Annotated in this window: 55 protein-coding genes (2 of these 55 cut by a window edge); 36 read left to right on the forward strand and 19 right to left on the reverse strand. The window is 73.2% G+C overall.

Annotation, left to right across the window (positions count from 1 at the left end):
- Together IEZ00_RS26375 and IEZ00_RS26380 are read right to left on the reverse strand one after the other, a co-directional pair.
- Window positions 1-85, reverse strand: the start of a protein-coding gene (locus tag IEZ00_RS26375; RefSeq protein WP_189226025.1) for a lactonase family protein. The gene continues 968 nt to the left of window position 1, outside the view; only the first 85 of its 1053 coding nucleotides appear in the window; its start codon is at window positions 83-85; its stop codon lies off the left edge, out of view.
- Between the two features lie 139 nt (window positions 86-224).
- On the reverse strand, window positions 225-1055 hold the full coding sequence (locus IEZ00_RS26380) for a PPK2 family polyphosphate kinase (protein WP_189226103.1): 831 nt from the start codon (window positions 1053-1055) through the stop codon (window positions 225-227).
- A gap of 180 nt (window positions 1056-1235) precedes the next feature.
- On the opposite strand from IEZ00_RS26380, the gene rocD reads away from it, so the two are divergent.
- The 4 genes from rocD (at window position 1236) to IEZ00_RS26400 (ending at window position 5568) form a co-directional block, all read left to right on the forward strand.
- Window positions 1236-2456, forward strand: a complete 1221-nt coding sequence (gene rocD, locus IEZ00_RS26385) for an ornithine--oxo-acid transaminase (RefSeq protein ID WP_189226026.1) — start codon at window positions 1236-1238, stop codon at window positions 2454-2456.
- A 144-nt stretch (window positions 2457-2600) separates the two neighbouring features.
- Window positions 2601-3974: a DUF2252 domain-containing protein gene (locus IEZ00_RS26390; protein ID WP_189226027.1), complete on the forward strand. Its 1374-nt coding sequence runs from the start codon at window positions 2601-2603 to the stop codon at window positions 3972-3974.
- Window positions 3975-4004: 30 nt separating this feature from the next.
- On the forward strand, window positions 4005-4730 hold the full coding sequence (locus IEZ00_RS26395; protein ID WP_189226028.1) for a histidine phosphatase family protein: 726 nt from the start codon (window positions 4005-4007) through the stop codon (window positions 4728-4730).
- Window positions 4708-5568 (forward strand): NAD(P)H-hydrate dehydratase, encoded by an 861-nt coding sequence (locus IEZ00_RS26400; protein WP_189226029.1) that lies wholly within the window; start codon window positions 4708-4710, stop codon window positions 5566-5568. The genes IEZ00_RS26395 and IEZ00_RS26400 overlap by 23 nt, the downstream gene beginning before the upstream one ends.
- A gap of 105 nt (window positions 5569-5673) precedes the next feature.
- On the opposite strand, the gene IEZ00_RS26405 is transcribed toward IEZ00_RS26400, so the two are convergent.
- The 3 genes from IEZ00_RS26405 to zapE all read right to left on the reverse strand — a co-directional run bounded on the left by IEZ00_RS26405 (window position 5674) and on the right by zapE (window position 8665).
- Window positions 5674-7302: an ABC-F family ATP-binding cassette domain-containing protein gene (locus tag IEZ00_RS26405; protein ID WP_189226030.1), complete on the reverse strand. Its 1629-nt coding sequence runs from the start codon at window positions 7300-7302 to the stop codon at window positions 5674-5676.
- Between the two features lie 42 nt (window positions 7303-7344).
- Window positions 7345-7590: a DUF3040 domain-containing protein gene (locus tag IEZ00_RS26410; RefSeq protein ID WP_189226031.1), complete on the reverse strand. Its 246-nt coding sequence runs from the start codon at window positions 7588-7590 to the stop codon at window positions 7345-7347.
- Window positions 7591-7660: 70 nt separating this feature from the next.
- The gene (gene zapE / locus IEZ00_RS26415; RefSeq protein ID WP_189226032.1) at window positions 7661-8665 is read right to left on the reverse strand and encodes a cell division protein ZapE; all 1005 of its coding nucleotides are present in this window, start codon (window positions 8663-8665) and stop codon (window positions 7661-7663) included.
- A 39-nt stretch (window positions 8666-8704) separates the two neighbouring features.
- Here zapE and IEZ00_RS26420 point away from each other — a divergent pair, with 39 nt between their 5' ends.
- From IEZ00_RS26420 to IEZ00_RS26440, 5 genes are all read left to right on the forward strand, one after another.
- Window positions 8705-9451: a pyrimidine reductase family protein gene (locus IEZ00_RS26420; protein WP_189226104.1), complete on the forward strand. Its 747-nt coding sequence runs from the start codon at window positions 8705-8707 to the stop codon at window positions 9449-9451.
- Between the two features lie 67 nt (window positions 9452-9518).
- Entirely contained in the window at window positions 9519-10109 is a 591-nt protein-coding gene (locus IEZ00_RS26425) for a TetR/AcrR family transcriptional regulator (protein WP_209616244.1), read from the forward strand.
- Between the two features lie 94 nt (window positions 10110-10203).
- Window positions 10204-11064, forward strand: coding sequence for an MBL fold metallo-hydrolase (locus IEZ00_RS26430; RefSeq protein WP_189226033.1), 861 nt, complete (start codon window positions 10204-10206; stop codon window positions 11062-11064).
- Window positions 11065-11148: 84 nt separating this feature from the next.
- Window positions 11149-12228, forward strand: a complete 1080-nt coding sequence (locus IEZ00_RS26435; protein ID WP_444544478.1) for an ATP-dependent DNA ligase — start codon at window positions 11149-11151, stop codon at window positions 12226-12228.
- Between the two features lie 56 nt (window positions 12229-12284).
- Window positions 12285-12734: a hypothetical protein gene (locus tag IEZ00_RS26440; RefSeq protein ID WP_189226035.1), complete on the forward strand. Its 450-nt coding sequence runs from the start codon at window positions 12285-12287 to the stop codon at window positions 12732-12734.
- A 22-nt stretch (window positions 12735-12756) separates the two neighbouring features.
- Here the strand turns inward: IEZ00_RS26440 and IEZ00_RS26445 are convergent, their stop codons facing one another.
- Window positions 12757-13662 (reverse strand): EamA family transporter, encoded by a 906-nt coding sequence (locus IEZ00_RS26445; protein WP_189226106.1) that lies wholly within the window; start codon window positions 13660-13662, stop codon window positions 12757-12759.
- Window positions 13663-13760: 98 nt separating this feature from the next.
- On the opposite strand from IEZ00_RS26445, the gene IEZ00_RS26450 reads away from it, so the two are divergent.
- Entirely contained in the window at window positions 13761-15305 is a 1545-nt protein-coding gene (locus IEZ00_RS26450) for an alpha/beta hydrolase (RefSeq protein ID WP_189226036.1), read from the forward strand.
- A gap of 285 nt (window positions 15306-15590) precedes the next feature.
- Here IEZ00_RS26450 and IEZ00_RS26455 read toward each other — a convergent pair whose 3' ends face one another.
- From IEZ00_RS26455 to IEZ00_RS26470, 4 genes are all read right to left on the reverse strand, one after another.
- Window positions 15591-16274, reverse strand: a complete 684-nt coding sequence (locus tag IEZ00_RS26455) for a DUF6319 family protein (protein ID WP_189226037.1) — start codon at window positions 16272-16274, stop codon at window positions 15591-15593.
- A gap of 43 nt (window positions 16275-16317) precedes the next feature.
- Entirely contained in the window at window positions 16318-16923 is a 606-nt protein-coding gene (locus IEZ00_RS26460) for a DUF2238 domain-containing protein (RefSeq protein ID WP_189226038.1), read from the reverse strand.
- Window positions 16924-17021: 98 nt separating this feature from the next.
- The gene (locus tag IEZ00_RS26465; protein ID WP_189226039.1) at window positions 17022-19829 is read right to left on the reverse strand and encodes a glycosyl hydrolase; all 2808 of its coding nucleotides are present in this window, start codon (window positions 19827-19829) and stop codon (window positions 17022-17024) included.
- Window positions 19830-19868: 39 nt separating this feature from the next.
- Window positions 19869-20075 (reverse strand): DUF8847 domain-containing protein, encoded by a 207-nt coding sequence (locus IEZ00_RS26470; RefSeq protein ID WP_189226040.1) that lies wholly within the window; start codon window positions 20073-20075, stop codon window positions 19869-19871.
- 634 nt (window positions 20076-20709) lie between these two features.
- On the opposite strand from IEZ00_RS26470, the gene IEZ00_RS26475 reads away from it, so the two are divergent.
- Window positions 20710-21573: a hypothetical protein gene (locus IEZ00_RS26475; RefSeq protein ID WP_189226041.1), complete on the forward strand. Its 864-nt coding sequence runs from the start codon at window positions 20710-20712 to the stop codon at window positions 21571-21573.
- 1 nt (window position 21574) lies between these two features.
- Here IEZ00_RS26475 and ligD read toward each other — a convergent pair whose 3' ends face one another.
- On the reverse strand, window positions 21575-22573 hold the full coding sequence (ligD, locus tag IEZ00_RS26480; protein WP_189226042.1) for a non-homologous end-joining DNA ligase: 999 nt from the start codon (window positions 22571-22573) through the stop codon (window positions 21575-21577).
- 160 nt (window positions 22574-22733) lie between these two features.
- Between ligD and IEZ00_RS26485 the strand changes: the two genes are divergently transcribed.
- From IEZ00_RS26485 to IEZ00_RS26515, 7 genes are all read left to right on the forward strand, one after another.
- Window positions 22734-23579 carry a helix-turn-helix domain-containing protein gene (locus IEZ00_RS26485; protein ID WP_189226043.1) on the forward strand — a complete coding sequence of 282 codons (846 nt, stop codon included), beginning with the start codon at window positions 22734-22736 and terminating at the stop codon, window positions 23577-23579.
- Window positions 23576-23770 carry a DUF397 domain-containing protein gene (locus IEZ00_RS26490; protein WP_189226044.1) on the forward strand — a complete coding sequence of 65 codons (195 nt, stop codon included), beginning with the start codon at window positions 23576-23578 and terminating at the stop codon, window positions 23768-23770. The genes IEZ00_RS26485 and IEZ00_RS26490 overlap by 4 nt, the downstream gene beginning before the upstream one ends.
- A gap of 146 nt (window positions 23771-23916) precedes the next feature.
- The gene (locus IEZ00_RS26495; protein ID WP_189226045.1) at window positions 23917-24468 is read left to right on the forward strand and encodes a DUF3558 family protein; all 552 of its coding nucleotides are present in this window, start codon (window positions 23917-23919) and stop codon (window positions 24466-24468) included.
- A 189-nt stretch (window positions 24469-24657) separates the two neighbouring features.
- Window positions 24658-25116: a hypothetical protein gene (locus IEZ00_RS26500; RefSeq protein WP_189226046.1), complete on the forward strand. Its 459-nt coding sequence runs from the start codon at window positions 24658-24660 to the stop codon at window positions 25114-25116.
- A gap of 16 nt (window positions 25117-25132) precedes the next feature.
- Entirely contained in the window at window positions 25133-25699 is a 567-nt protein-coding gene (locus tag IEZ00_RS26505; protein ID WP_189226047.1) for a DUF3558 domain-containing protein, read from the forward strand.
- Window positions 25700-25725: 26 nt separating this feature from the next.
- The gene (locus IEZ00_RS26510; RefSeq protein ID WP_189226048.1) at window positions 25726-27045 is read left to right on the forward strand and encodes a hypothetical protein; all 1320 of its coding nucleotides are present in this window, start codon (window positions 25726-25728) and stop codon (window positions 27043-27045) included.
- Window positions 27042-27773, forward strand: coding sequence for an ESX secretion-associated protein EspG (locus tag IEZ00_RS26515; protein WP_189226049.1), 732 nt, complete (start codon window positions 27042-27044; stop codon window positions 27771-27773). Before IEZ00_RS26510 ends, IEZ00_RS26515 begins: the two co-directional genes overlap by 4 nt.
- Here IEZ00_RS26515 and IEZ00_RS26520 read toward each other — a convergent pair.
- The gene (locus IEZ00_RS26520) at window positions 27742-28350 is read right to left on the reverse strand and encodes a TetR/AcrR family transcriptional regulator C-terminal domain-containing protein (protein WP_189226050.1); all 609 of its coding nucleotides are present in this window, start codon (window positions 28348-28350) and stop codon (window positions 27742-27744) included. The genes IEZ00_RS26515 and IEZ00_RS26520 overlap by 32 nt on opposite strands.
- A 76-nt stretch (window positions 28351-28426) precedes the next feature.
- On the opposite strand from IEZ00_RS26520, the gene IEZ00_RS26525 reads away from it, so the two are divergent.
- The 3 genes from IEZ00_RS26525 to IEZ00_RS26535 all read left to right on the forward strand — a co-directional run bounded on the left by IEZ00_RS26525 (window position 28427) and on the right by IEZ00_RS26535 (window position 31735).
- The gene (locus IEZ00_RS26525) at window positions 28427-29578 is read left to right on the forward strand and encodes an acyl-CoA dehydrogenase family protein (protein WP_189226051.1); all 1152 of its coding nucleotides are present in this window, start codon (window positions 28427-28429) and stop codon (window positions 29576-29578) included.
- A gap of 12 nt (window positions 29579-29590) precedes the next feature.
- A complete protein-coding gene (locus tag IEZ00_RS26530) occupies window positions 29591-30760 on the forward strand; it encodes an acyl-CoA dehydrogenase family protein (protein ID WP_189226052.1) in 1170 nt (389 codons plus the stop codon).
- A gap of 114 nt (window positions 30761-30874) precedes the next feature.
- Window positions 30875-31735, forward strand: coding sequence for an alpha/beta fold hydrolase (locus IEZ00_RS26535; RefSeq protein ID WP_189226053.1), 861 nt, complete (start codon window positions 30875-30877; stop codon window positions 31733-31735).
- Between the two features lie 68 nt (window positions 31736-31803).
- Here the strand turns inward: IEZ00_RS26535 and IEZ00_RS26540 are convergent, their stop codons facing one another.
- A complete protein-coding gene (locus tag IEZ00_RS26540) occupies window positions 31804-33114 on the reverse strand; it encodes a serine hydrolase domain-containing protein (RefSeq protein WP_189226054.1) in 1311 nt (436 codons plus the stop codon).
- A 138-nt stretch (window positions 33115-33252) separates the two neighbouring features.
- On the opposite strand from IEZ00_RS26540, the gene IEZ00_RS26545 reads away from it, so the two are divergent.
- The 11 genes from IEZ00_RS26545 to IEZ00_RS26595 all read left to right on the forward strand — a co-directional run bounded on the left by IEZ00_RS26545 (window position 33253) and on the right by IEZ00_RS26595 (window position 46413).
- Window positions 33253-34200 carry an asparaginase gene (locus IEZ00_RS26545; RefSeq protein WP_189226055.1) on the forward strand — a complete coding sequence of 316 codons (948 nt, stop codon included), beginning with the start codon at window positions 33253-33255 and terminating at the stop codon, window positions 34198-34200.
- A gap of 61 nt (window positions 34201-34261) precedes the next feature.
- Window positions 34262-34576, forward strand: a complete 315-nt coding sequence (locus IEZ00_RS26550; RefSeq protein WP_189226056.1) for a hypothetical protein — start codon at window positions 34262-34264, stop codon at window positions 34574-34576.
- Between the two features lie 9 nt (window positions 34577-34585).
- Window positions 34586-35023 (forward strand): peptide-methionine (R)-S-oxide reductase MsrB, encoded by a 438-nt coding sequence (msrB, locus tag IEZ00_RS26555; RefSeq protein WP_189226057.1) that lies wholly within the window; start codon window positions 34586-34588, stop codon window positions 35021-35023.
- A 222-nt stretch (window positions 35024-35245) separates the two neighbouring features.
- Entirely contained in the window at window positions 35246-36175 is a 930-nt protein-coding gene (locus tag IEZ00_RS26560; protein ID WP_189226058.1) for a TIGR04222 domain-containing membrane protein, read from the forward strand.
- A gap of 20 nt (window positions 36176-36195) precedes the next feature.
- On the forward strand, window positions 36196-37116 hold the full coding sequence (locus IEZ00_RS26565; protein WP_189226059.1) for a TIGR04222 domain-containing membrane protein: 921 nt from the start codon (window positions 36196-36198) through the stop codon (window positions 37114-37116).
- On the forward strand, window positions 37079-37867 hold the full coding sequence (locus IEZ00_RS26570; RefSeq protein ID WP_189226060.1) for a TIGR04222 domain-containing membrane protein: 789 nt from the start codon (window positions 37079-37081) through the stop codon (window positions 37865-37867). The genes IEZ00_RS26565 and IEZ00_RS26570 overlap by 38 nt, the downstream gene beginning before the upstream one ends.
- Complete coding sequence (locus IEZ00_RS26575) at window positions 37867-38664, forward strand: MbnB/TglH/ChrH family RiPP precursor modification enzyme (RefSeq protein ID WP_189226061.1); 798 nt, start codon at window positions 37867-37869, stop codon at window positions 38662-38664. Before IEZ00_RS26570 ends, IEZ00_RS26575 begins: the two co-directional genes overlap by 1 nt.
- On the forward strand, window positions 38661-39008 hold the full coding sequence (locus IEZ00_RS26580) for an SCO6045 C-terminal-like domain-containing protein (protein ID WP_189226062.1): 348 nt from the start codon (window positions 38661-38663) through the stop codon (window positions 39006-39008). Before IEZ00_RS26575 ends, IEZ00_RS26580 begins: the two co-directional genes overlap by 4 nt.
- 26 nt (window positions 39009-39034) lie before the next feature.
- On the forward strand, window positions 39035-39520 hold the full coding sequence (locus IEZ00_RS26585) for a hypothetical protein (protein ID WP_209616195.1): 486 nt from the start codon (window positions 39035-39037) through the stop codon (window positions 39518-39520).
- Between the two features lie 179 nt (window positions 39521-39699).
- Window positions 39700-42927, forward strand: coding sequence for a S8 family serine peptidase (locus IEZ00_RS26590; RefSeq protein ID WP_229796110.1), 3228 nt, complete (start codon window positions 39700-39702; stop codon window positions 42925-42927).
- A gap of 249 nt (window positions 42928-43176) precedes the next feature.
- Entirely contained in the window at window positions 43177-46413 is a 3237-nt protein-coding gene (locus tag IEZ00_RS26595) for a S8 family serine peptidase (RefSeq protein ID WP_229796111.1), read from the forward strand.
- Between the two features lie 129 nt (window positions 46414-46542).
- Here IEZ00_RS26595 and IEZ00_RS26600 read toward each other — a convergent pair whose 3' ends face one another.
- Genes IEZ00_RS26600 through hemE form a run of 4 tightly spaced genes read right to left on the reverse strand, consistent with a single transcriptional unit; the run spans window position 46543 to window position 50166 of the window.
- Window positions 46543-46932, reverse strand: coding sequence for a YbaB/EbfC family nucleoid-associated protein (locus tag IEZ00_RS26600; protein WP_189226064.1), 390 nt, complete (start codon window positions 46930-46932; stop codon window positions 46543-46545).
- Window positions 46933-46984: 52 nt separating this feature from the next.
- On the reverse strand, window positions 46985-47677 hold the full coding sequence (hemQ, locus tag IEZ00_RS26605; RefSeq protein WP_189226065.1) for a hydrogen peroxide-dependent heme synthase: 693 nt from the start codon (window positions 47675-47677) through the stop codon (window positions 46985-46987).
- A 15-nt stretch (window positions 47678-47692) separates the two neighbouring features.
- On the reverse strand, window positions 47693-49114 hold the full coding sequence (gene hemG / locus IEZ00_RS26610) for a protoporphyrinogen oxidase (protein WP_189226066.1): 1422 nt from the start codon (window positions 49112-49114) through the stop codon (window positions 47693-47695).
- On the reverse strand, window positions 49111-50166 hold the full coding sequence (hemE, locus tag IEZ00_RS26615; RefSeq protein WP_189226067.1) for a uroporphyrinogen decarboxylase: 1056 nt from the start codon (window positions 50164-50166) through the stop codon (window positions 49111-49113). Before hemE ends, hemG begins: the two co-directional genes overlap by 4 nt.
- A 94-nt stretch (window positions 50167-50260) precedes the next feature.
- Between hemE and IEZ00_RS26620 the strand changes: the two genes are divergently transcribed.
- Window positions 50261-50809, forward strand: coding sequence for a DUF3000 domain-containing protein (locus tag IEZ00_RS26620; protein WP_189226068.1), 549 nt, complete (start codon window positions 50261-50263; stop codon window positions 50807-50809).
- Between the two features lie 116 nt (window positions 50810-50925).
- Here IEZ00_RS26620 and IEZ00_RS26625 read toward each other — a convergent pair whose 3' ends face one another.
- Entirely contained in the window at window positions 50926-52107 is a 1182-nt protein-coding gene (locus tag IEZ00_RS26625; protein ID WP_373293202.1) for a dipeptidase, read from the reverse strand.
- Between the two features lie 248 nt (window positions 52108-52355).
- Here IEZ00_RS26625 and IEZ00_RS26630 point away from each other — a divergent pair, with 248 nt between their 5' ends.
- A complete protein-coding gene (locus IEZ00_RS26630) occupies window positions 52356-53072 on the forward strand; it encodes a response regulator (RefSeq protein WP_015099292.1) in 717 nt (238 codons plus the stop codon).
- A 67-nt stretch (window positions 53073-53139) separates the two neighbouring features.
- Complete coding sequence (locus IEZ00_RS26635; protein ID WP_189226070.1) at window positions 53140-54381, forward strand: ribonuclease D; 1242 nt, start codon at window positions 53140-53142, stop codon at window positions 54379-54381.
- Between the two features lie 54 nt (window positions 54382-54435).
- Here the strand turns inward: IEZ00_RS26635 and IEZ00_RS26640 are convergent, their stop codons facing one another.
- On the reverse strand, window positions 54436-55086 hold the full coding sequence (locus IEZ00_RS26640; protein ID WP_189226071.1) for a MerR family transcriptional regulator: 651 nt from the start codon (window positions 55084-55086) through the stop codon (window positions 54436-54438).
- 87 nt (window positions 55087-55173) lie between these two features.
- On the opposite strand from IEZ00_RS26640, the gene IEZ00_RS26645 reads away from it, so the two are divergent.
- Window positions 55174-55225, forward strand: partial view of a hypothetical protein gene (locus IEZ00_RS26645; RefSeq protein WP_229796112.1) — the 5' end (the start) only. Its footprint extends 857 nt past the window's final position; only the first 52 of its 909 coding nucleotides appear in the window; the start codon lies at window positions 55174-55176; its stop codon lies off the right edge, out of view.

Below are 55225 nucleotides of genomic sequence, written 5' to 3' on the forward strand. Positions count from 1 at the left end.
TCCCGGTTCCCCCGCCCTCCCAGGAGGTGTACGTCCCCAGGTAGGCCCGCGCCCCCGGTTGCGCCTGCGCGACCGACTCCGTCATCAACAACCCCGCTCCCACGGCTCCCAGGAACCGTCGCCTGTTCAGCACCACGCACCGACCTCCGCTCAGCTCGCCCGCGGCGGTCACCACAGTGGCCTAGACCTTTCCGACCCGACAAGGGGCGCGCCGAAGACCGCGCTCAGCGCAGCGGATCGCGCTCCTTGATCTTGGCCAGCTCCACCCGCGGATCGTACGTCGGCCGCGGGTAGACCGGCGCGAGGTCGCGCAGCGCTTCCAGCAGCACCTGCGCCACCGCCCAGTTGCGGTACCACTTGCGGTCCGCGGGGATGGCGTACCAGGGCGCCACAGCGGTCGAGCACTCGCGCAGCGCGTCGGAGTAGGCCGCTTGGTAGAGCGAGAACTTCCCGCGCACGGCCAGGTCGCCCGGATCGTACTTCCACCGCTTGACCGGGTTCTCCAGCCGCGCGATCAGCCGCTCCCTCTGCCGCTCGGGCGAGATGTGCAGGAAGCACTTCACGATCGTCACGCCCTGCTCGGCCAGCTCGTGCTCGAAGGCGTTGATCCGCCGGTAGCGGTCGCGCCACTCGGATTCGGGCACCAGTTCCTCCACCCGGGGGACCAGCACGTCCTCGTAGTGCGAGCGGTCGAACACGCCGATGTAGCCGGGCGGGGGCACCTCGCGGCGGATGCGCCACAGGAAGTCGTGCCGCGACTCCTCCTCGGTCGGCTTCTTGAACGAGGCGATGCGCAGGCCCTGCGGGTTGACCAGGCCGGCGACGTGCCGGATGGTGCCGCCCTTGCCGGAGGTGTCCATGCCCTGCAGCACCAGCAGCACGCGCCTGCGCCCACCGCCGAGGCCCTCGGCGAACAGGATTTCCTGCAGCTGGTCCAGTTGCTCGCCGATGCTCGTCATCGCCTCGGCCGCGGCCCGCTTGGCGAGGGGGCCGACCGGGGTTGCCGCCGGGTCCACCCGTGCCAGGTCGAACTCCGCCGGGTCGACCAGGAACACGTCTCGGGCCGAACGGACCTGCGCGGACTTGTTCACCACCGTCGCAGGGTAGCCGGACCGACCAGGCGCTATCCCCCGCGCAACGGATCATCGGAGATGAGCGGAATTGCGCAACGAAGTTAGCCAAGGCGCAACACTCGACGGCTGAAATCGCTACCTCAAGCCCCTTAGCCTGGTGGTATGACCGCCATCGCCGCTCCCAGCACCGGGCAGTTCATCGCACTCGACGAGGAGTGGAGCACGCACAACTACCACCCGCTGCCGGTCGTGATCTCGCACGGCGAGGGCGCGTGGGTGACCGACGTCGAGGGGCGTCGCTACCTGGACTTCCTGTCCGGCTACTCCTCGTTGAACTTCGGCCACCGGCACCCGGAACTGGTGGCCGCCGCGGTGGCGCAGCTGGGTCGGGTCACGCTGACCAGCCGCGCGTTCCACCACGACCAGTTCGGCCCGTTCTGCCGGGAGCTGGCCGAGCTGACCGGCACCGAGATGGTGCTGGCCATGAACTCCGGCGCGGAGGCCGTCGAGTCGGCCATCAAGGTCGCCCGCAAGTGGGCCTACCGGGTCAAGGGGGTGCCCGAGGGGACGGCCGAGATCGTGGTGGCCGGGTCGAACTTCCACGGCCGCACCACCACCATCGTGTCCTTCTCCACCGACGACACCGCGCGCGCCGACTTCGGCCCGTTCACGCCCGGTTTCAAGGTCGTGCCCTACGGCGACCTGGCCGCGCTGGCCGGGGCGATCACCGAGCGCACCGCCGCGGTGCTGATCGAGCCGATCCAGGGCGAGGCGGGTGTGGTGGTGCCGCCCTCGGGCTACCTGGCGGGCGTGCGCGGGCTGTGCGACGAGCACAACGCGCTGATGATCGCGGACGAGATCCAGTCCGGGCTGGGACGCACCGGTGAGCTGCTGGCGCTGGACCACGAGGGCGTCCGGGCCGACCTGTACACGCTGGGCAAGGCGCTGGGCGGCGGCATCGTGCCGGTGTCGGCGGTGGTCGGCAGCCGCGCGGTGCTGGGCGTGCTGCGGCCCGGCGAGCACGGCTCGACCTTCGGCGGCAACCCGCTGGCCTGCGCGGTCGGGCGGGCGGTGGTGCGGCTGCTGGCCACCGGCGAGTTCCAGCAGCGCTCCCGCGAGCTGGGCGCGCACCTGCACGGGCGGCTGGGCGAGCTGGTCGGGCGCGGGGTGGCCGAGGTGCGCGGGCGCGGGCTGTGGGCGGGCGTGGAGATCGCGTCGGGCGGCCCGCGCGGGCGGCAGGCGTCCGAGGCGCTGGCCGAGCGCGGCGTGCTGTGCAAGGAGACCCACGACACCACGCTGCGGGTGGCGCCCCCGCTGGTGATCACCAGGGACGAGCTGGACCGGGGTATTGACGCAATTGCCCAGGTTGTCGCCAGCGCCTGACCGCGTCGGCAAGTACCACCCGACCCGCCCACTAGGGCCGCTGACCACTACCCGACCCGGTACCTCGTCGCACCGGGTAGTAGTTACGCGCGCGATGACGGGGCACGGGTAGTACTTGCCGACGCGGCGTTCATGATGGCGGCCATGGGTGAACGCAAGCGGGCCGAAGCGGCCGTCGCGCTGGGACGGTGGGTCGCGCCCGAGGAGGTCCGCGCGCGGGGTCGCGAGCTGCGCGCGGCGGTGGGGCACCAGTCCCACCGCAAGGTGCTGCTCGCCGCCGACCGGCCCTCCGTGGTCGAGTACGTCGAGCGCACCAACGAGGGCAGGCTGCCCGACCTGGTGCCGCTGCGCGTCGGCCGGATGATCGCCTCCCCCTACTCGTTCCTGCGCGGCAGCGCGGGCCTGATGGCGGGCGACCTGGCCGCGGGCGTCCGCAGCGGCCTGACCGCCCAGCTGTGCGGCGACGCGCACGCGGCCAACTTCGGCCTCTTCGGCACGCCCGAAGGGCAGATCATCATGGACGTCAACGACTTCGACGAGACGCTGCCGGGCCCGTGGGAGTGGGACCTCAAGCGGTTGGCCACCTCGCTGGTTCTCGCGGGCCGCGAGGGCGGCGTGTCGGACAAGGGCTGCCGGGACGCCGCCGAGGACGCCGTGCGCGCCTACCGCGGCGCGGTCCGGCACCTGGCCGGGATGCCGTTCCTGGAGTCGTGGGGCGCGCTGGGCGACGAGTCGGTGCTGTCCAAGGCCAAGGCCGACGACCTGACCGGCGCGTTCACCAAGGCCGCGGCCAAGGCGCGCAAGAACACCAGCGCGCGGGTCGCGGCCCGGTGGACCCGGCGCGACGGCGAGCACTGGCGGTTCGTGCCCGACCCGCCGGTGCTGACCCGCGTCGACGACGCGACCGCACGGGCCGTGGTCGGCGCGCTGCCCGCCTACGTGGACACCCTGCGCGAGTCCCGCTTCAACCTGATCATGCGCTACGGCGTGGTCGACGTGGCCTTCCGCGTCGTGGGCACCGGCAGCGTGGGCCTGCGCAACTACCTGATCCTGTTGCGCGGCAACGGCGACGAGGCGCTGGTGCTGCAGGCCAAGGAGGCCAGGCGGTCCGCGCTGGCGCCGTTCCTGGACGTGCCGGAGGCCAAGCACGAGGGCAAGCGGGTGGTGCACGGCGCGCGGCTGGTGCAGGCCGAGACCGACATCCTGCTGGGGTGGACGACCATCGAGGGGCGGCCGTTCATCGTGCGGCAGTTCCGCAACCGCAAGGGCGAGATCGACGCGACCGCGCTCAAGCGCGACGACCTGGACGACTACGGCCGGTTCGCGGGCGCGCTGCTGGCCCGCGCGCACAGCCGCTCCCTGGACCCGCGCCTGCTGGCCGGGTACTGCGCCGACGGCGAGGAGCTGGACGAGGCGTTCGCCAAGTACGCGCTGGACTACGCCGACCAGACCTGCGCCGACCACGAGGCGCTGGTCGCGGCGGTGCGGTCGGGTCGAGTTCCGGCGCTGGTCGAGTAGCCGCGCCCGGCTCTGGGTACGTTGCCGGGGGTGACGGACTTCGCGTGGATCGGACTGATCAGGCACGGCGAGAGCACCGGCAACGTGGCCAGGGAGGTCGCCGAGTCGGGCGGGCACGAGGTGATCGACATCGCGGAGCGGGACGCCGACGTCCCGCTGTCCGAGCAGGGCAGGAGGCAGGCCGAGGCGCTGGCCCGCTGGTTCGCCGAGCTGCCGCGCGCCCAGTGGCCCGACGTGGTGGTGTCCTCGCCCTACCTGCGGGCGCTGGACACCGCCAGGACGGCGCTGCGCGGGCACCCGCTGATGCTGGTCGACGAGCGGCTGCGGGACCGCGAGCTGGGCGTGCTGGACCTGCTCACCACGCACGGCGTGGCCGCCCGCTACCCCGAGGAGCTGGCGCGCAAGCGGCGGCTGGGCAAGTTCTACTACCGGCCGCCGGGCGGTGAGTCCTGGGCCGACGTGGCGCTGCGGCTGCGGGCGCTGCTCGGCGACCTGGAGCGGGTGCACCGGGGGCGGCGGGTGCTGCTGTTCGCCCACGAGGTGACCGCCCACCTGCTGCGCTACCTGCTGGAGTGCGTCCCCGAGCGGGACATCCTCGCCATCGCCCACAACACGGTGGTCCCCAACGGCTCGCTCACCTCGTGGGTGCGCGGCGAGCGGGGGTTCGAGCTGGAGCACGAGCACGTCACCGACCACCTGCGCGCCCACGGCGCCCGGCCCACGGAGTCCGAGGATGAAGCAGCGCACTCAGCCTGAGCCGGTCACCTCCGCGCTGCTGCGCGACTGGTTGCCCGAGCACGAGGAGCGCGGCACCGTGCTGGTGGTCGGCGGGTCGCGCCGGGTGCCGGGCGCGGTGCTGCTCAGCGGCATCGCGGCGCTGCGCACCGGTGCGGGGACGCTGCAGATGGCCACCGCCGAGCGGCACGCGGGCGGGCTGGGGCTGGCCGTGCCCGAGGCGCTGGTGGTGGGGCTGCCCGAGGCGTCCTCCGGGGCGGTGTCCCGCGACGCGGCCGACGTGCTGGCCGACTTCGTACCCAAGGCCCAGTCGCTGGTGATCGGGCCGGGGCTGACCGACGTCGACGAGACCGCCGCGCTGCTGGAGCGCCTGCTGCCCATGGTCGCGCCGGACAGCCCGGTGGTGCTGGACGCCTTCGCGCTCGGAGCGCTGGGCACGCACCCCTCGCTGGGCGACCCGGTGCGGGGCCGCATGGTGCTCACGCCCAACGACGTCGAGGCGGGCTACCTGCTGGACGCGGAGGTCGACGACCACGTCTCGGCGGCGCGGGAGATCGCCGCCAAGCACGACGCCGTGGTCAACCTGATGGGTGTGGTGGCCGCGCCGGACGGGCGGCTGTGGCAGGACAGCACCGGCCACATCGGACTGTCCACATCGGGTAGCGGCGACGTGCTGGCGGGTCTGGTGGGCGGGCTGCTGGCCCGCTCGCCCGACCTGGCGCTGGCCGCCTGCTGGGCGGGCCACGTGCACGCCATGGCCGGGCAGCGGCTGGTGCCGCGCACCGGCCTGACCGGGATGCTGGCGCGCGAACTGCTCGACGAGGTGCCGCAGGTGCTGGTGGAGCTGCGCACGCGTTAGCGCGCGAGCCGACGCCCGAGCCCCTGGGTGCGACGTTCGCACCCAGGGGCCGGGTAGTAGTCACCTGCCCGCTGGGGCGGGTCGGGTAGTACTTGCCGACGCGGGTCAGCGGGCTCTGCGCACCCGTGCCTCGTCCCACACCGGCTCGTCCACCTCGACCACCTCGCCGTCCGAGCGGAACAGCAGGAAGCGGTCGAACGAGCGGGCGAACCAGCGGTCGTGCGTCACCGCCACCACCGTGCCGGTGAACTCCTCCAGCGCCCGCTGCAGCGCCTCGGCCGAGGTCAGGTCGAGGTTGTCGGTGGGCTCGTCGAGCAGCAGCAGGGTCGCGCCGGACAGCTCCAGCAGCAGCACCTGGAACCGGGCCTGCTGGCCGCCCGACAGGCTCTCGAACCGCTGGTCGCCGCGCTGGTCCAGGCCGTAGCGGCGCAGTGCCGCCATGGCCGCGCCGCGGTCGCGACCGGGGCGGCCCGCGTCGCCGTGCCAGAGGATGTCCACCAGCGTCCGGCCGTGCCACTCGGGGTGCTGGTGGGTCTGCGCGAACAGGCCGGGCACCACGCGCGAGCCCAACCGCCACGCACCCTCGTGCGCCACCTCGTCACCGCCCAGCAGGCGCAGGAAGTGGCTCTTGCCCGAGCCGTTGGAGCCCAGCACGGCCACCCGGTCGCCGAAGAAGACCTCGGTGTCGAACGGTTTCATCAGGCCGGTCAGCTCCAGCGCCTGGCAGGTGATCGCGCGCACCGCGGTGCGACCGCCGCGCAGCCTCGGGGTGACCTTCTCGTCCACCGGCAACTCCGGCGGCGGCCCGGCCTCCTCGAACTTGCGCAGCCTGGTCTGCGTGGCGCGGTACTTGGCCGCCATGGCCTCGCTGATGGTGGCCTGGACCTGGAGGGTGCGCACCAGCTCGCGCAGCCGCGCGTGCTCCTCGTCCCAGCGGCGGTGCAGCTCGGCCAGCCGCTCGATCCGGGCGGCGCGGGCGTCGTGCCACGAGGCGAACGAGCCGGTGTGCACCCAGGCCGAGTGCGCCTCGACGGTGACCACGTGGGTGGCCGCGACCGCCAGCAGCTCGCGGTCGTGGCTGACCAGCAGCACGGCCTTGGACGTCTCGGCGAGGCGCTGCTCCAGCCACCGCTTGCCGGGCACGTCCAGGTAGTTGTCCGGCTCGTCGAGCAGCAGCACCTGCTCCGGGCCGCGCAGCAGCGCCTCCAGCACCAGGCGCTTCTGCTCGCCGCCGGAGAGCGTGCGCACCTCCCGGAACCGCGCGCGGTCGAACGGCACGCCCAGCGCGGCCACGGTCACCGTGTCCCACAGCACCTCGGCGTCGTAGCCGCCCACCTCGCCCCACCCGGCCAGCGCCTCGGCGTAGCGCAGCTGCGCGGGCTCGTCGTCGGCTTCCATCATCGCCAGCTCGGCCTCGTCCAGCTCGGCCGCCGCGGCGCGCAGCGCGGGCGGTGACGCGGCCAGCAGCAGGTCGCGCACGCAGCTGTCGTCGCGGACCGAGCCGACGAACTGCGGCATCACCCCCAGCCCGCCCTGCACCCGGACGCTGCCCGCGGCCGGGGTCAGCTCACCGGACAGCAGGCGCAGCAGCGTGGTCTTGCCGACCCCGTTGGCGCCCACCAGCGCCACCACCGAGCCCGCGCCGACCTTGAACGAGACGTCGTGGAACAGCTCGCGCCCGTCGGGCAGGCGGAAGGCGAGGCCGTTCGCGTCGAGAAAACCCACGTGCGGCATGGTGACCGCGCGCGGGCCGGGAAGCGAGTGAATTCCGGGAGGTCAGCGCCAGGTGTAACCGCGCAGCAGCATGAGCAGGGAGCCGAAGCCGATCGACGCCAGCGCTGGCCCGACCACGCCCAGCACCAGCAGCAGCACGCCCAGGCCGCCGAACACGCCCGCGAGCGCGTAGTGCACCACCGGGTGCAGGGGGCGTCCCTCCACCAGCGCGCTGGCCAGTGCCGGTTCCTCCACCGCGAGCCGGTGCTCGATCTCGTCCAGCGTTCTGCGTTCCGACTCGCTCAGCATCGCCCACTCCTCCCGACTTCCCCAAGGCAGCAGAGCAGGAGTACCCGTGCGCGGGGCGGTAAACACCCGCTCAGCGGGACAGCGCTACGAGCCGGGACACCGCTCGCAGGTACTTCTTCCGGTAGCCGCCGTTGAGCATCTCCGGGGTGAACAGCTCCGACAGCGCCTCACCGGACACCGCCACCGGGATGTCCCGGTCGTATAGCCGGTCACCCAGCGCGACCAGCCGCAGCGCCACCGCCTGGTCGGGCGCGGGCGTCACGCCCCGCAGGTGCACCGCGGTCACCCCGTCGACCAGCCTGCCGTAGCGCGACGGGTGCAGCCGGGCCAGCCGCGCGCACAGCTCGGCGAAGTCGTCCAGCGTCGCCCCCGGCGTGCTCTCCGCCTTGGCCACCAGCTCCTCGTCGCTCATCGGCGGGGGCGCGTCGGGCAGGCCGCGGTGGCGGTAGTCCGGGCCGTCGACCCGCACCACGGTGAACTTCGCGGCCATGGACTGGATCTCGCGCAGGAAGTCCGCCGCCGCGAAGCGCCCCTCCCCCAGCTTGTCCGGCAGCGTGTTGGAGGTCGCCGCGATGGCCACGCCCGCCGCGGTCAGCTCCTTGATCAGCCGGGTGACCAGCATGGTGTCGCCGGGGTCGTCGAGCTCGAACTCGTCGATGGCCAGCAGCCGGTGCCCGGACAGCCGCCGCACGGTCTCCGGGAACCCCAGCGCGCCGACCAGGCTGGTCAGCTCCACGAACGTGCCGTAGGCCTTCGGACCGGGCACGGCGTGCCAGATCGAGGCCAGCAGGTGGGTCTTGCCCACGCCGAAGCCGCCGTCGAGGTACAGGCCGGGTTTGCCCGGCTCGGCCTGCTTGCGGAACAGCGATCCCAGCCAGCCCCGCTCGCCCGCCCCGGAGACCCGCTCGGCGAACGCCTGGCACTCCCGCACCGCCGCGGCCTGGCTGGGCTCGTCGGGGTTGGGCACGTAGGTGGCGAACCGGACGTCGTCGAACCGGGGCGGCGGGACCAGCGCCCCGATCAGCTCGTCCGCGTCGACGTGGGGATCGCGGTCGGACAGGCGAGGGGCGGGCATGGCCGAAGCCTATCGGCGTGCTGGGATGGGTTCGTGCAGATGTTGTGGCCGCCACGGGGCGCTGAGACCACCGTCACCGAGGCCGAGCTGGAACGGCTCTACGACTACCCCGCCGACCTGGACCGGCCGTGGGTGCAGGTCAACTTCATCGCCAGCGCGGACGGCGCGGTGTCGGTGGCGGGCAAGTCCGCCGGGCTGGGCAACGCGGCGGACAAGGAGGTGTTCCGGCTGGGCCGCGACCTGGCCGACGTGGTGCTGGTCGGCGCGGGCACGGCGCTGGCGGAGGGCTACCGGGGGGTGAAGGCGACCGAGGTGCGCGCGCAGCGGCGGGCCCGGCTGGGGCTCTCCGCCGTGCCGCCGATCGCGGTGGTCACCGCGCGGTGCTCGATCGAGCCCACCTCCCCCCTGGTCACCGACACGGTGGTGCCGCCGATCATCCTCACCGCACAGGCCGCGCCCGCTCAGCGGCGGCGGGCGCTGGCCGACGCCGGGGCGGACGTGGTCGTCACCGGCGACGAGGCGGTGGACGTGCGGGCGGCGTTGCGGGCGCTGGACGAGCGCGGCCTGCGCCGGGTGGACTGCGAGGGCGGCCCCGTGCTGTTCGGCGCGCTGATCGAGCAGGACCTGGTGGACGTGCTGTGCCTGACGGTCGCGCCGCTGCTGGCGGGTGGTGACGCCGGGCGCGTGGCGACCGGTCCGGTGCCACCCGCGCCGCTGGCGATGGAGCTGTCCTCGGTGCTGCACCACGAGAGCGCGCTGCTGCTGAGGTACCGCCGCCGCGGTTAGCCCCGATCGTTCGCGCCCCGGCCCGCCGACCGGACCTTGTTCTTGACCTGCAGGTCAAGAACAGGGCATGCTCGTCCCCATGGGCCGCCCCAAGGAGTTCGACCCCGAGCGCGCCGTCGCGGAGGCGATGGAGGTCTTCTGGACGCAGGGGTACGGCGCGACCTCACCCCAGCAGTTGGCCGACCGGCTGCGCATCGGCAAGGGCAGCCTCTACAACGCTTTCGGGGGCAAGCGCCAGCTGTTCGACCTCGCCCTGCGCCACTACCTCGATCTCCGCGTCGAGGGCCTGGCGCACTGGCTGGAAGGAACGGCGCCGGTCAAGGACCGACTGCGCGAGGCACTGCTGTTCCTGCTGAGCAGCGACCCCGACACCCTCGATCGCCGCGGCTGCCTGGCGATCAACAGCGCCGTCGAGCTGGGCCGCCTGGACGAGGCCGTGGCCACGCAGGTCCGAGGTTTGTTCGACCGGGTGGAGGGCGTCTTCGCATCGCTTGTCGCCCGAGGCCAGCGCGAGGGCGACATCCGCGGCGACGTCGACGCGAAGGCGCTGGCGAGCGTGCTGCTCAACACCGCCACCGGGCTCCTCGTCCTGTCGCGCCTGGAACCCGGACCCGACCGCCTGACCCGGGTCGTCGACACGACGCTGGCGCTGCTCTGACACGACGGCCCACCGCTCGCCTTCGCGCCCGCCCACATTTTGTACCCGCAGGTCAAGAATCTGTTCCGGCTCACACCACCCCTGGAGAAACGTCATGGGCACCACCCTGACCATGAGCACCTTCGACGCACCGGCCCGGCCGCTGAACATCCCGCTGCCCATCGACCCGCCCGAGGGTGGCTGGACCTGGCCGCCGACGTCGGTGACGCTGATCGCGGGCGAGGACGACGCCGTCCTGATCGACACCCTGCCCACCGTCGAGGACTCCGCCGAGCTGGCCGACTGGATCGAGGCGAGCGGCAAGCGGCTCACGCACGTCTTCATCACCCACGCCCACGTCGACCACTACCTCGGCACCGCCGCGCTCAAGGCCAGGTTCCCCGGCGTCAAGGTCGTCTCGACCGCTGCCACCGCCCGCTTCATCGCCGAGGAGCAGAAGACCAGGCGGGACACCACGGCCTACGCCGCGATCTTCGCCGACGACATCGTCGGGGAAATCGTCATCCCCGAGGCGCTGCCCGCCGACGGCCGCATCGACCTGGAGGGCCACGACATCATCGGCGTCCCGACGGGCCAGTCCGACCTGAGCGAGTCCTCCTACGCCTGGGTGCCCGAGCTGTCCGCCGCCGTCGTCGGCGACATCGCCTACAACGACGTGCACGTCCCCCTGTTCGAGAGCAGCTCCGAGGCCCGCAGGGGCTGGATCGCCACCCTGCGGGAGATCCAGAGCCGCGCCCCGCAGGTCGTCGTCGCGTCCCACCGCAAGACCGACGCCGTCAACGACGCGGGCTCGCTGGCCAAGACCATCGAGTACGTCGAGCTCGGCGACGAGCTGCTCAGCGCCGACCCGCGCCCGAGCCTGGCCGAGTTCGTCGCCAGGGTGGTCGAAGCCGACCCGAGCCGCGCCAACGTCACGACGCTGATCTACAGCGGCGCCGTCCAGGGCCTCCGGTAGCACCGCGACCGGGCCGCGCCGATCCGGGACCGCGCCGGTCCGTGGGCGCGGCGGTTGCTGCGCGGCAGCCCTCGACCAGGCAGGATGTCCCCCGTGGCGCTCCCGTTGACCCCTCCCGTGCAGCCGATGCTGGCCAACGCCGTCGACGCGATCCCGACCGGCGGCGACCTGGTCTTCGAGCCGAAGTGGGACGGCTACCGCTGCCTGGTGTTCCGCGACGGCGACGAGGTGGTCCTGCAGTCGCGCAGCGGCAAGCCGCTCAACCGGTACTTCCCCGAGGCCGAGGCGGCGCTGCGGCGCGGGCTGCCCGACCGGGTCGTGGTGGACGGCGAGCTGGTCGTGGCCAAGGACGACAAGCTGGACTTCGACGCGCTGTCCGAGCGCATCCACCCGGCGGCCAGTCGGATCGCGCTGCTGTCGCGGACCACCCCGGCCGGTTTCGTGGCGTTCGACCTGCTCGCGCTCGGTGACCGGCTGCTGCTGGAGGAGCCGACGCACCGGCGCCGCCGGGTGCTGGAGGACCTGATCACGCCGGGTGACTCGGTGTACCTGACCCCGTCGACGGCGGACCCGGAACTGGCCCGGCAGTGGTTCGAGCTGTTCGAGGGCGCGGGCCTGGACGGGGTGATCGGCAAGCCGGACGGCCCGTACGTGCCCGGCAAGCGCGTGATGGTCAAGGTCAAGCACGCCCGCACCGCCGAGTGCGTGGTGGCCGGGCTGCGCTGGCACAAGGACACCGAGCCCGGCACCGCGGTCGGGTCGCTGCTGCTGGGCCTGCACGACGCCCAGGGGGTGCTGCACCACGTGGGCGTGGTCGGCTCGTTCAAGGCCGCCGAGCGGCGCGAGCTGGCACGGGAGCTGAGCGGTCTGATCACCTCCGGCGAGCACCCGTGGGTCGGGCACGAGGACGGGCGCAGGCTGCCCGGCGAGATCAACCGGTGGCGCGGCAAGCACGCGGACTGGGTGCCGCTGCGCCCCGAGCGGGTGATCGAGATCGCCTACACCCAGACCGAGGGCGCGGCGCCCGCGCGGCTGCGGCACAACGGGCAGTTCCGCAGGTGGCGCCCGGACCGCGAGCCCGCCTCGTGCGGCTACGACCAGTTGGAGCAGCCCGCGCGCTACGACGTGGAGTCGGTGCTGCGCGGAGAGGTCCGGCCCGCCTAGCGGCTCCGGGTGCGAACCCGCCGCACCCGGAGCCCCGGCGGTGCCAGGATGGTGGCATGGTCGACGTGGACGGGTTGATCGCCGAGCTGGACCAGCGGATGCTGCGCGACTGCGGGCGGCTGTCGATGTGGCGCGTGGTGCACCGGACCACCGGCGTGGTCTACACGGTCGTGCTGATCCTGGTGCCCGCCCTGCTGGCCGCCGGTTTCGCCTCGTCGGAGACCCGGCTGGGCAAGGCGCTGCTGCTGGTCGCGGCCGTGGTGGGCGGGTTGAACGTGACGTTCAAGCCGTACCTGCACAGCCGCAAGCGGCGCAGCGACGTCAACACCATGCGCAGGCTGCGCGACGAGTTCCGCGGCGAGGTGGCCAGGGCGTCGGACCCGGCCGCGGTGTACGACAAGTACTCGGCCGCCTACGCCGCGGTGTTCGAGGCGCGCGGGATGGACCTGCTCGACGGCCAGCTCAGCACCGAGGACGCCGCGCGCCGGGAGCAGCCCGCGGCGTGACCACCGCGCACGACCTCCGGGACTACACCTCCGGGCGCGCGCTCCTGGTGGCACCCACCGACGCCAGGACCACGCAGCCGATCGCGACCCACTGCGCGGGCCGCAGCGCCTCGTGCAGGACGATCAGCCCGACGAGCGCGGCGACCGCCGGCTCCAGGCTCATGAGGATGCCGAACACGCGCGGCGGGATGCGGCGCAGCGCCTCCAGCTCCAGCGAGTACGGGATCACCGAGGACAGCAGCGCCACGGCCGCGCCCGCGATCAGCACCACCGGGTCCAGCAGCGCGGCGCCGGCCTCGGCGACGCCGAAGGGCAGGGCCAGCAGCGAGCCGAACACCAGTCCCAGCGCCAACCCGCGACCATCGGAGGTGCGGCTGCCCATCGCGGTCGCCAGCAGGATGTAGCCCGCCCAGCACACCGCCGCCACCAGCGCGAACGCCACACCCACCCAGGACAGCCCGCCGTCGGCCCTGGTCAGCAGCAGCACGCCCACCGCGGCCAGCAGCGCCCACAGCCCGTCGACCCAGCGCCGGGACCCCAGCACGGCGACCGCCAGCGGGCCGAGGAACTCGATGGTCACCGCCGCGCCCAGCGGGATGCGCTCGATGGCCTGGTAGAAGGTCAGGTTCATGGCGCCCAGGACCAGCCCGTAGCTCGCCACGACCAGCAGCGTGCGGCGGTCCAGCCGCAGCGACGGGCGCCACACCGCCAGCAGCACCACCGCCCCCAGCACCAGCCGCAGGGTGACCGTGCCCGCCGCACCCACCAGGGTGAACAGCTGCTTGGCCACGGCCGCGCCGATCTGCACGCTCACCACGCCCAGCAGCACCAGCGCGGGTGGGGGGATCGCGCCGAACGCCCTGGCCGCGAGGGCCAGCGGCCCCGTCTCGGACAACCTCCGCCTGGGAACCCGCTCCACGTGCACCATGACCACGTCCCCATCCTCCCCCAGCCTGCTCACCGAAGTCTCACTTGGACTGTGTGAGGCTCTGCGGTACCCGAGACGGAAGAGGCAGGGGGACGACTGTGCCGCGTCGGCGTCACGCCGCCTTGTTGCTGGTGGCCCTCAGCGCGCTGGCCGCGTGCAGCGCGGGCCCCTCGACGCGCCCGGTGATCGCCGTGCGCGGCGGTGACCAGGAGCAGTCGCAGGCCGCGGCCCCCACCGGGCCGCGCGAGGTCCCACCGCTGGAGGAGTACCGCTCGACCGGCCTGTCGTGGTCACCGTGCACCGAGGCCACGCGCCTGAGGATGGGCGGCACGGCCCCGCAGGGCGACCAGGAGTACGAGTGCGCGCGGCTGACCGCGCGGCTGGACGCGCCGAGCAGGCCCGGCCGGGGCAGCCTGGGGCTGGCCGTGCTGCGGGTGGGCAGCGGCACCAGCGCGCTGGTCGTGGTCGGCGACCCGGACGGCGAGCCGGGCACGCTCAAGGCCGCACGGCTGGCGGCGAGCCTGCCGCCGCAGGTGCTCAGCACGTTCACCCTGATCGGCATCGACCGGCGCGGCACCGGCAAGTCCGACGGGGTGCGGTGCGTGCCGGACGCGGCGCGCACCGGCATCCTGGAGGCCGACCCGGCCGACGAGTCCCAGGAGGACCTGCTGGAGTCGCTCGGGCGGGCCAGCCAGGAGTGCGTGCTGGACCTGGAGAACCGGCTCAAGGCGGTCGACTCCTGGCGCACGGCGGCGGACCTGGAGCAGCTGCGCGAGGCGCTGGGCACCGCGCACCTCAACGCCATCGGCATCGGTGACGGCTCCAAGGTGCTCACCCTCTACGCGAGCCGCTTCCCCGACCGCGTCGGCCGGATGGTCTTCGACGGCGCGCCGGACCCGACGCTGGACGTGATGGGCGTGGCCGAGGGCCAGGCGGTCGCCGCGGAGCAGGCGCTCAAGGCGTTCGGCGAGGACTGCGCGGTGCGCCGCTGCCCGCTGGGCGCGGACGCGGGCCAGCGGTTCGCCGCGCTGCTGGACCGGTTGCGCGCCGCCCCGATCCGGGGGCTGGACTTCGACCTGACGCCGGGCACCGCCACCCAGGCGGTGCTGATCGGCCTGGCCGACCGCTCCCGCTGGCCCGCGCTGGCCGACGCGCTGGTGGCGGCGGAGTCCGGCGACGCCGGACCGCTGAACGCGTTCGTCGCGCCCCTGGTGCTGGAGCAGGACGAGAGCCCGCCGCGGCTGGACGCGGACCTGATCACCACCTGCAACGACACGACGACCCGCGTGCCGCCGGAGCGGGTGGCGGGGCTGACCTCGGACTGGCGGGAGAAGCACCCGGTGTTCGGCGCCTGGTACGCGCGCGAGCTGCTGCGGTGCGGCCCGTTCCCGGTGCCGCAGGTGCCGAAGCCGCCGCAGCTGACCGGGGCGCCCCCGATCGTCGTGGTGAGCACCGCCGCCGACCCGGTGACCCCGCAGGCGGGCACCGAGCGCGCCGCGCAGGCGCTGCCCGCGGGCGTGGTGGTCGGCTGGCAGGGCGGCGGTCACGGCGCGCTCGGCCAGTCGTCCTGCGCGACCGGGTTGGCGCAGGAGTTCCTGGTCAACGCCAAGGTGCCCACCCACGGCACGCTCTGCCCCCCGTGACGCGCGTCGGCCCCGTGAGCGCTGAAGCGCTCACGGGGCCGACGCAGCCAGGGTCAACAGCTGGAACAGCACCCGCATCCAGGGCCTGTGCAGCCGCCGCAGCAACCGCAACTACCGGCCTGGGGCTGTTCCACCGTCTCGATCTCCACCGACATCTCGGCCTCCCCGTGCTCGTGCGGACATCCAGAAGGTATTTCCCCCCTCACCGTCGGACCTACCGCCGGGCGTGGGAAGCCCCCTCACTCGATCGCGACACCGCAATCAACTGGATGTAGCACCGCGCGTTCACGCGGTCAGCTCATCGAGCGCCCGCTGCGCCGCCTCCAGCTCCGCGCGCAACTGCTCGACCCGCGCCAGGTGGCGCTCCCGCGCGGCGCTGAGCACCGCCTCCACCGCTTCGGCCACCTCGGGCAGCAGGTGCTTGGCCGCCTGGGCCACCGCGGCCGCCTGGACCGGCGCGTTGCGCAGCGTGCGCTTGCTGCCGGTCTGCACGTCCACGGTCCACTCGCCCTCCGCCGTGGAGGTCAGCGTCACCGTCACCTCGGCGGGCTTGGCCTGCTTGCGCGCCGGGCGGGCGGGGGCCGGGGCCTGCGCGGGCGCCGCAGCGGGAGCGGGCTTCGGCTTGGTCACCACCGGCTTGGGCTCCGGGGTGTAGATGTGCTCGATCGGAGCGGGCTCGGCGGGCGCCGGAGCGGGCGGGGGCGCGGGGGTCCGCTTGCGCGGCGCGGGCTTCTCCAGCGTCAGCTCCGCCGGGGAGAAGGACAGCTCGTCCTTGGCCCCGGTCGGGCGCACCTGGATGAAGTCGCCCTCGGCGGGCTCGGTGAAGGCGAGCACCTTCGCCGAGCGCCCGGCCTCCACGCCCACCGCCGCGGCGGTGAACCACACCGCGGGTTGGCGGCCCGCGGCCAGCTCCTCGCGCAGGTGGTCCAGGTCCTGGGGGGACAACGAGTTCTGCTTGGCCTTGGCCATCGGGCACCTCCACGACTGCGCACACGGTCGCGTGCAGCTTGCCCTATGGCACCGACAACCCGGCCAGCTGCCGGTCGTGCACACGAGCCCACACCCACTGTGCGACCAACGAGCCGGTCAGCGCAAGCAGCATGTCCCAGTGGGTGTCCCACACATCTCCTTGCGTGCCAAGGAAGTCAGTCGCTGCCTCGCCGCCGATGAGCGCGCCCGCCCACTCGACGAACTCGTAGCACGCGCTGATCGCCAGGCAGGTGGCCGAGACGAGGGTGAACGTCCACCCGCCCGGTCGCAGCGGGGTGCGGCGCAGCAGGACCTCGCGCACCACCACCGCCGGGACGAAGCCCTGCACGAAGTGCGCGAACCTGTCGTAGTGGTTGCGGTCGGTCCACGGCAGCTCGCCCAGCGGCACCTCGGCGTAGGTGTAGTGCGCGCCCAGCGCGAGCACCAGGGCGTGGCCGAAGAGCAGCCAGTGCGCCAGCCTGGTCAGCGGGAACCGGCGGCGCGTCCACACCAGCAGCGGCAGCCCGATGAGGATGGGGGCGACCTCCAGCAGCCACGTCGGGTAGCTCTTGGGCCGGATGGCCGACGCCGCCACCGCGACGACGACCAGTGCGACCAGTGCGCGCGTTTCGACAGTCCTGCGCTCCATCGGTCGATCATGCCCGTTCCCGCCGCGCGACACCATGATCCACAAAGGACACGAGGGGCGGGAGGGCAACGCCCTCCCGCCCCTCGCGCTCCGGTCGGCTACTGGAAGGTGATCCAGTTGACGTTCACGAAGTCGGCGGGCTGGCCGCTGGTGAACGTCAGGTACACGTCGTGCTTGCCGGTGAGGCCGGAGATGTTGGCGGGCACCGTCCGCCAGCTCTGCCAGCCGCCGGTGTTACCGATGGCGAAGGAGCCGACCGGGGTGGCCGTGGGGCTGCCGAGGCGGACCTCCACCAGACCGCTCACGCCGCCGGCCGCGCCGCTGGCGACCCGCGCGACGAACTGCGTGCCGGTGCGCGTGCCGAAGTCGACCCCCCGGTACAGCGCCCAGTTGCCGTTGTTGATGGCGGCGATGTTCTGGCCGCCGCCGGTGTCCGAGGTGCCCTCCACGATGAGCCCGTTCTGCTGGTCGAACGACTCGGCCTGGATGGTGCCGAAGGCGTTGCGGCTGACCGGCGGAGCGGTGGTCGTCGTGGTCGTGGTGGTGGTGGTGGTAGTAGTAGTCGTGGTGGTCGTGGGGTTGACCCCGCCGGTGCCACCGTCGACCCCGGAGCCTGCCGGGCCGCGCCATGCGGTCGACGAGGCGGGCACGGACAGGGTCTGCCCGTCGGAGAACGTCACCGTGGTCGCCGCCGTGCCGGGGTTGTAGGCGACGTAGGTGCGGGCGCCGTTCTTGTTCAGCACCGCGTGGGTCGGCACGTTCGCCGTCACCGACACGTCCGGCGTGCCGAACGCGCTGAGCGAGGTGATCCAGTGGTGGGCGTGGGCGCGCGAGTCCCCGTCCTCCGGGGCCAGTCCGCCGCCGTAGTTGGCCAGCGCCTGCGCGGGGTCGGCCAGCGCGAGGAACTGGGTGATGATGTCCTTCCACTCGACCTCGGTGCCGCCGTTGGCCGCGCGCAGCTCGTTGACGTTGCCGATGATGTCGTTCTTCCACGCCGCGTGGTACAGCGAGCCGCCGGTGATCGGCAGCATGTTGATGCCGTGGATCTCCTCGGGGTTCGCGGTCCACCACGTGCCGTAGGTGCCGCCCGCGCCCCAGACGATGCCCAGGGTGTCGTGGCCGTAGGAGGCCGGGAACACCGCGTTGTCCTTGTCGAACCAGTACTGCCCGATCGCCTCTTCCTGCGTGGTGTGCAGGTAGATGCCCGCGTCGCGCAGGGCGGTGTCACCGGTCGCCTGGCCGAACAGCACCGCGGCGGTGGCGAACATCATCGCCTCGGACGAGGACTCCTCGTTGTTGCCGTGCGCGAAGCCCGCGTGCCCGGAGGCCCAGCCGTGGCCCGCGTAGGCGTCGAAGTGGCGCAGGAACGGGAAGCGCGTCTCGCCGCGGTCGTAGTTGTTGGCGTCCTTGACCAGCAGCTTGATCATGCCGCCGTAGCGGGAGTCGGAGGCCCACGCCGGGTCGTGCTGGGCGACCACCGAGGCGGCCAGCACGTAGTAGCCGTAGTGGAAGTGGTGGTCGTTGAGCTCGGCGTCGGTGCCGTAGCCCGACTTGTAGCCGATCAGCGTGCCCCACGTCGCGTCGTAGGCGAAGTGCCGCTCGGTCTCGCCGGGGGAGGCGGTGAGCCAGTCGGTGAGGCGGTCGCGCACCATGCCGATCAGCCGGTCGCGGCCCGCGGTGTAGCCGATCTGGTTGGCCACGCGGGCCAGCGCGGCCAGCCGCCACAACGCCTTGCCGGTCCAGTAGGTGTCGCTGGCGCCCTTCCACGGGTCGGCCGCGTTGAGCTCCTGGTCGATCTCCGCGCGCAGCCGGTTCTTGTCCGCGGACGGGGACAGCGGCAGGGCCGGCAGCACACCGTTGAAGGTGCTGCGGGTGGTGAAGGACGCGCCCTCGCGCAGCCGCATCTCACCGCGCGGCGAGGTGTAGCGGTAGGCGGTCGTGGTGTCGGTGGAGTTGAGCCACTGGTGCCGGTACAGCGCCTGGAGCGTGCCGGTCTGCGTGCCCTGCTTCGCCGTGGTCGTCGCCGTGTAGGTGGCGGTCATCCGGGCGCTGGCGGAGTCGTAGCTCCAGCTGACCTTCGTGTCGGTGACGAAGGAGAAGGCGTAGCGCTGGAACAGCGACAGCGCGTCGCGGGAGGGCAGCACGGCCACCGAGAAGAAGCCCGCCGGGGAGGTGGCCTCCGCCGTGCCGACCAGCGACCAGGCGGCGGGCGAGAACAGCGCGTAGTCCACGCCGTTGACCGTCACGCCCAGCGTGCCGCCGTTGTTGCTCCACACCGAGGTGGGACCGTTGAACGCGACCCGCGCGTTGCCACCGGTGGCCTCGGCGTAGACGTACGGGGACCCGTGACCGATGGTCGTGCGCAGGGTGCGCGACCCGTCGGTCCACAGCGGACTGACCGTCCAGTCCGACCACCCGTCGACCTGCGTGCGCGGCGCGTTCAGGCCGCTGACGCCGACGAACAGGTCGTCGCGGTGCATGAACTCGTAGTACCGGCCGTCCGGCGTGATGTTCGGCGACGTCGGGTAGCCCACGCCCAGGCCCTGGGCGGCGGCGTGGAACGTCAGCGGGTGGGCGTACATGTTCTCGGAGTACGGGTTGGCCGGGTAGCGCTGGAACACCAGCGAGGACCACCAGTCGTTGGTGGGCACCGGCTTCCCGGCCATCCGCGCGGTCACCTTGGGGGTGAGCGCGGCGCCGTTGCCGTCCGAGGGGCCGACCGTCCCGGCGGGTCGGGAGGCGGCGTAGCTGCCCGCTCCGACGGTGACCGCGTTGGCCGAGCCGGGCAGGGCGAAGGGGACCGCGGCGGCGGCCACGATGGCGACAGCCAGTGCCGCGAGGCGGGGGCGGATCGAGCGCACAGGGACCTCCAGCCAGGGCGCTCTCGACTGTGAGAGCGCTCTCACGGCGTGAACGGTAAACCGAGCTTTGCTCGATGTCTACGCTCAGCCCTCGGCTTCGACCACGCGCAGGTGGTACTCGCAGCCGTACTCCACCGCGTACCTCAGGTCGTAGTGGTGCACGATCTTGGGACCTTCGTGCAGGTGGACATGGGTGAGCGTCGTCTTCGGCTCCTCCTGGGGACGGTCGAAGGAGTCGACCCGCCCGTCCAGCGGGCCGCCGACGAAGCGCACCACGTAAGCGTGCGTCATCCTCCGACCTCCCTCTCCCGACGTCACCACCCATGGTACGAGAGGCCCAGCGTGGTTGCCCCGAGCTGCGGAAACTACTAGCCGGTCGGAGCAGCACCGAACCAACCCGGACGAGCACGGACCACGACGTCCCGCCAGTCGACGCACCTACTCGTCGTCCCATTCCCGCATGTTCCGCGTGACCTCCAAGCCAGGCATACACGATCGAAGTAACGCGACCGATCAGGCGCGGCCGGTCGATAGGCCATCTGGCACACTGTCGCCGCCCGGCTTGACTGTCCGCAATGGACTGGCAGTCACCTCGGGTTAACGTTCAGCGACAGCAATGGGCTCTTCACGATGAGAACAGCCCTCGCATTCACGGAGGACGCATGATCCGGGTTTCAGGTGGAGAGCACGTCGGCGGCGAGAGCGGCGACAAGTAACCTTCTCAATGCGCTCGCCGTATCCGCAGAAAAGCGGATCGACTATTCCACGTCACGCACCCAAGACATGGGTTTCATGCGTTTCCCGTATGACCGGAACGCACGGTCGACATTGTCCGCCCGCCCGACCCCTGTTTCAGTGACGGATCCGGCGCCGTTCCGCCGCACGGAGATCCCGTCGCGGACCGGCGCCGGTCAGGGAGAACGGGATGCCGCGCAGATTCACGTCCTACCTCGATGCCCAGCTCGCCGACGCGACGGTCAGCGGCCTGCTCAGCGCGACGCTCGGCATCCTGGGATTCGGCAGTGTCCTCAGCGCCGCCTTCGGATCCACGGCGGTGAAGGCCGCCGGTCTGGTCATCGGCGTGCTGCACGTGGTCGTCCTCCTCGCCGTCGCCCTCGGCACCCAACGCGCCCTGCGGCGTGACAACAGCTGGCTGAGAGAACTGCTCACCCACTACACCAACATGATCTACAGCGATTCCGACCCGTTGTGGCGAGTCGACCGATGGGTCGAGCACGTGCACGTCCAGGACAACGGTGACGCGACCGTGTCCATCACGGTGTGCGCCCTGGCGGAGGCCGACGAACTCCACTTCTTCCGCGTCCGGCTCGGATCGTTCTGGAAGCAATCCTGGCAGTCACGTCGGAAGGTGGACATCGAAGTCAGCGCGGTGGACGAGGACGACCAGGACGGCCCGCGCTGGAAGCACACGGACAACTGGCTGCCCGACGGCCGCCTGGAAGTCCTCGTCCACTTCCAGGACTCCCTTCCCAAGAAGGGTGATGCGGTCCGGCTCAAGCTGCACCTCGAGTGGCCTGGCAAGGTCGCGCCCCTCATGCGCGGTGAACCGGACGAGTTCGTCGTCCGCTTCGGGCAGCCGCTGGCCCACCTGGAGTACCGGGTGTCCCTGCCCGCCTGCACGCGCGTCCGGCACTGGCCCATCGGATGCCGAAAGGCGGACGACTTCGCGCTGAAGCTGTCGACCGAGGGCAAGCGGACAGTCATCGCACTGACCGCCGAGGACATCGACGCCGACCGGCGCGTCGGGATGCGGCTGGACCTGAGGTGACTCACTCCACCTTGCGCGCCTTCGACGGCTGCACGCGCATCGGCTCGCCGGGCATTTTGGGGTAGTCCGGCGGGTACGGCATCTCCCCGCGCTCGTCCTTGGCGTACCACTCCAGCAGCGCCTCGATCCCGAACGCCTCCGAGTCCAGCGCGGCGTGCGGGTTCCCGTGCTCTTCCAAGTACTGCGGCACGGTGAAGACGTCGAAGTCATCCGGGTCCACAGTGGACAGCAGGTCCCACGTCACCGGCGTGGAGACAGTGGCCCGAGCAGTGCCTCGCACCGACCACGCCGAGGCGATCGTGCGATCGCGGGCGGCCTGGTTGAAGTCCAGGAACACCTTCTCACCGCGCTCCTCCTTCCACCACGACGTGGTGGCCAACGATGGGGCCCGGCGCTCCACCTCGCGCGCCAGGGCGATGACCGCGTGCCGCACGTCGATGAAGTCCCACTCCGGTCGGATGCGCACCGCCACGTGCACACCCCGACCGCCGGAAGTCTTGGGATAACCGGTCATGCCCAGCTCGTCGAGGACTTCGCGCAGCACCTGCGCGACCCGCACCGCGTCGGCGAAGCCGGTGCCCGGCTGCGGGTCCAGGTCCACGCGCAGCTCGTCGGGGTGGTCGGTGTCGGGCCTGCGCACCGGCCACGGGTGGAAGTCGAAGGTGCCCAGGTTCGCCGCCCACGCCAGGACGGCGGGCTCGGTCGGGCACACCTCGTCCGCGGGCCTGCCGGAGGGGAACTTCACGCGGGCCGTCTCGACCCACTCGGGAGCGCCCTTGGGCAGGCGCTTCTGGTAGAACGGCTCGCCCTCCACACCGTCGACGTACCGCTTCAACGTCGTGGGGCGGTCGCGCAGCACACCTAGCAGGGGCTCCGCGACGGCCAGGTAGTACTCCACGACCTGCCGCTTGGTGATCCCCCGCGACGGGAAGTAGACCTTGTCCGGGTTGGACACCCGCACCACGCGCTCGCCTACGGTCAGTTCCAGAGCCTGGGCCACTCCGGGAGCCTAACCCCACCGGCCAGGCCGGCGACGCGATTCGCGCCGAGGCGGCAGATGAGCCCGATCGGTTTGTCCACCCGCGCAAGGCGTCCCACCGCCGGGTGATCGATCGGATGGCGCGCTGTCGCCGGAGGGCCGCCCTCGCCAGCATCTGCGCATGAACCCGACCGTGAGGGCGGAAGAACTCGGCGCGGAGCTGCGCGCGCTGCGCAAGGCCAACGGGCTGAGCCTGGAGGAGGCGGGCGAGCGGATCTCCGCGTCGGCCGCCAAGGTCAGCCGGATCGAGACCGGCAAGTGCGGCGGCTCGTCCGAGGACGTGGCCGCGCTGCTCGCGGTGTACCGGTGCGTCGGGTCGAAGCGGGCGGAACTGCTGGACCTGGCGCGCGGGGTCGACCGGCTCGGCTGGTGGCAGCGCGCCAAGCCGGACTTCGCGCACCGCCAGCGCACGCTGATCAACCTGGAGGCCAGGGCCGACCTGATCGTCAGCTTCGAAGGGATGAACGTGCCGGGATTGCTGCAAACCGGCGAGTACACACGCGCGCTGATGACGGAATGCGGCATGGTCCCGTTGGCCGAGATCGAAGGGCGGATGGTAACGAGGATGCAGCGGCACGCCGTGTTGCTGAAGCCCGACGCACCGCAGTTGATCGCCTTCATCAATGAACTGGTGCTCCACCAGGTGATCGGTGGCATCGATGTGCTGCGGCGACAGTTGGGACACCTCCTGGAAGCCGCACGGAAGCCGAACATCACTCTCCGCGTCTTGCCGAACGTCGGCACCCACCCTGGCGTCAACGGCGGCTTCGAACTCGTCCGACGCACCAGTGGTCACAAGGTGGTGTTCCTGGAGAACCTGACCTCCAGCCTCTTCCTCGAAGAGCCGAGCGAGATCAAGACGTACGAGACAGCCATCCGGGTGCTGGGCGAGCGCGCCCTGAGTTCGCAAGAATCAATGCTGGCAATCGCTGAAGTGGCACGCAAGCTGGAGGTAGACGCAGGATGACCAGGCAGCAGGACTGGCGCAAGAGCAGCTACAGCGGAAGTCAGGAGAATTGCGTCGAGGTGGCGATGACCACCGCTCAGGTCGGGGTCCGCGACTCCAAGCACCCCGCCGCAGGCGAACTCTCCTTCCCGCCCGCGACCTTCACCGCATTCTTGCGGAAAGTTCACCTGATCGGACGTGGAGAGCAATAGCGCGCCACATCCCCGCGCAATCACCGATACAGTCCCCGGCTGACTCGAACTCGACCGCTGGCGTCGACCAGTGCACGTGCCGGGACAATTCGACGGTGGCGTACAGCGGCCGGACGCCGACTCTCCCGATGGGACGACACACGTTCATGAACCACGCGCTCGTCCGCGTCCTGACCGGCTGCGCCGCCGGACTCGCCTTGACTTCCACTGCCTGCTCCGGTGGGCCGAGCACGGCAACGCCCCCTCCCAGCACCGGCGCGGCCGTTGGCGGTGCCAGCACCAGGCCGGACACCGATGCCCTGGTGGGCGTCAAGCCCTGCGACTTGCTGACAGGCGCCGAAGCCGAGTCGCTCGGACTCGGCGCTTCCGGAGAAGCCGATGAGGTCGGCAGCGCCGACACCTGCCTCTGGAGCGCGACCGGCAAGGGCGGGGTGACCGTCGGAGTCCGCCCCGAGCAGGGGTTCGACGACCTGGACTACACGGGCGATCCGACCACACCAGTCGAGTTGGGCAAGTTCGACGGGGTCCGGGTCGAAGCGCCCAACGGCGGCAAAGGCACTTGCCACGTCGTGATCGATGTGGCCGACTCCGCCAGTGTGCAGATCGCCGCGCACCTCAGGGCGACTTCCACCGACACCGCGGCAGCGTGCGAACGGGCTGTCGAAGCCGCCGAGTTGGTAGCGGCCAAGTTGCCCTGATCACCACCTCGCGATGCGCAGTGGAATTCCATTCGGATTGGACAAGTGGGCGAACTGCTCTTCGCTCGCCGCTTTACTACGGACAGTTCGCCCAATCGGCTATAGATAGCGGTTTTCCGCCAAATCCCCGCCGCCAGGCCGATACAGTCCCCGGCTGACCACAGAGCGCAACCGGGGGAGGTTCGTACTGTGAGTGCCGATGCGGGCTCGACGAGCGATGTCGGCCAGTACGCGATGGAGCAGTACCGGGAGCAACAACAAGGTGGCGGGGGCTTCGCCGGTCTGCTCACCCTGGGCGTGGGTCAGGTCGTCGCCGCCGCCAAGGCGTTGGCCGCCGCGACCGAGGCCCAAGCCCTGTCGGTGGACCCGCACGTGGTGGACGCGATGCTCAAGAAGCTCACCGACATGCAGGACGCCTTGGACCAGGCCGTCGGACGGGCTCACGTGCTCAGCGCCAACACCCCGCTGGGCGGCGGGTACGCCGAGGAGATCGGCCGGGTCAACAGACAGCTCGGGGAGCAGGCGATCACCGGGGTCATCCCCGACATGGTCGCCGCCATCGAAGACCTCAAGACCCAGATCGAGAAGAGCCGGGCCTCCTACCAGAACGTCGACGAGGCCAAGGGCAAGACCTTCGACAACCTGTGACGGGACGACGCACCCCATGAACCCCACACTCGCCCGCATCCCGGTCGTCTGCGTCGCCGGGCTCGCACTGCTGGCCACCGCCTGCACCAGTGAGGAGGTGGGCACTCCCACCGCGGGCGCGGGTGCCAGCACCTCGAACAGCAGCCGCACCTCGAACAGCGGCACCGCCGAGCGGGGTAGCGCGCTGGCCGACGTGCGGCCCTGCGACCTGCTCACCGGCAACGAGGTCACCAGCCTCGGCCTCACCAACCCCGGCGAGTCCGACAACATCGGCGGCACCGACTCCTGCCAGTGGAGCGTGAGCGGCAACGGCGGGCTCATCGTCGGGGTCCGCCCCGAAGCGGGCTTGGACGACATCAGTTACGACCGGGACAAGGCGATCTCGGCCACCGTCGGCAAGTACGAGGCGGTCAAGGTGGAAGCACCTCGCGGTTCCAGGAGTTCCTGCGAAGTCCTCATCCCGGTCTCCGACTCCGCATCCGTCCAAGTCGTGGGGAACTTGAAGTCCACCTCCACCGACACCGCGGCGGCGTGCGAGCGGACCACCAAGGCCGCCGAGCTGATAGCGCCCAAGCTGCCCTGACCGGCGCATGTCCCGAGGGGGATGACATGACCTACGAGCGACCGGTGGCGCCCACGCCCACCGCCAACTACCCCGCGCACGAGCACGCGGAGATGCAGCGGCAGGTCAACGAGAAGTTCGACCCGGCGGTGGCGGGGCAGATCGCCGACGAGTGGAAGGCCATCGGGGCCACGTTCACCGAGTTGGCGGTGGACTTCACCGTCATCGTCAACGGGTCGCAGGCGGGGTGGACGGGGAGCGCGGCGGAGGGGGCCCGCGCCGCGCTGGCCAAGGTCGGCGAGTTCAGCGACACGACCGGCGACCACTTCACCGCCACCGGGGCGGCGCTGCAGGCGCAGACCGACGTCGCCGCCGAGGCGAAGGCGCGGATGCCGGAACCGGTCGAGTTCGACCCCGGCCGGATGTTCCTGGAGGGGATGGGTGGCGGCATCGTCGGCATCGCCGCGCTGCCGGTGACCATGCCGCTGCGGTGGGCGCAGTCGGAGAGCGCCAAGGCGCAGGCCGTCCAGGTGATGCGGGACCGGGACGAGGGGATGCGGGCGGCGGTGGGCTCGATGCCGGGGTTCACCGAGATCCCGGTGGTGACGCAGGACCAGGGTGTGGCGACCTCCTCCACGCAGACCTCGTCGGTGAGCACCGCCACGATCAACGACCGCGTCGGTCCCACGGGTGTCGCCGACAGCGCCCGCGACAGTGCCCGCGACGCCGACGGTGCCCGCGACACCACGCGCGCGTCGTGGACTCCGCCACCGGCGGTCACGCCGCCGCCTCCCGGCACACCACCGCCCGGCACGCCGCCGACGGCTCCCCCGACTCCGGGGCCGTCCACGCTGCCGCAGGGCTGGGTTCCCGGACCTTCCGGTGGCGGCAGGCCGCCTGCGGACGGGCGATTAGTGCCGGGACCAGGACCGGTGCCAGGGCCGGGATCGGTGCCGCCGGGCAGCAGGCCGCTGCCGCCCGGTGCGCGGCAGGGGTCGGGTCCGGGCGGCGGTTCCGCCGGGCGGGGCGCGGGCGGTGCCGGTGCGGCCGGAGCGGGACGCGGCGGGGTTCCGGGTGGTCTCCCCGGTGGCGCGAAGGGCGGGGTTCCCGGCACGAGCAGTGGCGTCGCGCCCGGACGCGGGCCTAGCACGGGCTTCGGCCCGACGGGCGCCGGGCAGCCCGGCGGTGGCGCGGCGGCCGGGCAGGCGGCGGCTCGCGGGGGCGCGCCCGTGGCGGGCGCGGGCGTCGGGGCAGGCCAGGGCCAGGGCGAGGAGGACCAGGAGCACAAGGCGAAGTACCTGATCCCCACCGACGAGTACTTCGACGACGACCGGCTCGTCGCCCCGCCGACGATCGGTGGCGAATGAACGCCGCGATCACGCTGTCCCTGCCCGAGTTCGACGTGCTGTGGGAGGACCTGCGGGCCGGGGCGGTGCCCTACCCGTTCGGCATCGCCCAGCACGGGCTCACGCTGGACGAGCGCGCCCGGATCAGGGCCGACGTGCACGCGGGGCTGGAACGCCGCGGGCTGGTCCGCCGGGGCGGCCCGGAGCCGGAGCTGGCGAACGCGCTGCGCCTGCTGGCCGAACCGGAGGTCCGGATCACCGTCATGGGGATGCCGGACGCCGCCACCGAGGAGCTGCTGCGCGCGCTGGTGGCGGCGCGCGGCGGGGACGCGGTGCTGGCCGTGCAGCGGGGCGACGTCGTGCGGCTGGAGCCGCTGCGCGACGTGAGCCTGGCCGCCGCCGCGGTGAGCGTGCTGCCCAGGCAGCGGCCGGGGCCGGGCAGGCCGGTCACGGTGCCCGCGTCCGCGCTCGGGCCGAGGGCTCCCCGTGAGGGGTTCGCGCGGCCGGTGCGCGGCAGCGCCGACGACGACGTCCGGGCGCTGCTGGCGATGCTGGCGGGGCCGATCACCGGCACCGGGCACTTCTCGGTCACCGTCGAGGGGCGGCCCCCGGCCGCCCCGGTGAGCTGGATCGACACCCCGCGCGGCCGGTACGCGGGCACCGGCCGGGAGTGGCTGACCGTCGCCCCGGCCGACCACGACGGGCTGGCCAGGCGGATCAGCCAGGCGCTCGCGCCGACAGGCCGGTGATCAGCGCCTCCAGCGCCAGCTCGAAGCTGTCGTGGTCCAGTTCCCGCGCCACGGCGGGCAGCAGGTGGGCCTTGTCCAGGTTGGGGTACCGGTCGCCGTACTCCCGCGCGTCCCACCCGCTGGAGAACGAGTTCAGCGCCGAGCCGAACACCAGGTACATCAGCGCCGCCGCGATCATGGTGGCCTCGCGCCGCGACCAGCCCGCGGCGACCAGGCCGCCGTGCACGGTGTCGAGCCTGCGCAGGGACGCTTCGCGGTGAGCCGGGCCGTAGGCCAGGAAGGGCACGATGTTGGGGTGCGCCGCCAGCGCCGCGCGGTAGGAGCGGGCCGTGCTGCGCAGGCCGTGCCGCCAGTCGCCGCGGACGAACCCGCTGACGTCCACCTCCGCCAGTATCTCGCCCGCGACCTCGTGCAGCAGGTCTTCCTTGGTGCTCACGTGCCCGTAGAGGGAGGCGGCCTGGACGCCCAGCTCGGCGGCGAGCTTGCGCATGGACAGGCCGTCCAGGCCGTCCCGGTCGATGATGTCCAGTGCGGCGGTCCGGATGCGCGCGGCGCTCAGGATCGGACTCCTCGGCATGGCGCTCCCCTTGCCCGTGGTCGGCTCCGCGCCTACGTTAGATAACCTAACACTGTTCGTTCAGGAGGTCGGCCGGGTGGATCTGCGCGTTCCGGAGGAACACCGGCAACTGGTGGACCTGGCCAGGCGGTTCACCCGCGAGCGGATCGTCCCGCACGCCGCGCGCTGGGACCGCGACGAGGCGATCGACCGCGACCTGGTGCCCGCGCTGGGCGAGGTGGGCTTCCTCGGCCTGGGCGTGCCCGAGGCCGACGGCGGCTCCGGTGGGGACAACCTGGCGTACTGCCTGGTCCTGGAGGAGATCGCGGCGGGCGACTCGGCCGTGCGCGGGATCATCTCCGTCTCCCTCGGCCTGGTCGGCAAGACCATCGCCGCGCACGGCACCGCCGAGCAGAGGGCGCGGTGGCTGCCTCGGTTGTGCTCCGGCCAGGCGCTGGGCTGCTTCGGGCTGACCGAGCCGGGCACCGGCTCCGACGCCGGGTCGCTGGCCACCTCGGCCGAGCGCGACGGTGACGACTGGCTGATCACCGGGCGCAAGGTGTTCATCACCAACGGGACGTGGGCCGACGTGGCGCTGGTCTTCGCCCGCACCGGTGGCCCCGGCCCGCGCGGCATCACCGCGTTCCTGGTGCCCACCGACTCCCCCGGCTTCCAGGCCAGCGAGATCCGCGGCAAGCTCGGGATGCGCGGCCAGGCCACCGCCGAACTGGTCCTCGACCGCGTGCGGGTGCCCGACAGCGCCCGGCTGGGCGAGCCGGGGCAGGGCTTCAAGCTGGCCATGGCCGCGCTGGACCGGGGCCGGATGTCGGTGGCCGCCGGCTGCGTGGGGGCCGCGCGGGGCGCGCTGGAGGCGAGCATCGCCTACGCCAAGCAGCGCGAGCAGTTCGGCAAGCCCATCGCCGGGTTCCAGCTGGTGCAGGAGCTGCTGGCGGACATGGCCGTGGAGACCGACGCCGCCCGCCTGCTCACCTGGCGCTGCGCCGACCTGGCCGACCGGGGCGAGCCGTTCGGCACCGAGGCGTCCATGGCCAAGCTCTACGCCAGCGAGGCCGCGGTCCGGGTGGCCAACAACGCCATCCAGGTCTTCGGCGGGTACGGCTACGTCGACGAGTACCCGGTCGGCAAGTACCTGCGCGACACCCGCGTCACCACCCTCTACGAGGGCACCAGCCAGATCCAGAAGTTGCTCATCGGCCGGGCGCTGACCGGCGTCAACGCGTTCGCGTAGAGAGGCACGCCAATGGACTTCACGCTCGACGAGGAGCAGCGGGAGATCCGCGACTGGGTGCGCACCTTCGTGCGCCGGGAGCTGCTGCCGCTGGAGCCGGAGGTGCTGCGCCGCGAGCGCGCCAACCAGCCGGGCCTGACCCGCGACGAGCTCAAGCAGCTGCAGGACAAGGCCAAGGCGGCCGGGTTCTTCGGCGTGCTGACGCCGCAGGAGTACGGCGGCATGGGCTTGGGCGCGCTGATGGCCGCGCTGCTGGAGGCGGAGCTGGGCCGCACCTTCGTGCCGTTCCGGTTCGGCGGCTACGCCGACAACATCCTCTACCACGCCAACGAGGAGCAGAAGCAGCGCTACCTGCTGCCCACCATCTCCGGCGAGCGCACCTCCTGCTTCGCGATCACCGAGCCCGGCGCGGGGTCGGACGCCAAGGCGATCCGCACCTCCGCCCGCAAGGAGGGCGCGGAGTGGGTGATCAACGGCGAGAAGACGTTCATCACCCAGGGCAACGAGGCCGACTTCGCGATGGTGTTCGCGGTGACCGACAAGGACCGGGGCGCCGACGGCGGCGTCACCTGCTTCCTGGTCGACCGCGAGATGGGCTGGCGGTCCGAGCCCATCCCGACGATGGGCCAGTGGGGGCCCGCCGCGCTGGTGTTCGACGAGGTGCGGGTGCCCGAGCAGAACGTGCTGGGCGAGGTCGGCCACGGCTTCACGCTGGCCATGCAGTGGATCGGCCAGGGCCGCTACCTGCTGCCCGCCCGCGCGCTGGGCTCGTGCGAGCGGCTGGTGGAGATGGCCATCGAGCAGGCGCGCAACCGGGTCACCTTCGGCAAGCCCATCGCCGAGTACCAGGCGATCCAGTGGATGCTGGCGGACTCGGCGGTGGAGATCGAGGCGCTGCGCTGGCTGGTGCTGCACGCCGCGTGGCTGGTCGACCAGGGCGCGGACTCGCGGCACGCGCAGTCCATGGCCAAGCTGTACGGCGGGGTCAAGGCCAACGAGATCGTCGACCGGGTGCTGCAGATCCACGGCGGCATGGGCTACACCCGCGAGCTGCCGATCGAGCGCTGGTACCGGGAGCTGCGGCTGCTGCGCATCTACGAGGGGACCGACGAGATCCAGCGGCGGACCATCGCCCGCAACCTCATCAAGGGCCACGCGAAGGTCACCGGATCGCTGGGCTGACCCGGCTCTCACCCGTTCGGGTAACGGTGCACTGAAGGAGGTAAGGCTGGCACCCGCCGGAGGTCGGGTGCGCACCGCAGGGACTCTCCGCGTTCGGATCAGCACTATGGGTGCATGTCATCCCGATCCGCGCTCTTCGAGGCCGACCTGACGCGACTGCGCATCCGCACCGGGGCGGGCACCTTCGACGCGGTCGCCGCCGGTCCGGCGACCGGCCGCAAGGTGCTGCTGCTGCACGGCGCCTCGGAGTGCGCAACCGAGTGGTGCCACCAGCTGCGCGCGCTGGCCGCGCACGGCTACCGCGCGGTCGCGCCCGACCTGCGCGGCTACTCCCCCGGCGTGCGCCCCCGGCTGGTGGACGGCTACCGGCTGGGGCACGCCGCGCGGGACGTGGCGGAGATCGCCGACGAGCTGGGCTGGCGGCGGTTCGACCTGGTCGGCCACGACTGGGGGGCGAGCGCGGCGTGGATCGCCGCGGCCCGCTGCCCGCTGCGCGTGCGCACGCTGACCGCGGTGTCCGCGCCGCACCCCGGCGCGTTCGCGCACGCCTTGCGCACCGACCCCGGCCAGTGGCGCCGGTGGGCGTACCTGGACCACCTGCGCGCACCGGGGGCCGAGCGCGAACTGCTGGCGCACGGCGCGGCCAGGTTGCGCGCGGGGTGGCCGGAGTCCATCCCGCACGAGCGGGTGACCCACTACGTGCGCAGGCTCAGCGAGCCGGGCGCGCTCACCGCCGCGCTGAACTGGTACCGGGCCAACGACTTCACCGAGTCCTACCAGCCGGTGCCGGTGCCGACGCGGTTCCTGTGGGGTGAGGACGACGGCGTGGTGAGCCCGGAGACGGCGCGGAGCACGGCCGACTGGGTGACCGGCCCGTACCGGTTCGAGGCGCTGGCGGGCGTGGGCCGCTTCGTGCCGGAGGAGGCCGAGGAGGCGACCACCGCGCACCTGCTGGACCACCTGGCCGCGCACTGAACGCCCCCGAGCGGACCCGCAACGGGCACCCCACGCGCCCACGCGGTCAACCTCCTCGCTGTGCCCCGTCAGGCGATCCGGTAGGCGGCGGCACCGTTGTGCAGGAAGCGGGCGCGGCCGTGCCCGTCGGAGCCGACCAGGGACAGGACTTGGTGGACGCCGGACTTCGGTTCCGCGGTGATGACCGAGTCGTCGTTGAGGCGGACGACCTCGACGCGGCTCTCCGCCCCGCCGAGGAAGGACCGGGCGATGTCATTTCGCGCGCGGTAGGTGAGGAACGCGCGACCGTGCTCGCTGGTCAGGGTGATGTCGTACAGCGTTGAGCGGTACGTGCCGCACATGCGGCCCGCGTCGATCCCGCCGGGGTCCGGGGGCGGCACGGGCAGTGGTGCCGTCTCGACGCGGGCGAGGTCCCTGAGCACGGCGCCGAAGATCTCGTGGGCCAGCGGTTCACCGCCCGTGCTGTTGGTCAGCACGGCCACCGCCACCCCCGCCGAGGCGACCACGCGCAGGAACGCCTTCTGCCCCTTGGCGACACCGGTGTGGCCGACGACGCCGTCCCGGTAGAGCATCCAGCCGAGTCCCCAGCCGATGACGCCGCCGCCGAAGTCCGGGACGGAGTCGACCTGAGGTTCGCGCAGTGCGGCCAGCGCGCGGTCGGTGAGGTGCGGGCGGACGAACTCCAGCAGGTCGCGTGCGCTGATCGCGAGGTGCGAACCGCTGGGCGCGGCGCAGTAGGAAACCGCCCACTCCTTCACCGGGACGACCTCTCCTCCGGTCCGGGTGTGGCCGACCGCGACGCGGTGCAGGATCGCCTCGTAGGCATCGGTGGCGGCGGTGCGCAAACCCAGTGGTACCACCAGTCGTTCGCGGAGCACGTCGTGGAATGGCTTGTCGCGCAACACCTCCACCAGCCTGCCGAGCACCACGTACCCGCTGTTGGAGTAGGAGAAGACGGTGTCGGGCGGGAAGGGGTGCTCCGCTTCGGCGAGGGTGGCGACGAACTTCCCGATCGCGTCGTCGTTGCGCCCGGTGTCGGTGAAGTGGTTGCCGTCGATACCGCCGGTGTGGGTGAGCAGGTGGCGGGCGGTCAGGGACTCGGTGGCGGCCGCGTCGCCGAGCCGGAAGCCGGGCAGGTAGTCGCGAACGGGGCGGTCGAGGTCCAGTGCGCCGTCGTCGACCAACTGCCGGATCAGCGTGGCCGTCCAGATCTTGGTGATCGAGCCGATCTTGAACACCGAGTCGGTCGTGGCCTCGACCCGTGTGCGCAGGCTCAGCACCCCTGCGGCCTCGTCCTGGATCTCCCCGTCGGCCAGCACGGCGACCTGCGCGCCCGGCACGTCGTGCTTCGCGACGAGCTCGTCCAGATCCCACTTCATCACGCCAGGCTAGGGCGCATGGCGGTGGCACCGGTGGACGGTGTCCGGCACCCGATCCGCTTCACCCGGTCCAGCAGCTCGGAAACCAGCACTTAGAGTGGCGACCACCGATGGTGAGCTTTGCTAAGGAGGGTCGGGATGGCGCACGAACTGGTCGCCGAGGTCTGGCGGGGCGAGTTCCTGGAATCCGTGCACCACGGCTCGGTCGTCGCGCTGAACGGGGACGGGGAGCAGGTCCTCGCGGTGGGACGGCCGCAGGACACCACCTACCCGCGCTCCTCGAACAAGCCGATCCAGGCGCTGGCCATGCTGCGCCACGGCCTCGACCTCGACGGTGAGCTGCTCGCGCTGGCCTGCGCCAGCCACTCCGGCGAGGACTTCCACGTCGCGGGCGTCGGGCGTGTGCTGGCCCGCGCCGGCCTGACCTACGACGACCTGCGGTGCACCCCCGACCTGCCGCTGGGCGAGCGGGCGCGGGTCGCGCACCTGGCCTCGGGCCGGGGTCCGGAGCCCCGGTACATGAACTGCTCCGGCAAGCACGCCGCCATGCTGGCCACCTGCGTGGCCGCGGGCTGGCCGACCGACAGCTACCTCGATCCCGAGCACCCCCTCCAGCTGGCCGTCCGCGACGCGCTGGAGGAGCTGGCGGGCGAGCCGGTGGGCGCGGTCGGCGTGGACGGCTGCGGCGCGCCGCTGTTCGGCATCAGCCTGGTCGGCCTGGCCAGGGCGTTCGGCGCGCTGGCCAGCGCCGCGCCCGGCACGGTGGAGCACCGCGTCGCCACCGCGATGAGGAGCCACCCGGAGTGGGTCGGCGGCACGGGTCGCGACGTGACGGCGCTGATGCGCGGCATCCCCGGCGCCGTGGCCAAGGACGGGGCCGAGGGCGTCTACGCCATCGGCCTGCCCGACGGCTCGGCGGTGGCGTGCAAGATCGCCGACGGGTCCAGCCGCGCGCGGGCGGTGGTCCTGGTGGCCGCGCTGCGCAGGCTGGGCGTGCGGGCGCCCGAGGAGCTGGCGACCTTCCCGGTGCTGGGCCACGGCAGGCAGGTGGGCGCGGTGCGCCCGGCGGTGGCGCTGGCGGGCTGACCCGGCGGATCGGCGCGGCGGATCGGCGCGGCGGGCCCGGCACTCGCACTACCCTGGCGCCATGGCCAGTTCGAGAGCCGCCGACAGCCCGGACGACGAGCCGCGCCCCCGGCTCGACGACGAGCTCATCGGGCTCGACCCGGACGACCCGGAGACCAGGGCGTTCGCCGAGCACCTGGAGCGGATGCGGCGCGAGCGCCCCGCGTTCACCGTGGAGGGCTACCTGGAGGGCGTGTCCGAGTTCGCCGACTCCGCGAACCGGGCGGGCGGCCTGCGCAGGCAGGGCGCGGTGCTGGTGGTGCTGCTGATCCTGCTCGGGGTGGCGGTGAGCGTGTGGTTCGGCGTGGGCGAGATCCTCGCCATCTTGTTCGACTAACGTGGAGGTATGGAACCTGTCGTCGGCGCCACCCCGAAGGTGGTTCACTCCGAGCTGGAGTGGCGGGAGATCCTCACCCCGAAGGAGTACGCGGTGCTGCGCGAGGCGGGCACCGAGCCCGCCTGGACCGGTGAGTACACCGACACCAAGACCGAGGGCGTCTACACCTGCCGCGCGTGCGGGGCGGAGCTGTTCCGCAGCGACACCAAGTTCGACTCGCACTGCGGCTGGCCCTCGTTCTTCTCGCCGCTGGCCGCGGACCGGGTGATCCTCCGCGAGGACCGCGCCTACGGGATGGTCCGCACCGAAGTGCTCTGCGCCACGTGCCACAGCCACCTGGGGCACGTTTTCGAAGGTGAGGGCTACGACACCCCGACCGATCAGCGCTACTGCATCAACTCCATCAGCTTGCGCCTGGAAGAGAAGCCGGTCGGTCCAGCAGACTGAGGGCACATCCGCAGAGCGAGACCTGGGAGGGATCATGCGCTTGTTCAAGGGCACGGACGGCGAGGGCTCCGGCGGCGTCGACGGCGCCTCCAGCTCCTGAGCCGCAGGTCGGGGCAACCCTAAGGCTTGCTCAAGCACCCTTGTCGGGGTGTGGTCCATCGCACACCATTGGCTCTCGGCAGGTGGGACTCGTTCCACCAGGGGGCCACAGGGGGTGGACCGATGCAGCGACCGTGGGGGCTTTCCGGCCCGGAGTTCCTGGATCTGTACTGGATCGCGCTGGCGGTGGTGACCGCTTTCGCGCTCCTGCTCCGGGTGCGCCTGCGGGGGACGCGCGCGAGCGCCCCCGCAGGCGCGCTCGGGCTCTACGAACTGGCTTACCTGAGCGGCGGTCCGCGGCGCGCGGTCGAGACCTCGGTGGCCAGGCTGATCGACACCGGCGCGCTGCGCCTGACACGTGACAACACCGTGCAGGTGGTCGGCTCGCCCGTGCCGGCGGACCCGGTGGACCAGGCGGTGCTGGCCGACGCGGGCCGCTACCGCAAGCGCACGCTGACGCTGCTGGTGCCCTCGGTCTGCGAGCACGAGGCGGTGCGCGCACTGGCCGCACGTCTGTCCGAAGTGGACATGCTGGTGCCACCGGAGGTGGCGAAGTCCAAGCTGCGCCTCGGCGTCGCGCCGATGGCCCTGCTGCTCGTGGTGGGCGTGGCGCGCTGGGTCGGCGAACTGCTGGCCGGTGCGCCGGTCGGCTGGCTGACCCTGCTGCTGGCGCTCACCGGCGTGCTGATCGCCCTGCTGGGCAAGGCGGCTCCGCTGACCCGCACCGCGAAGGGCTCCGCGGCGGTGGCAGGCGCTCGCGCGGGCGAGTTCACCGGGGGGTGGCGGGCGACCGGCTCGACGAGCGACGCCGAGTCGGTCGCCCTGGACGGGATGAGCGCGCACTCCGACGCGGTGCTGCGCGCGAGCATGGACAAGCCCGCCTTCCCCAGCGCGGGAGGACGACGGCCGAGCAGGCGTTCGGCGGGCGCGGCGGGCTACACCTCGACGGGCATCATCCACTTCAACGGCGGCGGCCACGGCGGCGGCGACGGCGGCGGCGACGGCGGCGGCGGCAGTTGCGGGGGCGGCGGATGTGGGGGCGGCGGCACCTGACGGCACCTAGGCTGACCGCCATGTCCGACACGGTGTTCGCCCTGGCCTACGGCGCCTGCCTGCTCCTGGCGGTGGCGGCGGGCCTGTGGCTCAAGCGGGTCACCGGCACACCGCCCGCGCGGCGGCTGTCCTTCGAGGAGATCGGCTACCTCGGCGGCGGACCGGTGCGCGCGGCGGAGGTGGCGCTGGCCGGGCTGGTCGCCGACAACCGGGCGCGGGTCTCCGCCGCCGCGGTCACCGCCGTGGGCGGCCCGGACCCCGGCACGGCCACCACGCCGCTGCAGCGCGTGCTGCTGACCGCGCTGGCCCGTCCCCGCGACCTGGACGCGCTGCTGGCCGTCGCGGCCACCAGCGCACCCGCCCGGAACCTGGGCCGCGGTCTGGTCGCCGCGGGGTTGCTGGTGCCGCCGCGCGGGCGGCTGCGGCGGGCGCTGCTGGCGGTCCTGCCGCTGGCGGTGGTGGCGACGGCGGGACTGGTGCGGCTGGTGCTCGCGGGCGCGGACGCCTGGGGCGTCGCGGGGCTGGCGGTGACCGGGGCGCTGGCCGTGGTGCTGCTGCTGGGTCCGCCGCCGGTGCTGACCAGGCAGGGCGCGCTCGCGCACGAGCGGGCCACCGAGGGGCTGGCGCCGGTCGACCCGGCGGAGGTCACCGCCCGGCACGGGTTCGCCCGCCCGTCCGCGTCCGAGCGGCGGCCGGAGCCCGCGCGGGTCGACACGGCGGTGTTCGACGGCGAACGGGTGGAACCGATCGACTTCCCCGGCACGTCACAGGAGCCACTGCCGCGCCGCCGCCGCGCCGTGGTCATCGAGCCGCGGCGCTGGCAGCGCCGCAACGGCTGGTTGGTGGCGGGTGGGTGGTTCGCGGGCGGGTGGCTGGCCGCGGAGTTGCTGGAAGGTGGTGGCGATGGCGATCACGTCGACTTCGGCGGGTTCGAGGTCTGAACTGCGCGTCGAGGAGCTGGCGCTGCTGGCGGGCGGCCCCGGTCGCGCGGCGGAGACCGCGCTGGTGGCCGCGCTGCGGGCGCAGGCCGTGCGGATCTCGCGCGCGGGCGTGCTGTCCGCGGTCGCGCGGGGCGCGCGGCCGGAAGGTCCCCTGCACGGCGCGGTGCTGCGCTCCGCGGGCCGCGACCTGGGCGACGCCATCGCGGCGGTCGCCGGAAGCCTGGAAACCCGCGCGCTGCGGGAGCAGCTGGTCGCGCGGGGCTACCTGACCTCGCCCGCCCGCAGGCGGACCGTCTCGGTGGTGCGGCTGCTGGCGCTGCTGCTCGCGATCGGCGCCGTGGTGGCGTCGGGCCCGGCGGACCTGCCGCTGGGCGTGACGATCCCGACCGCGCTGGCGCTGCTGCTGGTCCGGGCCCTGGTGGGGTCGCTGGGCAAGCCGCTGACCCGCTCCGGGCGGCTGGCCGTGCGCGGGCTGGTCGCGTCCGCGGTCACCTCGGACCCGGTGACGCTGGTGGCCCACCGGGGTCTGCTCGGCCGGGTGACCAAGCGGCAGCGGGTGTGGCAGGTGGTGGGCATCGAGTCCGCCGCCGCCGCGACGCTGCGCAAGCGCAAGGGCGGGAGTTCCGGCGACGGCGCCGGGTGCGGCAGCTGCGCCTCGGACAGCGGGTCCTCGTGCGGCGGCGGGTCCTCGTGCGGCAGCGGCTCGTCGTGCGGCGGCGGTGGCGGTTGCGGCGGAGGGGGCGGCGACTGATGGAGCGGCTCGGTGTGGGCATCGGCTGGCGGCCGGAGATCGACCTGACCGTGGAACGGCTGCCGGGCGTGGACTTCGTGGAGGTCGTCGCGGAGAACCTGCGCCCGGACCACCTCCCCGAGTCGGTGGTGCTGCTGCGCGAGCGCGGTGTCCCGGTGCTGCCGCACGCGGTGTCGCTGTCGCTGGGCGGGGCGGACCCGGTGGACCCGGCGCGGGTGGCGCACCTGGGCGCGCTGGCCGAGGTGCTGGACGCGCCGCTGGTCAGCGACCACGTGTGCTTCGTCCGGGCGGGCGGGCTGGACTCGGGGCACCTCATGCCGGTGCCGCGCACCCGCGAGGCGCTGGACGTGCTGGTGGCCAACGTCCGCGCCGCGCAGGCCGACCTGCCCGTGCCGCTGGCGCTGGAGAACGTGGCCGCGCTGCTGGACTGGCCCGGCGGCGAGCTGACCGAGGGGCGGTTCCTGGCCGAGCTGGTGGCGCGCACCGACTGCCTGCTGCTGGTCGACGTGGCCAACCTGCACGCCAACGCGCGCAACCTCGGCACCGACGTGGACCGGTTCCTCGACGAGATCCCGTTGGAGCGCCTGGCCTACGTCCACGTCGCGGGCGGGGTGGAGCACCAGGGCGTCTACCACGACACGCACGCCCACGCGGTGCGCCCGGAGGTGCTGGAGGTGCTCGCCCGGCTGCGCGAGCGCGTGGACCCGCCGGGTGTGCTGCTGGAGCGCGACGACGACTACCCCGCCGACGCCGAACTGGCCGCCGAGCTGGCCGCGATCCGCGCGGTGGTGGGGTGACCGGGCCGCAGCGCGACCGGTTGGCCGCGGCGCAGGCGGAGCTGCTGCGCGCGCTGCTGGCCGGTGGCGAACCCCCTGCGGGCTTCGACCGGGACCGGCTGCGGATCGAGGCCAGGGCGCTGCTGAACAAGCGGCGCGGCATCGTCGCCGCGCTGCGGCCGGACCTGGTGGAGGCGCTGGGCGAGCGGTTCCGCCCGCTGTTCGACGACTACGCCCGCGCCCACCCCCGGCGGGAGGGCACCCGGATGCGGCAGGACGCCGCCGCGTTCGCCGAGTGGGCCGCCGCTCGCGGGGAGCTGGAACCGCCGCGCAAGCGGCGCTGGTGGCAGCGGCGGGCAACCTGAGCGACCCCCGGTCACGTCCTCGCCACATGTGGAGATCCGTTGTGCCGCTGGGACTGCTGCTGGCCACGGCGTGCGGCGCGCGCTCGGACGCGGGCGCGGTGTGCACGGGGATCGGCGTGCCGGTGGGCATCGGCGTGGACGTCGCGCTCCCGGACGTGGTCGCCGCCGAGATCGAGGTGTGCTGGGACGGCGCCTGCGTGAGGCCACCGCTGGAGCTGTTCCCGTCCAGCCGCGTGGCGGGGACGACCTGCGCGGGCACGGCCCCGGACGACGTGTGCGCCGCCCGCTCCGAGCCGTCCGGGGGCAAGCACGGGTTCGCGAGCGTGCCGGAACTGCCCGCCGAGCCGGTCGTGGTGACCCTGCGGTTGTCAGACCAATCCGGGACGCGCGTGCTGGACGAGCGGATCTCGCTGACCCCCGCGATGGTGCTGCCCAACGGTCCGGATTGCCCATCCGGTGGGCCGCAAGCCGGTGTGTCGATCACATCGGACGGCGTAACAGTTGCGCGCTGAGTAACCGGTTACTGGACTGAACCGGCCAAGAAGCGACCGACCAATCAGTGGCTGCCGCCACTGCTCCACCTGTCTAGCGTCGGTGGCGTCAAGGGCGACGTCGCTCCCGGCACTCCGCCGCGTCCGCGGGGATGCGCGCCCTCGGGCCGCGCAGCGCGGCACGCACCGGGAGGTTGATCTTGAGTCCCAGCACACGCCTGGCGGGCACGGCCGCGGCGGCCGTGCTCGTCCTGAGCGCGGCGGGCCCGCAGGTGTCCACCGCCGCGGGCCCGCCCCCGCCCCCTCGGGCGGACGGCGTCGCCCGCTCGGTCACGCTCATCACCGGCGACCGCGTCCTGCTCGACGGCGACCGGGTGCGCTCGGTGGTCGCAGGCCCCGGCCGGGACCGGGTGGTGTTCCGCAGCTTCCGCCGCGACGGGCACCTCAACGTGGTGCCGGGCGACGCGGCCCGCGCCCTGTCGCAGGGCAGGCTGGACCCGCGCCTGTTCGACGTCACCGGGCTGGTCGAGGCCGGGTACGACGACGCGCGCCGGGACACCGTGCCGCTGGTCGTCGCCGGCGACCGGGCCGACGAGGAGGTGGCCGCGGCGGGCCTGCGGACCACCCGCGACCTGCCCGCCGTGGGCGCGTACGCCGCGCAGGTGGCCAAGGACCGGGCCGCGGACGCCTGGCGCACGCTCGTGTCGAGGGCGAGCGTTCGCAAGGTGTGGCTGGACGGGGTGCGCCGGCCCAGCCTGGACCGCAGCACGGCCCAGATCGGCGCGCCCGCCGCGTGGTCGGCCGGGTACACCGGCACGGGGATCAAGGTCGCCGTGCTGGACAGCGGGGTGGACGGCGAGCACCCGGACCTCGCGGGCCGCGAGGCGGCACAGGCCAACTTCACCGACGAGCCGGACAACACCGACGCCGTCGGCCACGGCACGCACGTCGCCGCGACCATCGCGAGCGTGGACGCCAAGTACCGGGGTGTCGCGCCGGACGCGCGGCTGCTCGACGGCAAGGTGTGCACGGTGGCGGGCTGCCAGGAGTCCTGGGTGCTGGCGGGCATGCAGTGGGCCGCCGACCAGGGCGCGGACGTGGTCAACCTCAGCCTGGGCGGCACCGACACGCCGGAGACCGACCCGCTGGAGGAGGCGGTCGCCACGCTGTCCGCGAGCAGCGGCACGCTCTTCGTGATCGCCGCGGGCAACTCCTCGCGCCCCGGCACGATCAACTCCCCCGGCAGCGCCGACGCCGCGCTGACCGTGGGCGCGGTGGACCGGCAGGAGGGCATCGCGCCCTTCTCCAGCCGTGGCCCGCGCGTAGGCGACGGGGCCGTCAAGCCCGACATCACCGCGCCAGGCGTGGCCATCGCCGCGGCCAAGGCGAGCAAGGGCTTCCTCGGCGACCCGGTGGACGACAGGCACGTCTCGATGTCCGGCACCTCCATGGCCACCCCGCACGTCGCGGGCGCGGCGGCGCTGCTGGCCCAGCAGCACCCCGACTGGACCGGCGCGCGGATCAAGGCCGCGCTGGTCGCCTCGGCCAGGAACAACCCCGCCCTGACCGCGTTCGACCAGGGCGCGGGCCGGGTGGACCTGGCCAAGGCCATCACCCAGACCGTCACCAGCGAGCCCGCCAGCCTCGCCATGGGGCTGCAGAAGTGGCCGCACACCGACGACGTCCCGGTGACCAGGACCGTGGTGTACCGCAACACCGGCAGCGCGGCCGTGGCGCTGACCGTGACCACCGACGTGAAGGGGCCGGACGGGGCCGCCGCGCCCAGCGGCCTGATCACCGCCTCCCCCGCCAAGGTCACCGTGCCCGCGGGCGGGCAGGCGTCGGTGACCGTCACCGCCGACACCCGGCGGGGCTCGCTGGACGGCCTCTACGTCGGCTCGGTGGTGGCCACCGGCGGTCCGACCGCGCTGCGCACCGCGATCAGCGTCAACCGCGAGGTGGAGAGCTACGACGTGGCGTTCTCGTTCGTCGACGCCAACGGCGCGCCCGCCAGTGACTACTACGCCTCGGTCATCGGGCTGGACAACGACGTCTTCGCCTTCCCCTACGACGAGGACGGCGCGTTCACCATGCGCCTGCCCAAGGGCGACTACTTCGCCAACGCCGACGTGACGACCGGGGACCAGAAGCTGGCGCTGCTGCCCCGGCCAGCGCTGTCGGTCACCGCCGACACCACGGTCACCGTGGACGCGCGCACCGCCAGGCCGCTGCGCATCACCGCGCCCGACCCTGCCGCGCAGGAGGCCCTGGGCGACATCACCATCGTGCGCAGGCACGGCGACCGGCTGGCCAGCTTCAGCACCGCGTTCCTCGGCGGCTTCGGCCAGGACATCTCCATCGCGCACTCCGGCCCGGAGCTGGCCACCGAGGAGATGACGGTGCTGCTGGGCGCGCAGCTGCGCGGGACGCCGATGGGCGAGGCGCCGCTGACCTACCGGCTGTCCTGGACCCAGCACGGCAGGCTGCCCACCGGCTTCGAGCGCTCGGTGACCCGCGCCGACCTGGCCGAGGTGCGCACCCGGTTCGGCGCGGCACCGGCCGACGGGAAGCGCGGCCTCGGCGGCAACCCGATCACCCCGGACGGCATCGGCGGCTGGGCGTGGATGCCCGACGTCGCCGCGCCGGGTGAGGCGGTCGACCTGGTCACCGTCGACGGCCTGAGCTGGAGCTGGGGCTTCCTGCAGTTCACCCCGTCCGGGGCGGTCGAGGCGTCGCTGACCTCGCCGGAGCGGACCTACGGCAGGGGCACCAGCAGCGCGCAGCGGTTCAACGACCCGGTGTTCTCCCCCGCGCTGCCCCGCTCGCGCTCGCCGCAGGTCGCCCGCTCGGGCGACCGGATCAGCGTGGCCGTGCCGCTGTTCGCCGACGGCGCGGGCAACGGCGGCAGCACCAACGCCACCTCCGCGCGCACCGCGCTGTGGCGCGACGGCGTGCTGGTGGGCGAGACCGCCAACGGCGGCAACGGCCTGTTCGACGTGCCCGGCGGGGCCGCGGACTTCCGGTTGGAGACCTCGGCGGTCCGCGCGCCGGGGATCTCGGAGTTCAGCGCCGAGGTGCGGTCGAGCTGGACGTTCCGCTCGGACACCGTGCCCCAGGGCGAGTTCCGGCCGCTGCCGCTGTCGGTGGTGCGGTTCGCCCCGGTGCTCGACGAGCGCGGCGCGGCCCCGGTCGGGCCGCTGGAGGTGCCGCTGGTGGTGCAGCAGCTGGCGGGTGCGGGACAGCTGGGCCGGATCGACGTCGAGGCGTCCTTCGACGACGGCCGGACCTGGCGCGCGGTGCCGGTGTCCGACGGGGTCGCGCGGGTGGACAACCCGGCCGCCGGGTTCGCGTCGCTGCGGGTCAAGGCCGTGGACAGCGCGGGCAACGCGCTGGAGCACACCGTGGTCCGGGCTTACCGGATCGGCTGAGCGGGGACGGGGGCGTCCGGTCGGTCCGGGCGCCCCTGCCCGAACAGGGCTCACTGCGGGTGATTAACCGTTGGCCTGTTCGAGAGGGGAACTACCACCGAAGAGCCGCTGCCCTCCCCCTTGCGGGTGACTAGCTTCGAGGTGCTGGGGGGCTTCACCACTTCCGGTACACCGCCGCCACCGTGGGGGGCACGACGCCTTCCGGCCGCGCGCGTCCAGCGCGCAACCACCGGACTGGAGGTGTCTGTGTTGGGTTCCAGAGCACCAAGGCGCGGGCTCGCCCTGGCAGCGGCGACGATTGCGGCCGGGTTGGTCGCGGCGGGCGGGCAGGCGTTCGCGGCTCCCGAGACCCCCGCGCCGAGGACGGGCGGACCGAGCGTCGCGGTCACCCTGATCACCGGCGACCGGGTCATCCTCGACGGCGACCGCCCCGGCTCGCTGATCGGCGGTCCCGGCCGGGAGAAGACCGTCTTCCACACGTTCCACCGCGACGGCCACCTGCACGTGGTCCCGCGCGACGCCGTGCCCCGGCTCGCCGAGGGCAAGCTGGACCCGCGCCTGTTCGACGTCACCGGGCTGGTCGAGGCCGGGTACGACGACGCGCGCCGCGACACTGTGCCGCTGGTGGTGACCCGCGAGGGCGACCAGCCGCTGCGCACCTCGGCGCTGGCCGCCACCCGCGAGCTGCCCGCCGTGCGGGCGGTGGCGGGCCGGGTCGCCAAGTCCGGCGCCACCGCCGCCTACCGGGCGCTGCTCGACGATCCGGGGGTGCGCAAGATCTGGCTCGACGGCCTGCGGCAGCCCACCCTCGACCGCAGCACTGCCCAGATCGGCGCGCCCGCCGCGTGGTCGGCCGGGTACACCGGCGAGGGGGTCAAGGTCGCCGTGCTGGACACCGGCGTGGACGGCGAGCACCCCGACCTCGCGGGCCGGGAGATCGCCGAGCGGAACTTCACCGACGACCCGGACGCCGTCGACGCCGTGGGCCACGGCACGCACGTCGCCGCGACCATCGCGAGCGTGGACGCCAAGTACCGGGGCGTCGCGCCGGGGGCCCAACTGCTGGACGGCAAGGTCTGCATCGACGCGGGCTGCGCCGAGTCGTGGATCCTGGCCGGGATGCAGTGGGCCGCCGACCAGGGCGCGGACGTGGTCAACCTCAGCCTCGGCGGCGGCGACACGCCGCAGATCGACCCGCTGGAGGAGGCGGTGAACACGCTGTCGGCCACCACCGGCGCGCTGTTCGTCATCGCGGCGGGCAACTCCGGCGGCCCCCGGACCGTCGGCTCGCCGGGCAGCGCCGACGCCGCGCTGACCGTGGGCGCGGTGGACCGCCAGGACGGCATCGCGCCCTTCTCCAGCCGTGGCCCGCGCGTGGGCGACGGGGCCGTCAAGCCCGACATCACCGCGCCCGGCGTGGCCATCGCCGCCGCCAAGGCGAGCAAGGGCACCATCGGCGACCCGGTGGACGACAGGCACGTCTCGATGTCCGGCACCTCCATGGCCACCCCGCACGTCGCGGGCGCGGCGGCGCTGCTGGCCCAGCAGCACCCCGACTGGACCGGCGCGCGGATCAAGGCCGCGCTGATGGCTTCCGCCAAGCGCAACCCCGCCCTGACCGAGTTCGACCAGGGCGCGGGCCGGGTGGACCTGGCCAAGGCCATCACCCAGACCGTCACCAGCGAACCGGCCAACCTCGCCATGGGCAGCCAGAGCTGGCCGCACACCGACGACGCGCCGGTGGCCAAGGAGCTGACCTACCGCAACGCGGGCGTCGAGCCGGTGACCCTGGAGCTGTCGGTCGACGTCAAGGGCCCCAACGGCGAGCCCGCCCCGGCGGGCATGTTCACCGTGACGCCCACCCGGCTCACCGTGCCCGCGGGCGGCACGGCCACCACCACCGTCACGGCGGACACCAGGGCGGGCTCCCTCGACGGCACGTTCGGCGGGGCGCTCGTCGCCTCGGCGGGCTCGTCGGCGGTGCGCACGCCGATCAGCGTCGACCGCGAGGTGGAGAGCTACGACGTCACCTTCAACCACCTCGACGCGAGGGGCGAGCTCACCGGCAACTCCGCCACCATGCTCATCAGGCTGGCCGACTTCCGCTTCGTCCCCCTGTCCGAGCCGGACGGCAGCTCGACGGTGCGACTGCCCGTGGGCGACTACTACGCGGCCTCCGACATCACCACCGACGAGAGCGACCTCGCCCTGGTGTACCGGCCGAAGTTCCGGATCACCGACGGCACCCCGGTGAACCTGGACGCGCGCGAGGCCAAGCCGCTCAAGGTCAGCGCGCCCGACCCGGCCGCCACGGCCCTGCTGGGCGACATCGAGCTGGGCCTGAAGCACCAGGGTCGGAGCTACGGCTTCAGCACCGCCTTCCTCGACGGCTTCTACGAGCGGATGTCCCTGGGGCACAGCGGTCCCGAGCTGCCCGCCGACGAGCTGGCCGTCCTGATCGGCACGCAGCTGCGGGGCACCCCCGTGGCCGACAGCCCGGTGCACTACCGGTTCGCCTGGTTGTGGCACGGCAAGGTGCCCACCGGCTTCGAACGCGCGCCCGCGCGGTCCGAACTGGCCGAGGTGCGCACCCGGTTCGGCGGCGGTGGCGATGGCAAGCAGCACGGGTACGGCGCCAACCCGTCCGTCGAGGGCCTCGCCAGCTGGAGCGTGCTGCCCAGGGTGCCCGCACCCGGTTCGGCGATCGACTACCTGACCTCGGACGTCAAGTGGAACTGGACGCTGATGCAGAGCAGCCCGCAGGGCGTCGAGGCCATGCTCGGCAACGACGGCCGCGCCTACCAGGCGGGCCGCTCGTACCAGGAGGACTTCAACAGCCCCGTCTTCGGCCCCGCCATGCCCGAGTCGTCCTACCCGTACCTGTCCAGGCTCGGCGACGAGGTCCGGCTCTCGCTGCCGCTGTTCGGCGACGGCGCGGGCCACGTCGGGTCCTCCGCCGTCTCGTCGGCGCGAACGACCCTGCACCGCGACGGGGCGAAGGTCGGCGAGACCACCTCCCCCGGCAACGGCCGGTTCGAGGTGCCCGCCGGTCGGGCCGGGTTCACGGTGGAGACCACCGCCGAGCGCACCCCCGGCGTCTCGGAGTTCAGCACGCGGGTCAGCGGCAGCTGGACGTTCCGCTCCGACACCGTGCCCGGTGAGCAGGCGCGGACGCTGCCGATGACGGTGGTCCGGTTCGCGCCGGAGCTGGACGAGGCGGGCGCGGCCCCGGTGGGCCGGGTGCTGCGCGTGCCGCTGGTGGTGCAGCAGGACGGCCCGGCGGGCCGGGTCGGGCGCGTCCGGGTCGAGGTGTCCTTCGACGACGGCGGGAGCTGGTCGCAGGTGCCGGTGGCGGGCCGCACCGCACTGGTGCGCAACACCGGTACGCCGGGCGAGTTCGCCTCGCTGCGGGTCAAGGGCACCGACAGCCGGGGCAACGCGTTCGAGCAGACCGTGATCCGCGCCTACAAGCTCAGCAAGATCTGACCCGCGCCCACGTCGCGAGTCGCGCGTTCCGACACCGCGAGTCGCGCGTTCGGGACACCGGGTAGTGGTTACCGGCCCGCGCGGACGGCTCGGGTAGTACTTGCAGGCTCGGGGGAGGGGCGTTCGCGATCAGCGGGCGCCCCTCCGGTACGGGGCCTGCGGCGGGTAGACGGGCTGGGTGGGGTGCTGGGGCTGGGCGGGCGGCGCGGGGGCGTGGACGACCGGCGGGGTGGCGGTGATGCCCAACCGCGTCGGGTCGACCGAGCCGTCCCGCAGCAGCGGCGCGGCCAGCTCCCGCGCCTGCTGCGCCGCCGCCGAGGACGCCTCGAACACCAGCGAGAGCAGACTCGCCGCCAGCTCCCGCCCGCTGCGCAGGGCCCGGTCGTCGATGCTCAAGTCGACCAGCTGCCCGGTGGCGGTCACCGTCGCGGTCAGCAGCCCGTCGGGGGACCGCCGGGTGACCCGCAGCCGGTCCAGCTGCCCCCGCAGCGCGTCGATCCGCACCTGCTCTTCCCTCATGGCGCCCCGATCCCCCGTGCCGCTGTGACCGGTCGAGGCTAGTGCACAGCCCCTACGGCAGGTTGGTGACCAGCTCGGCGGCGGGCACCCTGGTGCCGGTGTAGAACGGCGTCTCCTCGCGCACGTGCCTGCGCGCCTCGGTGCCGCGCAGGTGCCGCATCAGGTCCAGGATGCGGTGCAGCTCGTCGGCCTCGAAGGCGAGCATCCACTCGTAGTCGCCCAGCGCGAACGAGGCCACCGTGTTGGCCCGCACGTCCGGGTAGTCCCGCGCCTCCTTGCCGTGGTCGGCGAGCATCTTGCGACGCTCCTCCTCCGGCAGCAGGTACCACTCGTAGGAGCGCACGAACGGGTAGACGCAGACGTACTTGCGCGCCTCCTCGCCCGCCAGGAACGCCGGGATGTGGCTGCGGTTGAACTCGGCCGGGCGGTGCAGCGCGACCTGGCTCCACACCGGGGTGGACGCGCGGCCCACGGCGGTGCGCCGGAAGCCGGTGTAGGCGGCCTGGACCTGCTCGATCTCCTCGGCGTGCCACCAGATCATGTAGTCCGCGTCGGCGCGCAGGCCCGCCACGTCGTACACGCCGCGCACCACCACGCCCTTGGCCTCCAGGCCGTCGAGGTACTCCTGGGCCTCGGTGGCGGCCGGGCCGCGGTCCTCGGGGAGCCTGCCCGGCTCGACCCGGAACACCGACCACATGGTGTAGCGGATGGTGTCGTTCAACTCGGTGTAGTTCAGGCGGGACATGCCCTCATCTTCCTCTCATCTCACCCGGCTGAAGACGTGTGCCGCCACACGTGCCGCGGCCTTGTCGGCGGTGGCGACGCAGGCCGGGATGCCCACGCCGTGCAGCGCTGCGCCCGCCACGGCCAGGCCGGGGACCTGCTCGACGGCCCGCTCGACGCCCGCCACCAGGTCCAGGTGCCCGACCCCGTACTGCGGCAGTCCCCCGCCCCAGCGCGTCACCACGGCGTCCACCGGCGGCGCGGTGACACCGGTCAGCTCGGCCAGGTCGGCCCGGACCGCGGCCACCAGCTCCTCGTCGGAGCGTCGCAGCGACTCCACCTCGCCGTGCCTGCCGACCGAGCCGCGCACCAGGACCGGCTCGTCGCCGCCCAGGTGCGCCCACTTGCGGCTGGAGAAGGTGAACGCCTTGGCGGTGAACGGGGTGCCGTCGGCGTGCCGCTCGTGCTCGGCCAGCAGCACGCCGGAGCGCTCCGGCAGCGCCGTGCCCGGCGGCAGGGCCAGCGCGACCACCGCCATCGACGCGAGTTCGACCTCGGCGTACCGGGCGGCGGCGAGCGGGGCGATCCCGTCCAGCAGCTTGCGGGCCGAGGGCGCGGGCACGGCGAGCACCACGGCGTCGGCCTCCAGCGCGGTGGGCGCGGCGGCGGAGCCGATCTCCAGCCGCCAGCCGCGCGCCGTGCGGGTCAGCGCGCGCACCGGCTGGCCAAGGACCAGCTCCGCGGCGGCGACCTCGGCCAGCCGGTCGACCAGCGTGGACAGGCCGCCGCGCAGGGTGCCGAACACGGGCGGGCGGGCGGCGCCCGGCGGGGGCGGTGCGGGCAGCGCGCGGGCGGCGGCGGCCAGCAGCGAGCCCGCGCCCGCGTCCAGCTCGCCCGCCAGCCGCGGCATGGTGGCGCGCAGCCCCAGCGACGCGGTGCGGCCCGCGTAGACGCCGCCCAGCAGCGGGTCGACCAGCCGGTCGGCCACCTCGGGGCCGAAGCGCTCGCGCAGCAGCGCGCCGACCGCCACGTCCGCGCCGTCCAGCCGGATCGGCGGCAGCTCCGGCTCGGCGGCCACCCGGCGCAGGCCGTCCTCGGACAGCACCGCGCGCACCGCCTCCGCCGAGGCGGGCACGCCCAGCACGGTGCCCGAGGGCACCGGTCGGATCTCACCGCCCGCGCGGATCGAGGCCGCCACGCCGGTCGGGTGCACCAGCTCGTCGGTCAGCCCCAGTTCGGCGACCAGGTCGGCGGCTTCCGGGCGGCGGTGCAGGAACGCCTCCGCGCCCACGTCGCAGGCCCGACCGCCGACCCGCGCGGTGCGCAGCTTGCCGCCGAGCCGGTCGGCCTGCTCCAGCACGGTGATGCGGGCGTCGGGGCCGAGCAGGCGGCGCAGCCGGTGCGCGGCGGCCAGGCCGGAGACTCCGCCCCCGACCACCGCGACGTGCGGTCGGCTCATCGCTGCCGGTGCACCATCTCGACCGCCTTGGTGATCACGTCCGGATCGGTGTCCGGCAGCACCCCGTGGCCGAGGTTGAAGATGTGGCCCGCCGCGGCGCGGCCCTCCGCCACGATGCGGTCGATCTCGCGCTCCAGCACCGGCAGCCCGGCGAACAGCAGCGCCGGGTCGAGGTTGCCCTGCACGACCGGCGGGGGCAGGTCCGGCGCGGCGTCCCGCAGCCTGCGCACGGCCACGTCCAGCGGGGTGCGCCAGTCGACGCCGACCACGTCCGCGCCCGCCTCGCGCATGGCGGGCAGCAGCTCACCGGTGCCCACGCCGAAGTGGATGCGCGGCACGCCCTCGACCGAGCCCAGCACCCGCCGGGAGTGCGGCAGCACGAACTCGCGGTAGTCGCGCTCGGACAGCGCGCCCGCCCACGAGTCGAACAGCTGCACCGCCGACACGCCCGCGGCGACCTGCACCCGCAGGAACTCGGCGGTGATGTCGGCGATCCGGCCCAGCAGCGCGTGCCACAGCTCCGGGTCGGCGTGCATGAGCGCCTTGGTGCGCTCGTGGTGCCTGCTGGGGCCGCCCTCGACCAGGTAGGAGGCCAGGGTGAACGGGGCGCCCGCGAACCCGATCAGCGGCACGCCGCCCAGCTCGTCCAGCAGCAGCCCGATCGCGTCGACCACCGGCTGGACCTGCTCGGCGTGCAGCTCGGGCAGCGCGGCCACGTCGGCGGCGGTGGTGATCGGCTTGGCCACCACCGGGCCGGTGCCCGGCACGATGTCCAGGTCGACCCCGGCGGCCTTGAGCGGCACCACGATGTCGGAGAACAGGATGGCGCCGTCCACGTCGTGCCTGCGGACCGGCTGCATGGTGATCTCGCGGACCATCTCCGGGTCGAAGCAGGCGTCGAGCATGGCGGTGCCCGCGCGCAGCTTCCGGTACTCCGGCAGCGAGCGGCCCGCCTGGCGCATGAACCAGACCGGCGTGCGGGATGGGGTGCCGCCGCGGGCGGCGACCAGCAGCGGAGCTGCGTCCAGGGCGGGGTTCGGCTTGTCGCTCATCTCCCCCTCATGGTCCCACGGGCCGGGAAAGCCGTGCCGCGCGGTCCGGCGTGGCTTGCCCGCGCGGCGGGGCCGTGGGGCCTAGAGTCGGTCCGTGACCGGAGCCGCGGGGGAGCCCGAACAGTTCCGGCGGGCGGTGGCGACCCTGAAGTCGGTGCGAACCCGACCAGAGGTGGAGCTGACCGAGGTGCGCCCGCCGCAGCGGCTGGCGCCGTGGGCCTTCGCCCTGACCGCGGAGGTGACCGGCCCTGCCGACGAGCTGTCCACCGGGCGGCTGGTGCTGCTGCACGACCCCGACGGGGTGGAGGCGTGGGGCGGGGTGTTCCGGCTGGTCGCCTACGTCCGGGTGGAGCTGGACCCGGAGCTGGCCGCCGACCCGCTGCTGCCCGAGGTGGGCTGGAGCTGGCTGACCGAGGCGCTGGAGCAGTCCGGGGCGCGGTTCACCGCGCTGGGCGGCACCGTGACGCAGACCTCCTCGGCCCGCTTCGGCGACATCGCGGGGCCTGCCCGCACCGACGACCTGGAGCTGCGCGCGTCGTGGACCGCCGAGGACGCCGAGCTGGCCGCCCACGGCACCGCCTTCTACGACCTCATGGCCACCGCCATCGGCCTCCCCCCGGTCGGCGTCACCACCCTGCGCTGACCACCCCACCCGCGTCGGCAAGTACTACCCGACGAGCGCACGGGGGCCGCTAACTACCACCCGAGGTGCGCGAACGCGCGGTTCGGGGTGTCCGGAGGCTCGATTCGCGGGGGTGGTCAGGCGTCGGCGTCCCGGAGGACGCGCAGGATGTTGCCGCCCGCCAGCTTGGCGCAGTCGTCCTCGCTCCAGCCGCGGTCCAGCAGCTCGCCGAACAGCGCCGGGTAGCAGGACACGTCCTCCAGCCCGCGCGGCTGCGCCCGCACGCCGTCGTAGTCCCCGCCGATCCCGATGTGGTCCACCCCGGCGACCTCGCGCGCGTGCTCCAAGTGGGCGACGACGTCCTCGACGGTCACCTCGGGGGTGGGCACGCGCTGGACGTAGGAGCGGATGAACCGCTCCCGGACGGCCAGGTCGTTGTGGTTCTGCCCGGCTTCCTCCATGGCCTCGCGCAGGCCCGCGTCCCACTCGGCGAACCGCTGGGAGACGAACTGCGGCACGAAGGTGATCATGCACACGCCGCCGTTCGCCGCCAGCGAGGCCAGCACGTCGTCGGGCACGTTGCGCGGGTGGTCGGCCACGGCGCGGCAGGAGGAGTGGCTGAAGATGGCCGGGCGGGTGCCGACCTCCAGCGCGTCCCGCATGGTGGACGGGGCCACGTGGGAGAGGTCGACCAGCATCCCGATCCGGTTCATCTCGCGCACGACCTCGCGGCCGAAGTCGGTCAGCCCGCCGTGCACCGGCTCGTCGGTGGCCGAGTCCGCCCACGGGGTGTTCTCGTTGTGGGTCAGCGTCATGTAGCGCACGCCCAACCTGCGCAGCGCCCGCAGCACCCCGAGCGAGGAGTTGATCGAGTGGCCGCCCTCGGCGCCGATGAGGGACGCCACGCGGCCCGCCGCGAACGCAGCCTCGGCCTCGTCGGCGGTCGTGGCCAGCGCCAGGTGGTCGGGGTGGCGGGCGGCGATCGCACGGACCAGTTCGACCTGCTCCAGCACGGCGGTGACCGCTGCGTCGCCCGCGAGCGCGCACGGGACCCACACGGACCAGAACTGCATCCCCAACCGGCCCTCGCGGACCCGCACGAGGTCGGTCTGCAGCGCGGGTTGACGGGTGGTCAGGTCGACCTCGGCGGCCGCGGAGAAGACGTCGACCGACGTTGACTTTTCACCGAATTGCTCCGCGCCGTCGGGGGACACCAGGGCGCGCAGCGCCCACGGCAGGTCGTTGTGCCCGTCGACGAGCGGGGCCCGTGCCAGCAGTTCCGCCGCGCGGGCTCGCCCCTGGGTGCTCGCCACAGGCAACTCCTCTGTGTCGTTGCGAGAAGGACTCGCGTTACGGACCCTGACGGTTTGTCAGCCGATCGTGTGACATCGGGGCCCAACGGTGACAACTCATTCGGGATAGATACCCGATTGATCGTCCCGTAGACCCGCTTGGGCGGCTACGCTGCCCCAGACGACACCACTTTCGGTCGATCAGTGGCGCGGCTGATTGGACGAAAGTCCCGGTGCCGGTCGGGGGGCACGACCGACTCCAGGGAGGTAGTGACGTGGCTGCCGTCGGCTTAGGTCAGGCCGTTCGTACCACGCCAGCCGGCTCGTTGCCGGCGAACATGGTCCCGCACCCGCGGGAGGAGCTTTTTTCGGTGTTGGTGGTCGACGACCACCCGCTGCTGAGGGAGGCGATATCGGCTCGGCTCACCCAGATGGGAGCCGGGACAGTGCATGAGGCGGCTTCGGTCGCGGAAGCTCGGGCGCGGGCTCTCGCCACCGGACCGTGCGACCTCGCGATCCTCGATCTGGGTCTGCCGGATGGCACCGGCATCGACCTGGTCACGGAACTCCGTGCCCAGGGCTGGCCCCGCATCGTGGTCCTCGCGTCCTCCGACGACCCCTACGCGGTCAGGTCGGCCTTCCAAGCGGGCGCCCAGGCGTACCTGCTGAAGTCCGCCTCGCCGATGGTGGTCACCGACGGGGTGCGCAGGGTCCTCGACGGCGGCGTCTACGCAGATCCCAGCGTCGCCCCCGTGCTCGCCGCGGGGACGAGGGTGCCGGGCACCGACAACACGCCGCGGGAGCTGTCCGCGCGTGAGGTCGAGGTCCTCCAGCTGGTCGCCGATGGCCAGAGCAACAAGGAGATCGGCGAAGCGCTCAGCCTGTCCGCGCTGACGGTGAAGTCTCACCTCTCGCGGATCGGCCGCAAGCTGGGCACCGGGGACCGGGCGCAGATGGTGGCGCTGGCCATGCGCGCCGGCGTGATCCGCTGAGCAGGTCGGCACACTGAACCGGCCGAACACACCCGCGAGTGGTGCGTTCGTCGTAGGGTCATCCGCCGTGGACGTACCCGCCGACGAGCCAACCGAACCAACCGGAGCTGATCCGGTGCCGCTGACGGAACCCGCTGACGGGGTTCCGCCGGTGGTGGCCGACGCCTCGGCACTCCGGCGAGCCGCGAGCGCGCTCGCCGGAGCCGAGGGTCCGGTCGCGGTGGACACCGAGCGAGCCTCGGGCTACCGCTACTCGCAACGCGCTTACCTGGTGCAACTGCGCAGGCAAGGCGCCGGGACCTGGCTGGTTGACCCGATCGCCCTCGGCGGTCGGCTCGACCCGCTGGTCGAAGCGCTGGACGGGACCGAGTGGGTGCTGCACGCGGCGTCGCAAGACCTGCCGTGCCTCGCCGAACTCGGTCTGCGTCCGAGCGCGTTGTTCGACACCGAGCTGGCGGGCAGGCTGGCCGGGTTCGAACGGGTGGCTCTGGGCACGCTCGTGGAGCGCTTGCTCGGCTATCGGTTGGAGAAGGGGCACGGCGCGGCCGACTGGTCGCGCCGCCCCCTTCCCGCCGACTGGCTGAACTACGCCGCGCTCGACGTGGAGCTGCTGGTGGAGCTGCGCGACGTGCTGGAGCAGGAGCTCAAGCGCCAGGGCAAGCTGGCGTGGGCGCTGGAGGAGTTCGAGGCCGCCCGCACCGCTCCCCTGCCGCGCCCTCGCTCCGAGCCGTGGCGCCGCACCTCGGGCATCCACCGCATCCGCAACCCGCGGCAGCTGGCCGCGGTGCGGTCGCTGTGGGAGGCCAGGGACGCGATCGCGCGCGAGCGCGACATCGCGCCCGGTCGCGTGCTGCCCGACAGCGCGCTGGTCGAGGCGGCCGTGCGCAACCCGGCCGACGAGGCCGCGCTGCTGGCGCTGCCGGTCTTCCGGGGCCGGGCGCAGCGCCGCGTGGTGGGCGTCTGGCTGGGCGCCCTGCAGCGGGCCGCCGCGCTCCCTCGCAGCGAACTGCCCGAGACCTCGCAGCAGCACGACGGGCCGCCGCCCGCGAACCGCTGGGCCGACAAGGACCCGGCCGCCGCGGCCCGCCTGACCGCCGCCCGCGCGGCGCTGACCGCCGTGGCGCAGGCGCACACGCTGCCGGTGGAGAACCTGCTGCTGCCGGATCTGGTCCGGCGCACCTGCTGGCAGCCGCCCGCGGACACCTCGCCCGAGGGCGTGGCCGCGGCGCTGCGCGAGGGTGGCGCCCGCGACTGGCAGGTCCAGCTCACCGCCGAGGTCCTGAGCGGGGCGTTGACCTCGGATTCCTGATCGCACCCGCGTCCGGACGCGCGGTGGGTTCCGGCCGCGCGTCCGGGCGTGGGATCACCGCGCCCCGTCGTCCCCGGACTGCCCCGTGCGGCGTTCGGACACCGCTTGCCTCGCCATCCGGCGCACCAGGGCCAGGGCCGTGTCCCCCAGCACGGTGCCGACCGCGACGCCTTCGAGCACCTCTTCCCTGGTTCCCGCGCCCAGGGTGAACACGTAGTCCAGGTCCCGCTCGGCCACCCGGTCGCACGCGTCGGCGTAGTCGTCCAGCAGGTCCGCGAAGCGGTCGTGCCCCACCTCGCGCGCGGTCGTCAGCACGCCGACCAGCGCCTGGAACGCGGGCGAGTCGGGTGCGCAGGAGTACCCCCGGCGGGCGACGAACTCGGTCGCCTGCTCGCGGGCCACCTCGTCCTCCCGCGACTGGACCGGGAACTCGGGCGTCACCGCGGCCTCGACCGTGCCCAGCGCCTTGTGCATCGACCCCTCGGGGTCGTCCAGCGCGCCCAGCACCTCCCGCACCGCGGCGATCGACAGCCCGCCGACCTCGACCATCGCCCGCACCAGCCGCAGCCTGCGCACGTGCCCCTCGCCGTAGCGGGCCTGGTTCGGGCTGGTCAGCTCGCCCGCGGGCAGCAGCCCTTCCCGCAGGTAGTACTTGATCGTCGGCACCGGAACGCCGCTGCGACGGCTCAACTCCGCGATGCGCACGCAATCCCCTTCCCGAGGAAGCACTCAATGTGGATACTGTAGCTATCCGATAGTAGAAAGTGTCGCTATCCAATCTAAGGGGACACCATGACCCGCCTCCTCCACCTGCACCGGCCACTGGTGCTGTTCTCCCTGCTCA

This window comes from Saccharothrix coeruleofusca, assembly GCF_014648515.1.
Classification (GTDB): Bacteria; Actinomycetota; Actinomycetes; order Mycobacteriales; family Pseudonocardiaceae; genus Actinosynnema; species Actinosynnema coeruleofuscum.

Bases quoted from the DNA above. Each gene is read 5' to 3' on its own strand.
- IEZ00_RS26535 (WP_189226053.1), top strand. From the start codon at position 30,875: ATGTCATCCCGATCCGCGCTCTTCGAGGCCGACCTGACGCGACTGCGC.
- zapE (WP_189226032.1), bottom strand. From the start codon at position 8,665: ATGCCCGCCCCTCGCCTGTCCGACCGCGATCCCCACGTCGACGCGGAC.
- IEZ00_RS26515 (WP_189226049.1), top strand. From the start codon at position 27,042: ATGAACGCCGCGATCACGCTGTCCCTGCCCGAGTTCGACGTGCTGTGG.
- IEZ00_RS26400 (WP_189226029.1), top strand. From the start codon at position 4,708: ATGAAGCAGCGCACTCAGCCTGAGCCGGTCACCTCCGCGCTGCTGCGC.
- IEZ00_RS26425 (WP_209616244.1), top strand. From the start codon at position 9,519: ATGCTCGTCCCCATGGGCCGCCCCAAGGAGTTCGACCCCGAGCGCGCC.
- hemE (WP_189226067.1), bottom strand. From the start codon at position 50,166: ATGAGCGACAAGCCGAACCCCGCCCTGGACGCAGCTCCGCTGCTGGTC.
- IEZ00_RS26455 (WP_189226037.1), bottom strand. From the start codon at position 16,274: ATGGCCAAGGCCAAGCAGAACTCGTTGTCCCCCCAGGACCTGGACCAC.
- rocD (WP_189226026.1), top strand. From the start codon at position 1,236: ATGACCGCCATCGCCGCTCCCAGCACCGGGCAGTTCATCGCACTCGAC.
- IEZ00_RS26585 (WP_209616195.1), top strand. From the start codon at position 39,035: ATGTGGAGATCCGTTGTGCCGCTGGGACTGCTGCTGGCCACGGCGTGC.
- IEZ00_RS26530 (WP_189226052.1), top strand. From the start codon at position 29,591: ATGGACTTCACGCTCGACGAGGAGCAGCGGGAGATCCGCGACTGGGTG.
- msrB (WP_189226057.1), top strand. From the start codon at position 34,586: ATGGAACCTGTCGTCGGCGCCACCCCGAAGGTGGTTCACTCCGAGCTG.
- hemQ (WP_189226065.1), bottom strand. From the start codon at position 47,677: ATGTCCCGCCTGAACTACACCGAGTTGAACGACACCATCCGCTACACC.
- IEZ00_RS26460 (WP_189226038.1), bottom strand. From the start codon at position 16,923: ATGGAGCGCAGGACTGTCGAAACGCGCGCACTGGTCGCACTGGTCGTC.
- IEZ00_RS26550 (WP_189226056.1), top strand. From the start codon at position 34,262: ATGGCCAGTTCGAGAGCCGCCGACAGCCCGGACGACGAGCCGCGCCCC.
- IEZ00_RS26470 (WP_189226040.1), bottom strand. From the start codon at position 20,075: ATGACGCACGCTTACGTGGTGCGCTTCGTCGGCGGCCCGCTGGACGGG.
- IEZ00_RS26445 (WP_189226106.1), bottom strand. From the start codon at position 13,662: ATGGTGCACGTGGAGCGGGTTCCCAGGCGGAGGTTGTCCGAGACGGGG.
- IEZ00_RS26505 (WP_189226047.1), top strand. From the start codon at position 25,133: ATGAACCCCACACTCGCCCGCATCCCGGTCGTCTGCGTCGCCGGGCTC.
- IEZ00_RS26420 (WP_189226104.1), top strand. From the start codon at position 8,705: ATGTTGTGGCCGCCACGGGGCGCTGAGACCACCGTCACCGAGGCCGAG.
- IEZ00_RS26485 (WP_189226043.1), top strand. From the start codon at position 22,734: ATGAACCCGACCGTGAGGGCGGAAGAACTCGGCGCGGAGCTGCGCGCG.
- hemG (WP_189226066.1), bottom strand. From the start codon at position 49,114: ATGAGCCGACCGCACGTCGCGGTGGTCGGGGGCGGAGTCTCCGGCCTG.
- IEZ00_RS26570 (WP_189226060.1), top strand. From the start codon at position 37,079: ATGGCGATCACGTCGACTTCGGCGGGTTCGAGGTCTGAACTGCGCGTC.
- IEZ00_RS26430 (WP_189226033.1), top strand. From the start codon at position 10,204: ATGGGCACCACCCTGACCATGAGCACCTTCGACGCACCGGCCCGGCCG.
- IEZ00_RS26475 (WP_189226041.1), top strand. From the start codon at position 20,710: ATGCCGCGCAGATTCACGTCCTACCTCGATGCCCAGCTCGCCGACGCG.
- IEZ00_RS26575 (WP_189226061.1), top strand. From the start codon at position 37,867: ATGGAGCGGCTCGGTGTGGGCATCGGCTGGCGGCCGGAGATCGACCTG.
- IEZ00_RS26545 (WP_189226055.1), top strand. From the start codon at position 33,253: ATGGCGCACGAACTGGTCGCCGAGGTCTGGCGGGGCGAGTTCCTGGAA.
- IEZ00_RS26560 (WP_189226058.1), top strand. From the start codon at position 35,246: ATGCAGCGACCGTGGGGGCTTTCCGGCCCGGAGTTCCTGGATCTGTAC.
- IEZ00_RS26390 (WP_189226027.1), top strand. From the start codon at position 2,601: ATGGGTGAACGCAAGCGGGCCGAAGCGGCCGTCGCGCTGGGACGGTGG.
- IEZ00_RS26520 (WP_189226050.1), bottom strand. From the start codon at position 28,350: ATGCCGAGGAGTCCGATCCTGAGCGCCGCGCGCATCCGGACCGCCGCA.
- IEZ00_RS26435 (WP_444544478.1), top strand. From the start codon at position 11,149: ATGTCCCCCGTGGCGCTCCCGTTGACCCCTCCCGTGCAGCCGATGCTG.
- IEZ00_RS26510 (WP_189226048.1), top strand. From the start codon at position 25,726: ATGACCTACGAGCGACCGGTGGCGCCCACGCCCACCGCCAACTACCCC.
- IEZ00_RS26600 (WP_189226064.1), bottom strand. From the start codon at position 46,932: ATGAGGGAAGAGCAGGTGCGGATCGACGCGCTGCGGGGGCAGCTGGAC.
- IEZ00_RS26565 (WP_189226059.1), top strand. From the start codon at position 36,196: ATGTCCGACACGGTGTTCGCCCTGGCCTACGGCGCCTGCCTGCTCCTG.
- IEZ00_RS26495 (WP_189226045.1), top strand. From the start codon at position 23,917: ATGAACCACGCGCTCGTCCGCGTCCTGACCGGCTGCGCCGCCGGACTC.
- IEZ00_RS26540 (WP_189226054.1), bottom strand. From the start codon at position 33,114: ATGAAGTGGGATCTGGACGAGCTCGTCGCGAAGCACGACGTGCCGGGC.
- IEZ00_RS26440 (WP_189226035.1), top strand. From the start codon at position 12,285: ATGGTCGACGTGGACGGGTTGATCGCCGAGCTGGACCAGCGGATGCTG.
- IEZ00_RS26405 (WP_189226030.1), bottom strand. From the start codon at position 7,302: ATGCCGCACGTGGGTTTTCTCGACGCGAACGGCCTCGCCTTCCGCCTG.
- IEZ00_RS26410 (WP_189226031.1), bottom strand. From the start codon at position 7,590: ATGCTGAGCGAGTCGGAACGCAGAACGCTGGACGAGATCGAGCACCGG.
- IEZ00_RS26490 (WP_189226044.1), top strand. From the start codon at position 23,576: ATGACCAGGCAGCAGGACTGGCGCAAGAGCAGCTACAGCGGAAGTCAG.